This window comes from Saccharopolyspora elongata (assembly GCF_004348985.1).
Lineage (GTDB): Bacteria > Actinomycetota > Actinomycetes > Mycobacteriales > Pseudonocardiaceae > Saccharopolyspora > Saccharopolyspora elongata.
Window position 1 is genome coordinate 1 of sequence record NZ_SMKW01000067.1, and the last position, 52,724, is coordinate 52,724.

Below are 52,724 nucleotides of genomic sequence, written 5' to 3' on the forward strand. Positions count from 1 at the left end.
GTGGGGCGGTGGGCGGGCTCTTCGGAGACCACTCGGGCGCCCGGGACGGGGCCGTGGGCGACGCGGACGGTGCGGCACACGCCCGCGCCGGAGAGCTCGGCCGCCACCCGGACCGCCGAGTCCGCGTCGGTGCAGAGGAAGGCACAAGTCGGGCCCGAGCCCGAGACGATCCCGGCGAGCGCGCCCGCCTGCACGCCCGCGCGCAGCGTGCGCCGCAGCCCGGGGCGCAGCGACACGGCCGCCGCCTGCAGGTCGTTGCCCAGCAGCAGGGCGAGCTGCCGCGGGTCGCCGGAGGCCAGCGCCTCCAGCAGCGGCTCGACCTCCCCGACTCGGTTCGGCTTCGACTCCGCCCGCAGCCGGTCGAGTTCGGTGTAGACGCCGGGCGTGCCCAGCCCGCGGCGATCGAGCGCGATGACCCAGTGGAAGGTGTGCCGCGCCAGCACCGGCACGAGCCGCTCGCCGCGGCCGGTGCCCAGCGCCGTGCCGCCCTGCAGCGAGAACGGGACGTCGCTGCCCAGCTTCGCGGCGATCTCGCTGAGGTCGTCGCGGCCCAGCTCCAGCCGCCAGAGGTGGTTCAGCGCCAGCAGCGTCGCCGCCGCGTCGGCGCTGCCGCCGGCCATCCCGCCGGCGACCGGGATGCCCTTGTTGATCGACAGCCGCACCCCGGGCTCTTCCGGATCGCGCCCGCTGTGCTCGGCGAGCAGCTGCACGGCCTTCCAAGCCAGGTTGCTCGGGCCGGTGGGCACCGAATCCGCACCATCGCCGTGCACGTCGATGCCGGGTTCCTCGGCGACCAGCACGGTGACCTCGTCGGTCATCGACAGCGCCTGGAAGACGGTGACCAGCTCGTGGTAGCCGTCCGGGCGCGGGTCCCCGACCGACAGGTGCAGGTTCACCTTGGCGGGAACGCGAACGGTGATGGGGGTAGGAACCACGGAGAGCACTCTTAGAGCGTACGTGTACAGCAAACCCCGCCGCCGACTTCCCTGGGTACGGGACCGGAAAATACGGCGAAGGGCGCTTCCGAACGATCAACTCGTTCGGAAGCGCCCTCCCGCGCGGATGGTCCGGTCAGGCCGCCGGGATGACCGCGACGCCGCCGTACTTCTGGTTGATGAAGTCCTTGACCTGCTGGGACCGCAGCAGCTCGGCGAGCTTCTGGATCCGCGGGTCCTTCTCCAGCGCCGGGCTGGTCACCAGGCCGTTGGCGTACGGGTTGTTCTCCGGGCTCTCCACGACGACCGGGTTCTGCAGGTTCGCCTTGATCGCGTAGTTGCCGTTGACCACCGCGGCGGCGGCGTCATCCACCGAGCGCGGCAGCTGGTCCGGCGACAGGTCCTTGAACTTGATGTTCTTGGGGTTCTCGGCGATCGCCGACTCCAACCGGGTGCCCACCGCGGCGTCCGGCTTGAGCTTGATCAGGCCGCCCTGCTCCAGCAGCTTCAGGCCGCGGAACTGGTTCGCCGGGTCGTTGGACAGCGTGACCGTCGCGCCGTCCTGGACCTCCTGCAGCGACTTGACCTTGTTGGAGTACACCGCGAGCGGCTCCAGGTGCACGGCCTGGATCCAGACGAAGTCGCCGCCGCGCTGCTTGCGGTACTCCTCCAGGTAGGGCACGTGCTGGAAGTAGTTCGCCTCCAGCTCGCCGTTCGCGACGGCCTCGTTCGGCCGGTTGTAGTCGTCGAACTTGACGATCTCGATGTCGAGCCCGGCCTGCTTCGCCAGGTCGTCCTTGACGTACTGCAGGATCTCGCCGTGCGGCGTCGGGCTGACCGCGACCCGCAGCGGGGCGTTCGGGTCCGAGGAGGCCTGGCCGCCGCCACCTCCGCACGCGGCCAGCACCACGCCGGCCGCGGCCACCAGGGCGGCAAAACGCAAACGCATCAGAGTTCGTCCTTTCTGGACAGCGGTTGGGAGGTCGTCCCAAGCAGGAAGAGGTTCGGGTGGGCGTCGCCCACGAGGTCAGCTCGTCGCGGTCCGGCGCCGGTCGACGAGCTTCGCGGTCCGGTCGGTGATCAGCTGCATCGCGAAGGCCAGCACGCCGAGCACGACCACCGATCCCCACAGGATCCGGTCGTCGTAGCCCTGGTAGCCGTCCTGGATCGCGGTCGTGCCCAGCCCGCCGCCGCCGATCGCGCCGGCCATCGCGGCGTAGCCGACCAGCGCCACGGCGGTGACGCCGACCGCGCCGACCAGCGCGGCCCGTGCCTCGCCGAGCAGGACCGTCCACACGATCCGCAGCTTGCTCGATCCGGTCGTGATCGCAGCCTCGACCACGGTGAAGCTGACCTCGCGCAACGCGTTCTGCGTCAACCGCGCGAAGAACGGGATGGCACCGATGGTCAGCGGCACGATCACCGCGGTGCTGCCGATCGACGTGCCGATCAGCAGCCGGGTGAACGACGCCAGCACCACCAGCAGAACGACGAACGGCACCGAACGCACCACGTCGACGACCACGCCGAGCACCCGGTACAGCACGGGCTTCGGGTTCAGGCCGACCGGCGAGGTCAGGTGCAGCAGCACCCCGAGCGGCAGGCCTCCCAGCACCGCCAACAGGGTCGACACCAACACCATGTAGAGCGTGTCGATCGTCGCTTCACCAAGAATTCCAAGGACCTCCGACCAGGGGGTCACATCACTCACGCAGCAGCTCCGTCAACGCACACCGGGGCACGTCGCACATGCGCGTCCCGCTCGACCATCCACTTCAGGGCCGCCTCGGCTCGCTCGCCGGTCAGGCCGACCTTGAACTTAGCCACGGGCGTGTCGCCCAGCCTGGTCAACCCGCCGCCCAGGATCGCGAGCTCGACCCCGAACCGGCCGGCGGCCTCCGGCAGCAACGCGCCGACCGCGGCGAAACCGACCAGCACGACCTCGGCGACGACGTCGTGCCGGCCGCCGGGCCGCAGCGAATCGCCCTGGTCGGTGCCGGGCAGCAGCGTGTCGCCCACCCGGCTGCCGGGCTCGGCGACGAGGTCGATGACCTTGCCGTGCTCGACCACCCGGCCGTCCTCCAGCACCGCGACGTCGTCGGCGATCTTGCGCACCACGGCCATGTCGTGGGTGACCACCAGCACGGTGACGCCCAGTTCGGCGCGGGCGCGGTCCAGCACCGTGAGCACCGAGTCGGTGGTGCTCGGGTCGAGCGCCGAGGTCGGCTCGTCGGCCAGCAGCACCGAAGGCTTGGCGGCCAGCGCACGCGCCACCGCGATCCGCTGGCGCTGCCCGCCGGAGAGCTGGTCGGGGTAGACGGAGGCCTTGTCGGTCAGGCCCACGAGGTCCAGCAGCTCGCCGACGCGGGTGCGCCGCTGCGGGCCGCTGACACCGGCCGCTTCCAGCGGCAACGCGACGTTGCCCGCGGCGGTGCGCTGGCGCAGCAGCGAATCGCCTTGCGGCACAACGCCGATCTGGCGACGCGCCGCGCGAAGCGCCTTGCCGCCGAGGGAAACGAGGTCGGTGCCGTCGACGCGGATGGCGCCGCCGTCCGGCTTCTCCAGCAGCGCGATGCACCGGGCCAGGGTCGACTTGCCGGCCCCGCTCGGACCGACCACCCCGCACACCGCACCGGCCGAAACCTCCATCGACACGCCGTCGAGGGCGCGGACGGTTCCGTTGTTGTGCTGGAAGGACTTGGTCAGGTTCTCGACTGTGATCACGATCGGCTCCACATCAGCTCGCGACGGCCGCGCGCACGACAGGGCGGCAGGCCAAGGAACTTCGGAAAGGGAGGAAGGGCTGGGTCACATCTCGCGACGACAGGCGGTGGTGGTGCGACGCCCGTGGTCGATGACGCGACGCTGCGTCAGCAGCCTCCGGATGTGGTTCTGCCGGGATCGGGCCAGCTGAGCTCGGGTCTGACCCGCAGGCGGGCTGGCTAACAGCGCGTTGGAATCCACAACAACTCCATCGGTCCTGGCGTTAGCACCTGCCCATCGGGTGGTTGCTGCGGCGTCGCGGAGCCAGGTCTCTCGGCCGCTCGGGATGGATTTCCCGAATAGTAGACCCCACTGGCGGATTCCAGCGCAAGTTGATAGTCGTCACTTTCTGAAATCGTCCGCCAAATCACACACCCGGACGAGCGGGAATTTTCCTGGCGCCCCAGGTGTTCTCGGTGACTCCGAGTAGTGGATCGACCTCGGTTGGCAAGCGCCCGGACGGGTGGTTCAGCGGCCGCTCTCGGTAGCCGCGGCCTCCGCGATGCGCGCGAAGTCGGCGATCTCCAACTGCTCACCGCGAATCGACGGATCCACCCCGGCGGCCCGGAGAACTTCCTCCGCGCGCGCCGCGGACCCGGCCCAGCCGGACAGCGCGGCGCGCAACGTCTTGCGCCGCTGGGCGAACGCCGCGTCCACCACCCGGAAGACCTCCGCGCGCGGCGCCGTCGACGGCGGTTCGACGCGCTCGAACGACACCAGCCCGGAGTCCACATTGGGCACCGGCCAGAACACCTTGCGCGGCACCGGACCCGCGCGCCGCACGTCGGCGTACCACGCGGCCTTGGCGCTGGGCACGCCGTAGACCCGGCTGCCCGGCTTGGCGGCCATCCGGTCGGCGACCTCGGACTGCACCATGACCAGGCCGTGCCGCAGGCTCGGCAGTTCGGCCAGCAGGTGCAGCACCACCGGCACGGCGACGTTGTACGGCAGGTTCGCGACCAACGCGGTCGGCGGCGCCGGGAAGTCCGCAGCGGACACCCGCAGGGCGTCGGCCTCGATCACGGTGAGCCGGTCGGCCAGCCCCGGGGCGAACTCGGCGGCGGTGCGCGGCAGCCGCGCCGCGAGCACCGGATCGATCTCGACGGCCGTCACGGCACCGGCGGCCGGGAGCAGGGCGAGCGTCAGGGAGCCCAGGCCGGGGCCGACCTCCAGCACGACGTCGTCCGCCGTGACCGACGCCGAGGCCACGATGCGGCGCACCGTGTTCGGGTCGTGCACGAAGTTCTGGCCGAGCTTCTTCGTCGGGCGGATGTCGAGCTCCTCGGCCAACCGGCGCACGTCGGCCGGGCCGAGCAGAGTCGCCTGCTGGTCGTCCACACGGAAAAACTACCCGCGCCCCGAAGCCACCGTCCCCGCACCCCGAGCAGCAGAACCACGAAGGGCACCTACCACCGGATCATCCGACGAGAGGTGCCCTTCGGGACAACGGGAAATGCTCAGTTGAGGCCTAGCTTGGAGGAGCAGCCCGGCCAGGCTCCGTAGCCGCCGCCACGGGCCGCGCGGACCTTCTCGGCGACCGCGATCTGCTGCTCGCGGCTGGCCTGGTGCGGGTACGGCGCGTACTGGTCACCGCCGTAGGCGTCCCAGGTGGACTTGTTGAACTGCAGGCCGCCGTAGTAGCCGTTGCCGGTGTTGATCGCCCAGTTGCCGCCGGCCTCGCACTGCGCCAGCTTGTCCCAGACCCCGCTGTTCGGCGGCTGCTTCCCGCCGACGCGCACGACCTTGGGCTGCGCTTCCTTGGTGATCTTCTCGCCGACGGCTTCCCGGCCGGTCTCCTCGCCGTTGCGCGTGGTGACCCGGGTGAACACGATCTTCTCGCCGGGCACGCCGGGGAACTCGACCCGCTCCTCGCCCTTGAACATCGTGTTGTCGACGATCTCCTGCACCGGGGGCGCGACCGGCATCGTCACGTTGATGACCGTGCTGCCGGTGCGGTCGATGCGGATCTCGGCGCCGGTGACCAGCCGCTGGTCGCCGCCGGGCGTGATCGTGTCCTCGGGGCCGAGCTCGAGCTTCTGCTCCTTGACCAGCTCGTCGATGTTGACGGCGGTCGTGGTCAGCTGCCGCGGCTCGTTGCCACCGTCGATGACGGTGATGTTCTTGCTGGTCTTGACGACCAGGTCCAGGCCCTGCTCGGGCACGGCCATGGTGCGGTCGGCGGAAAGCCACGCCCCATCGGCCTGGACGCCGAGCTGGCGCAGCGCCTGGTCCACCGTGACCGAGCGGACCCATTCCTCGCGCGGCTCACCGTCGACGGTCAGCTTCAGCAGCCGCCCGCGGTCGAGGGTGATGGTGTCGCCGTGGCTGACCTTGGCCTGCGGCGAGGGGCTCAGCGCGTCGTGCTGGCCGACGGCGATGCCCTCGTCCTCGAGCACGTCGGCGACGGTGCCCTCGTAGGTGCTGACGGTGCGCTCGTGCCCGTCGACCTCGACGGTCACCGACTTGTCCATCGCGGCGGCCGCGCCGCCGGTGCCGGTGAGGGTGAGCAGCACGCCGGCCACCGCGCCCTTGAGGAAGCGCCGCTTCCAGGTGGCGATCGCGTCGACGACCTCCTGCGGCGGGGTGTCGTCCTCCTCCGCCTCCGGCAACGCGTCCGGGATGACCAGCGGCGGCAGCACCGTGGTCTCGGCGTTGATCAGCCGGATGACCTCGTCGACGTCGATCTCGGCGGTGGCGAGCATGTCCTCGGCGTCCGGGCCGAGAACGTCGTAGATGTCCGCCGGGGTGATCTCGAGCGAGCCCGGCGGGAAACTCGGGTGGTCCTCGGCCGGGTACCGCTGCGGCTCCGGGCGGTCCAGGAGTCCGACAGCGGTGTGCTGCTCGGCCTGGACCGGGGTGAACCAGTCCGTCGTAGGCTCGAAGGATTCGGCCCAGTAGCCGTCGTCCGACCGGTAGGCATGGCCGGGATAGCTGGGCTCGCCGCGTCCGTTCACAGGGTCGTTACCTCCCGAAGGCGGAAGTCGCGCTCGCGTGATGCGGAGCGGAGGCGGTGTCGGGCGAGACCCATGTCGTCGCTCAACTCCCTCGCTCCTCGCGTGCACACAACCTTCGTGCTTCGTGTCTGTATCCGACTCCCGCAGCCAAGCGCCGTCCTAGCCGACCGAGAGCTCCGTTGCCCACGGCCCGCTTCCCCGACGTACACCGGCGAGACTTACGGGCGTTCCCCATGACTGGTTGTCATCGGTTACGAGGCCGAGACTCTAGCGTGATCAATGCAGCCAGCCAAGAACCCCGATCCAGCTTGTGATCTGCGTTACGCTGACTTGCCGAGCAACCGAGCACGATCAGTAAGCGAGATCGCCTGCATTTGGTCCGTTCGGGGGTACCGTCGGCGCCTCGTTAACTGGGCGACCAGGCTCTTGGGTGACATATCACACGCCCCCGACACCTGCGGTTTCCATGACCGGCACGCGGTTTCCGGGCCGGGAACCAGGCCCGGCCCGAGCACTCAACGCGCTCGGGCCGGGCCCTCCCTCCCCTCACCCGAGGGATCTGTGCCCCGCAGCGAGTTGATCACCTCATCGCGGCAGGCCCAGCTTCCGCGCGCACGCGGGCCAGGCGCCGAAGCCGCCGCGCGCCAGGCGCAGCGCCTCCGCGATGACGATCTGCTGCTCCCGCGACGCCCGGTGCGGGTACTTGTGGAACCGGTTGCCACCGTGCGCGGCCCAGGTCCGGCGGTTGAACTGCAGGCCGCCGTAGTACCCGTTGCCGGTGTTGGCGGCCCAGTTGCCGCCCGACTCGCACCTCGCGAGCCGGTCCCAGACCGCCGCCCGCGCGGCCGGCGGCGCGCTCGGAGACGCCGCCGCCATCGGCGCCACACCGCAGACCACGATGCTCGCCACTACCGTCGCCTTCGCGAACAAACCGAACTTCATCGCAATCCTGACTGCCGTGCCTCCGGGTAGGAGGTTCTCCGCCCAGCGGGGCGGGATTTCGGGGTGCTGGCCCCCATCCCGGCTTCCGAAGTGGACGGTAGGGACGGCGTCGCGGACTGCAAGCGGGCGCGATCCGGCGCGCAATATCAAAGAACTGCGAGTGAAAGGAGTGCGGGAGGGGTTACGCCTGATCGAGCCGGAACACTCGCTCGGCCGTGGCCGTGGTCGCTACCACGAGTTCTTCAAGCGTCATGCCACGGAGTTCCGCAAGATCCTGAAGGGTGTAATTGACGCAGTACGGCTCGTTCGGGCGTCCGCGGAACGGGTGCGGGGTCAGGAATGGCGCGTCGGTCTCCACCACGAACTGGTCCAGCGGCACCAGCTGCGCAGCCTCCCGGAGCCCCTTGGCGTTGGCGTTGCGGAAGGTCGCCGTACCGGCGAAGGACAGCACGTAGCCGGCGTCCACGCAGGACCGGGCGAACTCGGCGTCCCCGGAGAAGCAGTGGAACACCACGGTTTCGGGGGCGCCCTCTTCGGACAGGATCCGCAGGATGTCCTGGTGCGCCTCGCGGTCGTGGATCATCAGCGGCTTGCCGACGCGCTTGGCCAGGTCGATGTGCCAGCGGAAGGCCTCCTGCTGCGGCTCCGGCGGCGAGTAATCCCAGTAGTAGTCGAGGCCGGTCTCGCCGACCGCGACCACCCCGGGGTGCGCGACGAGCCGCTCCAGCACCTGCCGGTCGGCGTCGTCGAAGTCCTTCGCCCGGGTGGGGTGCAGCGCCACCGCCGCGAACACCCGGTCGTCCCAAGTGGACGCCTCGACGGCCCACTCGGCGGAGGCGATGTCGTCGGCGACGGTCACCACCCGGCCGACCCCGGCGGCCTGCGCGCGGTCCACCATGGCGCGCACCTCGTCGGGCGTCTTCGCGCCGCAGGCGTCGAGGTGGGTGTGCGCGTCCACCGCCGAGGCGGGCAGCGCCTCCGGCACCGGCGGCAGCTCCCGCTTCCGCTTGCTCATCGCACCCCTCCAACGCAGGCAGCACTCGGGTGGTTCGACCGCAGTTTCAATTGAAACTGTGGTCCAACGAGGGTTGGGGCACCCGCGGGTTTCACGGGTGCCCCTCGCCTCGGGTGATCAGCTTTCGATCGGGGCCCATTCCGGGCCGGTCTCGCCGAGCTTCGGGTCCAGCTTGGCGAACAGCGGCGTCGGCTTCTGCAGCGGCCGACCGACCTCGATCTCGGTGGACCGCCACGCCGCCTGCTCGCCGGCGTAATCGCCCATCAGCACCGGGTACTCGATGCTCGGGTCGTCCAGGTCGGTGACCTCGCGGATCTCCGGCTGGGCCGACCAGACCCCGGTGCCGCCGAGCAGCTCGTGCACCTTCTGCGCCGAGTGCGGCAGGAACGGGGTGAGCAGCGTGTTGGCGTCGGAAACCACCTGCAGCGCCGTGTGCAGCACGGCGTCCCGCCGGTCCGGGTCCTCCTTGAGCTTCCACGGCTCCTGGTCGGACAGGTACTTGTTCGCCGCCGACACGACCCGCATGGCCTCCTGCGAGGCGGCCTTGAAGCGGGACCGCTGCAGGTGCCCTCCGACGGTGTCGAAGGCATTGCGGGACAACGCCTTCAGCTCCTCGTCGGCGGCCTGGGGCGCGGTCGGCGCGGGCACCGCGCCGTTGTTCTTCGCGGCCATCGAGATGGACCGGTTGACCAGGTTGCCCCACTCGTTGGCCAGCTCGAAGTTGGTGCGCCGGACGAACTCGTCCCAGGTGAAGTCGGTGTCCTGGTTCTCCGGCCCGGCGACCGAGATGAAGTACCGCAGGGTGTCCGGCCCGAACTCGCGCAGGAAGTCCCGCACGTAGATCACCGTGCCGCGGGAGGTGGAGAACTTCGACCCGCTCATGGTGAGGAACTCGCTGGAGACGATCTCGTCCGGCAGGTTCAGCTCGCCGTACGGGCCGACCTCGCCGCCGCGGTCGCCCTGGCCGTTGTGGCCCATCAGCAGCGTCGGCCAGATCTGGGCGTGGAAGGTGATGTTGTCCTTGCCCATGAAGTAGTAGCCCTGGGCGGCCGGGTCGGTCCACCACTGCTTCCAGGCGTCCGCGTCACCGGTCCGGCGGGCCCACTCGACGCTGGCCGACAGGTAGCCGATCACCGCGTCGAACCAGACGTAGAACCGCTTCATCGGCTGGTCGCGCCAGCCGTCCAGCGGGATCGGCACGCCCCAGTCCAGGTCCCGGCTGATCGCCCGGGGCCGCATGTCGTCGACCAGGTTCTGGGCGAACTTGAGGACGTTGGGCCGCCAGCCGGTGCGCGTGGACAGCCACTTGCCCAGCGACTCGGTGAACGCGGGCAGGTCCAGGAACAGGTGCTCGGTCTCGACGAACTCCGGCTTCTCGCCGTTGATCCGGGACACCGGATTGATCAGGTCGGCCGGGTCGAGCTGGTTGCCGCAGTTGTCGCACTGGTCGCCGCGCGCGCCGTCGTAGCCGCAGATGGGGCAGGTGCCCTCGATGTAGCGGTCGGGCAGCGTGCGGCCGGTGGACGGGCTGATCGCGCCGGTGGTCGTCTTCGGCAGCACGTAGCCGTTGCGGTACAGCGCGAGGAAGATCTGCTGGACGACCTCGTAGTGGTTGCCCGTGGTGGTGCGGGTGAACAGGTCGTAGGACAGGCCGAGGCCCTGCAGGTCCTCGGCGATCACCCGGTTGTACTTGTCGGCGAGCTGGCGGGTGGTCAGCCCCTCGTTCTCGGCCTGCACCGAGATCGGCGTGCCGTGCTCATCGGTGCCGGACACCATGAGCACCCGGTTGCCGGCCATTCGCTGGTAGCGAGAGAAGACGTCCGAGGGCACACCGAAACCGGAGACGTGGCCGATGTGCCGTGGACCGTTCGCATAGGGCCAGGCCACAGCGGTCAACACAGAGGCACTCATGGTGCTTAGCCTACGGTTCGAGGGGTCGTGACCTCGAACCGGTTCTCGTTAATGAAGGTGTTCCGGGCTCGTCCCGCGCAGCAGTGCCGGTAGCGGTGCGAGTGACGAGGGCGGCGAGAGAGGAAGCGGCCGCCGACGACCGGGATCAGCACCGCACGGGCTGTGCCCCGGCCGGATCGAGGGCGTTGAGCACCATGCGCCCGACGTGCGGGTTGAACGCCACCGCGACGTGCTCGGAGAAGTCCTGCGGGCAGACGTCCTGGAGCACGATGTTGGTCGCGTTCGCTGCGTCCAGGTGGCCACTGGTGTACGGGGTGACCAGCTGGTCGTACTTGGTCATGATCGTCGTGTACTCGATGCCGGGCACCGCGGCGCCGTCGGCGTTGAGCTTCGTCATGAACTCGGAGTCCTTGAAGAACTGGCGGCACGAACCGCACAGCTCGTCCGGGACCTGGCCGACGACCGGCAGCTCCTCGGCCAGCCGGTCCAGCAGCTCCGAGGTGTTCTGCAGCGTGGTGCCGTCGTAGAGCGGCGTGATCGCGACGTAGCGCTGCACCTTCTCGGCTCCGCCAAGGAACTTCAGGTAGTACTGCGGCATCACGGTGCCCTCGGAGTGGCCGACCAGGTCGACCTTCCCGGCGCCGGTGGCGGCCAGCACCCGGTCGACGAAGTCGGCGAGCTCGGGCGCGCTCTCCTCCATCGGCGCGAATCCGCCGGTGATCTGCGGTACCCCGGGTGGGAGGCCGTAGGTCAGGGCGAAGGCGCAGTAGCCCTGGTCGGCCAGCACCGGCCCCAGGTACGCCCAGTTCGTGGTGGCGGCACCGCCGAGGCCGTGGACCAGGACCACCGGAGTCGGGTGTTCGGCGCTGGGCTGGCAGCTCCAGTCGTTCACGCCGGACGGCGCGGCGGCCGCGTCGGACTGGGCCGTCGCGGGCGTCGCCGCCGCGGTGACCGCGAGCAGGGCCGCGAGGGCGGCCAGGGCACCTCTGATGCGCATCTTCAACCTCGCCTCGTCGTGCGACTTTCCGATGCACAACGGGCTCGGAACCAGGAAGTGACGCGGCCGACCGCAACATCATCCCGACGGCCCAGCCGGCCGCGGGCTTAAGCCCGTGCGCACTTTGTGCTGCTGTAGCGACAAGAAGTGCGCACGGGTTCGGCGGCTGGTCAGGCGAGGTCGGCGCGGAAGAAGTCGACGTTGTACGGGCCCCACTGGGTCAGGGTGAAGTAGATCGCCGGCCGGTCCGCGGCCCACGGGTGCAGGAAGCCGCCATAGAGCCCCGGGCAGTCGGCGCCGGACACCACGACCTCGCCGCCGGTCCACGGCCCGGTGAGCTCCGGCGCCGTGCGCAGCACGATCGCCGCGCGCTGCTCATCGAGGTGCACCGCGAACCACCGGTCGAAGTGCCGGTTGTACTGCACCGACAGCTCGGCGACCGGCGCGGGCAGGACGGGCGCGGCGGCGAGCGGGTCGTCGCCCCAGCCGGTGCCGGTCCAGTACTCGTAGGCCGCCGGGTCGAGCAGGTCGTCGGCGCCGACGCGGGCGAGGTGCCCGGCGCCGAACCGGCCGCTCGGGGTGCCGAGCAGGTGGGCGCGGCCGTCCAGGACGCCTGCGAAACCGATCATCTGGAACGGGTGACCGCCGGGGTCGCGGCGCCGGAACCGGCTCACCCAGGGCTGCCGCGAGTTCCGCCACACCGCCGTCTCCGACTTCGTCCAGGTGGCCCCGCCGTCGTCGGAGTACGCGAGCGCGCCGTAGTTCGTGTGCCACACGCCCGGCATCCCCCACCGCCGCACGGACATGTAGTGCAGGTAGTTGCGGCCGCCGATGGCGATCCCCGCGGTCGGGATCACGGTGTGCTCGCGCACCCCGGTCCGGTCGCCGGGCAGCGCCTGCCCGGCCATGCCGTCCTCGCGCGACAGGGCCGAGTCGAACTTCAGGCCCGCGTCCAGATCGGTGTTGGTGGACCGCGCGATCACGTTGTACCGCCAGTCGGCGCTCTTGGGGCCCGCGCCGTGCCCGCCCCAACCATCGCCGTAGGTGTCGCCGAACGCCGCGAGCACGCCGCCCCGGCCGTCGTCCCACATGATCCCGAGATCCGTCGCGCGGATGCCGAACCGGCTGGCGGTGCTGTTGCAGGAGTCCTCGCCGGTGATCCTCGTGAGCCTGGTCGCACCGATCACACGCACCATGCGGCCACCGTACGCACGGCGGCCACGTCCCACGGGGAAGGCGTTCGCGCAGGTAGCCGCCGTGAACTCGCAGCGCCGCCCGATGGCTCGGGATCCTGGCCGGGACATGACCTCGGCCACTCCCCGAGCCGCGCCCCACCTGATTGACCAGCGCAAACATCTGTAACCGGGGCTGTGGTCCGGGCTAGGTGCGCGGTCATACTGTCGGCGTGCCGGTCTTCACCCGTCCGATTGACGGCGAGGCGAGCGCAGCCCAGGTGCTGCGGCGCCTCGCGGCTCGCGCGCGCCGCCGCGGGCTGCCGCCGCCGGCCGCGCTGACCGGCGACTGGTTCGGCGGCTCCGCCGTCCTCGCCCCGTCGGTGCGGATCGACGCCACCGCGCCGGAACTGGCCTTCACCACCACCGACATGCCGACGTGCCAGGCCCGACCCGGCGCGGTCGGCGGCGGTTGGATCGGCTACCTCGGCTACGGCCTCACCGACCCGGGCCGGCACGCCGAACCCCGCCGGCTGCCCCTCGCCGCGTGGGGCTGGGCCGATCACGTGCTGCGGCTCGACCCGGACGGGCAGTGGTTGTTCGAGGCGCTCGGCGCCGCAGAACCGGGCCTGGTCGCGGAGCTCGCCGAGGTGGTCGCCGGAGGCGATCCGCCGCAGGCCTCCTGGGAGGCGGGGCCGGTCGGCAGACCGGACGCCGACCGGCACGGCAAAGCCGTGCGCGGATGCGTGGAGGAGATCGCCGGAGGCGAGATCTTCCAGGCGAACATCTGCAGCCGGTTCGCGGTGCCGTTCCGGGGCGATCCGCTGGAGGTGTTCGCCGCAGGCAGCGCGCGGTTCGAGCCCGCGCGGGCGGCTTACGTGGCCGGGCCGTGGGGCGCGGTCGCGTCGTTCTCGCCCGAGCTGTTCCTGGCCCGGCACGGCCGGGTGGTGCGCTCCAGCCCGATCAAAGGAACGCTGCCACGGCGGGGACCGCAGGACGACCGCAACGCCGAACTGCTCCGAGCGTCCACGAAGGACGTTGCGGAGAACGTGATGATCGTGGACATGGCGCGCAACGACCTCGGGCGGGTCGCCGAGGTCGGGCGCGTGACGGTGCCCCGGCTGCTGGACGTGCAGCCGCACCCCGGCGTGTGGCACCTGGTGTCGGACGTGCGGGCGGAAATCCCCTTGGAGCTGCCGAATTCGGCGCTGCTGTCGGCTGCGTTCCCGCCCGCGTCGGTGACCGGCGCGCCGAAGGCGCGGGCGCTGGAGCTGATCGCGGAGCTGGAGTCGCAGCCGCGCGACGTCTACTGCGGCGCGGTCGGCATGGTCTCCCCCGTCGCGGGCATGGAACTCAACGTCGCCATCCGCACCCTGGAATTCGCCGACGGCGTGCTGCACCTGGGCGTCGGCGGCGGGATCACGGCGGACTCCGACCCGGGCCGGGAATGGCAGGAAGTGCTCACCAAGGCCGCCCCGGTCCTGTCCCTGCTGGACCGCTAGCCGCAGGCCGGCTTGAGCGCTTCGGGTCGGGTACGTCGCCCGGAATGCGGTAGGGCTTCTGACATTCGGAAAGGCGAAGCCGCGCGGAGCGGGGCGCCGGTTTCGCGCGAAAACGTCACCCGCAGGCGGAGCGGGGCGCCGGTTTCGCGCGAAAACGGCACGCAGAACAACCCCAGAAGTAGCCGCGCTCGGGCGCGTCAGCCGAGGAGGGCGAGGGCCTCTTCGGCGGTCAGGCCGCCCGCCGTTGCCAGGTCGAGGTTCGCCAGGGACGCGGCGTGCACCGCTTCGTCGGCCGCCGCCACGCAGTCGCGCACCACGTGCACGGTGAAGCCGAGATCGGTGCCGTGCCGGGCCGTCTGCTCGACCGTCAGGTTCGTGGCCACGCCGGTGATCAGCAGGGTGTCGATGCCCTGCTCGTGCAGCCACGGCACGAGGTCGTTGCCCGCCAGGCCCGAAAGCCGCTGGTTGTCCACCACCCGGCCGCCCGAGTCCGCCATCGCAGCGATCAACCCGGAGCCCGGCGCGTCCGGCCGGAACGCCTCCTGCGCATCGCCGACGGCGCGCATGAACGCCGTGTTGCGCACCAGCCCGCCCTCCCCGACGGGCACCGTGAACCGGGTCAACACCAGCTCGGCCCCGGCCTCGCCGGCCGCCCGGTGGAACCGCGCGGCGCGCTCGACCACGCCGCTGCGCGCCACCGGTTCGGCGAGCATCCCGCCGAAGAATCCCTCGGGTTCGATCACGTTGACCTGCCAATGCAGGCCCAGCACTGCACATCGCATCATTCGATCTTGCCCGAGAACGCGGCCGGGTCTCTACCGCCGGGCGGCGAGGACCGCGTCGTACAGCTCCTTCTTCCGCACGCCCGCGAGCTCCGCGACCTCCGCTACCGCGTCCTTCAGCCGCACGCCTTCGGCGGCGCGCTCCTCCACCTGCGCCACCAGCTCCGCCGGGTCGGTGGACGCCGGCGGCTCGGCTCCGCCGAGCACCACCGTGATCTCGCCGCGCACGCCTTCGGCGGCCCAGGCGGCGAGCTCCGCGAGGCTGTCGCGGCGGATCTCCTCGTAGGTCTTGGTCAGCTCGCGGCAGACCGCGGCTCGCCGTGAGCCGCCGAGCACCTCGACGGCGTCGGCCAGGGTGTCGGCGAGCCGGTGCGGCGCCTCGAAGAACACGCAGGTGCGTTCCTCGGCGAGCAGCCGACCGAGCCAGCGGCGGCGTTCGCCCTGCTTGCGGGGCGGGAACCCCTCGAAGCAGAACCGGTCCGACGGCAGCCCGGACACCGCGAGCGCGGTGGTCACCGCGGATGGCCCCGGCAGGCAGGTCACCGGCAGCTGTTCGGCGACGCAGGCCGCCACCAGCCGGTACCCGGGGTCGGACACGCTGGGCATCCCGGCGTCGGTGACCAGCAGCACCGTGCGGCCCTCGCGCAGGGCGTCCAGCAGCATCGGCGCGCGCGCCGCTTCCACTCCCTCGTAGTAGCTGACCACCTTGCCGCCGGGCGTGACGCCCAGCGCGCTGGCGAGCGCGCGCACCCGCCTGGTGTCTTCCGCGGCGATGACGTCGGCCGAGCCGAGCGCGTCGATGAGGCGCGCCGAAGCGTCGCGGGCGTCGCCGAGCGGGGTGGCGGCTAGCAGGAGCGTGCCGGAGTCCATAACCGCACAGCGTATTTCCGCGGGCGCGCCCCCCGGGGCGGCGGGCCACCGACTTCGCGGCTGGTCTCCTACGATCGGGGGCTGTGAGCGTCCTCGTCCCCAATCCCGGTGGCCGCAGCGCCGACGAACTCGTCAACGTCGGCCGCAGGCCACCGGCCCGGCAGCCGGGCGAGACCGATCCGCGTCCCCTGCTCGACGTGACGATGCCCACCGACCGGCTGCGCGGCTGGCTGGTGACGATCGCGGTCACGGTCGTCGCGGGCCTCGTGCGGCTGTGGGACCTCGGGCGCGCCACCAACGAGGGCACCCCGGTCTTCGACGAGAAGCACTACGTGCCGCAGGCGTGGCAGATGCTGCGCAACGGCGGCTACGAGGACAACCCCGGCTACGAGCTGGTCGCGCATCCGCCGGTCGGCAAGCAGCTGATCGCGATCGGCGAGTGGCTGTTCGGCTACAACCCGTGGGGCTGGCGGATCATGGCCGCGCTCTGCGGCACGGTGATGGTGCTGCTCGTCGTGCGCATCGCGCGCCGCATGACCCGGTCCACGCTGCTCGGCGCGGTGGCCGGCGTGCTGCTGATCTGCGACGGGCTCAGCCACGTGCAGTCCCGGGTCGGGATGCTCGACGTGTTCCAGGCGATGTTCCTGCTCGCCGCGTTCGCCTGCCTACTGGCCGACCGCGACCAGGTGCGCAGCCGGATGTGGCAGGTCTGCGTCGAGGGCCGGCTGGACCCGAGCGGCTGGGGCCCGCGGCTGGGGTTCCGCTGGTGGCGGTTCGGCACCGGGCTGATGCTCGGGCTGGCCTGCGGCGTGAAGTGGAACGCCATCTACTACATCATGGCGTTCGGCCTGCTCAGCGTCGTCTGGGATGCGCTGGCGCGGCGCGCGGCGGGGGTCCGGCGGCCGTGGCGGGCGGCGCTGGTGCGCGACACCGCCCCGGCGCTGTGGTCGCTGGTGGCGATCCCGCTGCTGGTCTACTTCGCGACCTGGGCGGGCTGGTTCGCCAGCGAGACGGCGACGGACCGGCACGCCGTGATCACCGCCGACGACGTCGGCTTCGGGTCGCTGCCCGACGCGCTGCGGTCGCTGCTGTACTACCAGCTCAACGTGCTGGACTTCCACACCCACCTGGTCACGCCGAAGAACCCGCACCCGTGGGAGTCGAAGCCGTGGGCGTGGCCGATGGGCATGCGCCCGATGCTCTACTACTACGAGTCGGGGATCTCGGGCTGCGGCCGGTCCAACTGCGTCGGGGCGACGATGCTGATCGGCACGCCGGCGATGTGGTGGCTGGCGCTGCCCGTCGCGGGCTGGGCGGTCTGGCGGGCGACCAGCAGGATGGACTGGCGCTACGCCACGGTCCTGGTCGGCTACGGCGCGGGCTACCTGCCGTGGTTCACCAACCTGGACCGGCAGATGTACTTCTTCTACGCGACGCCGCTGGCGCCGTTCCTGGTGCTGGGCATCGTGCTGGTGCTGGGCGAGGTGCTGGGCACGGCGCGCGACCACCTGGAGCGGCGCCAGACGGGGCTGCTCGCGGTATCGCTGTACGTGGGGCTCGTGGTGGCGAACTTCGTGTGGCTGTGGCCGATCCTCAACGGCGAGCCGATCACCCAGGAGCACTGGCAGGCCGAGCTATGGCTCCCCTCCTGGCGCTGACCGCAACTACCAGGCCGTGAGTGTGTTGGGGTGCTGCGGCGCCCCAACACACTCACGGCCCGTGACCAGCGGAAACAGGATCAGGCGCGCGGTTCCCAGCGGAACCAGGCGCGGGCCAGCAGGCCCAGCACCGCGGTCCAGGCCACCAGCACGCCCAGCGCCGGAAGCCCGCCCAACAGGTCCACCCCGGACATCGCGCGGTGCACCAGGTCCCCGAAGGCCCCGCCGGGCAGCAGCACCACGGCCGGCGAGGTGCTCAGCGACGCCCACACCGCGCTGCCGAGCAGCACGATGAGCCACGGCATCGTGGTGATCTGCGCCTGCTCCGCGGTGGACGTCCGGCCGCTCGTCGCCGCCCCCGCCGCGACGGCGAGCGCGACTCCCGGGATCATCGCGAGCACCAGCGCGACCGGGCTCGCCGGCAGTGGCGCGCCCAGGCCCACCGAAATCCCGAACAGCACGATCATCTGGCCGAACCCGAGCAGGACCGCCGGGCTCAGCAGCCCGGTCAGGATCGTCGCGGCCGACTGCTCGCTGCTGCGCAGCCGCTTCAGGTACAGGTCCTCGCGGCGGCTGGTCAGCGCGGTGGTCACCGTGAAGTAGACGGTGAGGCCCTGCACCGCCAGCAGCTGCGTGGTCAGCGTCGCGGACCAGACCTGGAGGTCGGCGCTGCCGGGCACGCTGGTGCCCAGGAGCAGGCCGAGCAGCAGCGGCATCAGCGTCGCGCTGAGCGCCACGGTCTTGTTGCGCATCAGCAGCTTCCACTCGGCGCTGCTCAATGCGAGCACGGCTGTGCTCATGGGACGGCCACCTCCTGGCGGACGGATTGGAAGATGTCTTCGAGCGACGCCTGGTGCGCACGCAGGCCCGCGAGGTCCAGGCGTCCGTCGGCCCAGGACAGCAGCGCGTGCAGGTCGCGCTGCAGGGCCGGGGTCCGGACCTCCACGCGGGTGCCGGTCCACGTCGCCGTCCCGGCCAGCGGCGGGAGCTCGACGAGGTCGCCTGGGTCGAAGCTGATCCGCGCCTGTTGGGAGGCCAGCACGTCGACCAGCCTGCCGGACACCGCGATGCGGCCCTGGTGCATGATCGCCAGCCGGTGCGCCAGCCGTTCGGCCTCCTCCAGGTAGTGCGTGGTCAGCAGCACCGTGGTGCCCCGCGCGAGGCGGGCGCGCACCATTTCCCAGGTGGCGCGGCGGGATTCCGGGTCCATACCGGTGGTCGGCTCGTCCAGGAACAGCAGGTCCGGATCGCCGAGCAGGGCGAGCGCGAGGTCCAGCCGGCGGCGCTCGCCGCCGGAGAGCTGCTTCACCCGCGTCGCGCGCCGGGCCGCCAGCCCCACCGCCGCCAGCGATTCGTCCACATCGGACTTGCGGGAGGTCAGCGCGGCGCCGAGCCGGGCGGTTTCGAGGACCGTCAGATCGCCGGCGAAACCGCCTTCCTGCAACATGATCCCGGTCCGGCGGCGCACCGAGCGATCCCGCCGGGGGTCCTGGCCGAAGACCCGCACCGCGCCCGCAGTGGGCGCCCGGTGCCCCTCGATGGTCTCCAGCGTCGTCGTCTTGCCCGCCCCGTTGGTGCCGAGCAGCGCGAACAGCTCACCGGAGTGCACGTCGAAGTCGATCCCGCGGACCGCCTCGAAATCGCCGTAGCGGCAACGCAGTCCGTTGACGCTGATCACTGGTGTCGTCATGCCGTCAAGGCTCGCCGGATCGCGTTCGCACCGGTAGAGCGTTCCGTCAGCCGCGAGCGCGAGTCCTGTCAGGGAAATTGATGACTGATGTCATGCCGGAATCGGCGAGCGGGGCGGGACGGATGCAGGATGCTGGACCGGTGAGCGAACCCGACCCCGTCCAGTTCGACCCGCGCCGCATCGTGCGACTGCGCCGCTACACGTGGTGGTCGCTCGTGCCGCTGATGCCGATGTACGCGTTGTTCCCGGTGCTCAACCTCGTGGCCGGCGCGCGGTCGGGCTTCTACGGCACGCCCGAGATCGTCGTCCTGGCGCTGGCCCTGGTCGCGATCGCGGTGGACGGCACGGTCCTGTCGATCAGCCTGATGCGCGGTCTCGGCCAGGGCACGTCGCGCCCGCTCCTGCACGGCGCGATCTTCGCGCTCGCCCTCGCCGCCATGGCGTACGCGCTGAGCCATGACGGCAGCGGGCTGATCTGGTCGGTGCTGGTCAGCGGGCTCGCCGCGGCGCACATCGCGGCCGGCCCGCACCGGTTCCGCTGGCAACTGGCCGTCGCGGCCACGTTGCTGATCAGCACGGTCGCCGGGCTCGCGGCCCTGCCGCGAATGCCGCACCCGATGCTCGCCGTCGTCACCGCCGTCCCCGCCGTGGTCACCGTGGCCGCGGTGATCTCGCTGGTCTTCGCCGCCGTCTGGTTCTGGGACATCGTGCTGGAGCTGGACCGGGCCCGGGCCGTCAGCGCCGAGCTCGCCGTCGCCAAGGAACGCCTCCGGTTCGCCGCCGATCTGCACGACATCCAGGGCCACCACCTGCAGGCGATCGCCTTGAAGGCGGAGCTGGCCGAACGCCTGGTCGGCGCCGACGACGACCGGGCGCGCGCCCAGGCCGCCGAGGTGGCCGAGCTCGCGCGGACCGCGCTGAAGGACACCCGCGAGGTCGTGCAGGGCTACCGGCGCAGCAACCTGATCACGGAACTCGACAACGCGCGCGAAATCCTGGAGGCCGCCGGCGTCCGGACCGCGGTGCGCGGTGACGCGGCGATGGTTCCGCCGCCGCTGCAACCGCTCTTCGGCGCGCTGGTGCGCGAAGGAACCACCAACATCCTCCGGCATTCGCGCGCCGAGAACTGCGAACTCATCATCGCCGTCGACGGACCGCGCACGCAGGTCGTGCTGTGCAACGACCGCCCGAACCCGCCGAACGGCGACGCCGGGTCCGGCATCGACGGGCTGCGCCAGCGGTTCGGCACACTGGGCGGGCGGGTCGATGCGAACCGGGTGGCGGACCGGTTCGAGCTGCGCGGTTCCGCCGACGAACCCGGGAGGACTTCGTGATCCGAGTGGTGCTGGCCGACGACGAGGACCTGATCCGGGGCGCGCTCGCCGCGCTGCTCGACCTGGAGCCGGACCTGGAAGTGGTCGCCCAGTGCAGCAACGGGGCGGAAGCGCTCCGGGCGGTCCGCGAGCACGCGCCGGACATCGCGGTCTTCGACCTGGAGATGCCGGAGCTCGACGGCGTGCAGGCCGCGCAGCGCCTCGACGGGCAGCTCCCGATCGTGCTGGTCACCCGGCACGCCCGACCCGGGGTGCTGAAGCGGGCGCTCGCCGCGGGCATCCGCGGCTTCGTGCCCAAGACCACGCCCGCATCCCGGCTGGCCGTGATCTTGCGCGACGTGCGCGCCGGCGCCCGCTACATCGACCCGGAGATCGCGGCCAGCGCGCTGACCGGCGGCGCCTGCCCGCTCACCGACCGGGAACTCGAACTGCTCGGGCACACCCTGCAGGGTGGCACGATCGCCACCATCGCGGCGGCGGTGCACCTGGCGCCCGGCACGGTCCGCAACTACCTGTCGGCGGCGATGACCAAGCTCGGCGTCGCCACCCGGCACGAAGCGGCCCGCCGCGCCTGGGAAGAGGGCTGGATCTGACGCCGATTTCGCGCGAAATCGCCAATTCCTGAGCGGGCACGGCGGCGCGGAGCCGAAAAGCCGCGCGTGGTCGCTCCGGTCTGGAACGACCACGCGCGAACCCCGCCCCCTCAGGCCAGGTCGGCCAGGGTCTTTCGGAGCGCGGCCACCGCGTCGACGATCTCTTCCGGCCGGACCGAGAGCGGCGGACGGCAGCGCAGGGCGTCCGGACCCGACGGCAGGAACAGCGTGCGATAGCTGTCGCGGGCGATCGCCAGCGCGCGGTCGCGCTTGGCCGGGTCGCGGAAGGTGATCGCGCACATCAGGCCGCGGCCGCGCGGGTCGCGGATCACCGACGGGAATTCCGCCGCCAGGTCGCGGAGCTCGCCCAGCAGCAGCTCGCCCATCTGCCTGCTGTGCTCGAACAGACCATCGCGCTCGACGACCTCCAGGATCCTTGTCGCGCGGACCATGTCGACCAGCGAACCGCCCCAGGTGGAGCTGATCCGGCTGGCCTCGCGGAAGGCGTTGTCGGCGACCTCCAGCACGCGGCGCCCGCCCATCACCCCGCACACCTGCAGGCGCTTGCCGAAGGCGACCAGGTCCGGCTCCAGCCCGAGCGCCTCGTGCGCCCAGGCCCGCCCGGTCAGCGCGCCGGTCTGCACCTCGTCGGCAACGGTGAGGACGTCGTGCTCCCGGCAGATCTCCTGCACCGCGCGCAGGAACTGCGGCCGCAGGTGCCGGTCGCCGCCCTCGCCCTGGATCGGCTCGTACACGAAGCACGCGATCTCGTTGCCGTACCGGCGCAGCGCGGCGCGGGCGGCGTCGAGCGCGATCGTCTCCTCCGGCAGCAGCTCGTCGCTGTCCCACCGCTCGCCCGGCTCGATCGCGGGGCTGGGGATGCGCGGCCAGTCGAACATCGGGTAGTCGCGGATCTTCGACGGATCGGTGTTGGTCAGCGAGAGCGTGTAGCCGCTGCGGCCGTGGAAGGCCCGCTCCAGGTGCAGCACGCGGCTGCCGCGCACCGCGATCCCGTTGCGCGCGTTGACCTTGGTCTTCCAGTCGAAGGCGACCTTCAGCGCGTTCTCCACCGCGAGGGTGCCGCCGTCGATGAAGAACAGCAGCGGCAGCTCGGGGACCCCGACCACGCGGCGGAACGTCTCGGCGAAGCGGGCCTGCTCGGCGGTGGCGAAGTCCGGGTTGGACGGCTTGACGCGCCCGACGCGCACCAGCTCCGCCTCGAACTCGGACGTGCGCAGGCCGGGGTGGCCGTGCCCGAGCGGCGCGGAGCTGAAGAACATCGTCATGTCGAGGTACTCGGTGCCGTCACGGGCGTCGCGGAGCCGGCAGCCGTCGCCGGCGTCGAGGTCCACGACGATGTCCATCAGGTCGCCGGTGACGTGCGCTTTCAGCGCCGCGACGACGTCGGTCGCCGCGTCTCGCTGGCTCGGGACTTCGGTCGGTACGACGTCGCGAACGGTCTCGTGCTGAGCGGTCATGTTCGGCCTCCCGGCGCCGTGTGGTGCGGTGTCGAGCATCACTTGTCAAGAAGAATTACATCAGTATTCCGCAGATAAGCAACATCCTTCAGTAAAGACTGCGCTTCGGAGAAAGATTTTCTTTCGCTGCGGCATGCGTGGGACGTGTACCGCTGCCGGGTGAACTCGAACGGTCAGGCGAGGCGGGAGCCGGACCACCAGCCGCGAACGGGCGGCACCGGGTCGAGCAGCGGATCGGCCTCGGTCAGCGGCGCGGCGGTTCCGCACACGTCGGCCAGCCGTTCCGGCGTCAGGCAGTAGACCCGCTCCGATGCCGAGACCGCCCATTCGGCCAGTTCGGCCGCCGGGAGGCGGCGCGTCGAAGCGACGACGACGACATTGCCGGACTGACGCCGCGCCAACACGCGGGGGTGGGCGAAGACCAGCACGTGCGGGAACACCTCGCAGGCCGCGGCGATCGCGCGCAGGGCGAAACCGAGTTCGGCGGCATCCCACAGGTTCGCCGCGAACAACCCGCCGGGCCGCAGCACCCGCGAGACCTCGGTGAAGAACTCGACGGTGGCCAGCCCGGTGACGACGTCCCCGCCTTGGAAGGCGTCCAGCACGACGAGGTCGGCACTGTCGTCCAACGCACCTTCGACACCGGCCCGGCCGTCCTGCACCTGGACCTCCAAACCCGGCACTTCGTCGAGGCCGAGATGCTCGCGCACCAGCTCGACGAGCTTCCCGTCGAGCTCGAACACGAGTTGTTCCGAGCCGGGCCGCGTCGCGGCGAGGTAGCGGGGCAACGCGAAACCACCGCCGCCCACGAACAGCGCCGACACGGCGCCCGGCGGCCAGTGCCGGTCGATCGCCTGAGCGATCCAGTCCGTGTAGGGCATCTTCAGGTGGGTCGGATCGTCGAGATCCACATAGGACTGGGAGACGCCGTCGACGGAAACGGTCCACCCACCGGCCCGGAGGCGATCGGGAATCAGTTCGGCGACACCGAACCGGACGGCCGCCTCAACCCGTTCGCGAGTCCCCACGGAAGCCTCCCCTCGGCTGAACCCGCCGGCCGGAAGCAGCACCTCGATCCTAGCCCCGCCCCGACGACACCCGGCGTTAATTGCGCGAGACCGTGCGCGCCATGGCGGCCGAAACGGGCCCGGAGGTGTTCGTCCGGCAGCAGCGCGCCTCGATCGGTTGGCCGGACTCCCGGCCGCTGCTGCCTTCGATCGAGTGCCCCGCGCTCGTGCTCGCGGGGGCGGAGGACCGGCTGATCCCGCCGGAACATTCGGCCGAGATCGCCGAGGCGGTGCCCGGCGCACGGCGCATCGCGATCCCACAGAGCGGCCACCTGTCCACATTGGAGCGATCCGACGAGGTGAACCGCGCTCGTCCAGTGGCTGCACGACGGGCGAGGACTCAAGAGGCCGTCACCGCCGCGGGTTCTCAGAGGTCTGCTCGCGAGGACAGCCGCACCGCCACGCAGAACGAGTTCTTCAGCAAGAAGGCCTCAAGCGCCGTCGGCGCGGCGGCGGGCTCGGTAGGTCCGGGTCTTCATGCGGTTCCCGCAGCCCGCTGTGGCGCACCACCTGCTGTTGCGGGCCTTGGCACCGTCGTAGAACACGATGCGGCAGTCGGGCGCGGAGCACATCTTGACCCGGCACCAGGAACCTTCGGCCTCGGCGATCACGATCGCCGAGGCGATGTCCGCCAGCGCCCCGCGCACGCCGTCCTCGACGGCCCGCAGCCGGACCGCGCCGGTCTCGTCGAGGCGGGGCCGCAGCGGGAAGTCGAGCGCGGCCGACAGATCCGGCCCGTCACCCCGGACGGCAACGCCGGACTGGTGGGAGGCGGCGATCTCGCGGATCGCCGAGCGCAGGGCCAAAGCCCGCGCGAAGTCCTTCTCGGAGCACGCGTCCACGGCGAAGCCGCGGTCCCGCAGCCAGCCGACGAGGTCGCCGGCGGCGACGAGGAATTCCTGCGGGGTGAACCGGCCGAAGTCCCGCTGGTCGACGGTGTTCGCGAAGTCCACCGCGAGCGCGACCTCGGCCGGAGCGCCGCGGTGGACGGACCAGTCCTCGAACGCATGCGTGCTCACGACGCCCCTCCATTCCCGCTGGTCGGTCGATCCTAGCCGCCGCACCTCCCCGCAGGAGCGCCCGTCGCGGCGCGCACCTGTGCGATGGACAGCCTTCATTTGTGTGCACTAGTGTACAACTTCACTGGTGTATTCACCGTTCGGAAGGAATGGCATGGAGTTCAAGCTCGCGGGTAAGACGGCGCTGGTCACGGGCGCCAGCAGGGGAATCGGACTGGCCGTCGTCCAAGCCCTGACCGCGGAAGGGGTGCGGGTCGCGGCGGGCGCCCGCACCATCAGCGACGCACTGCTGGAGGCCACGCCCCTCGTCCGCCGGACCGACCTGACCTCGGCGGAGCAGAACGCCGAGTTCGCGGAGTGGGCGTTGGCCGAGCTGGGCGGCGTCGACCTGCTGGTGAACAACGTCGGCGGATCGCCGGCGCGGACCGACGGGTTCCTGGCGATCAGCGACGAGGAGTGGCAGCACACCTTCGAGCTGAACTTCTTCAGCGCGGTCCGCACCACCCGCGCGGCGCTGCCGAGCCTGATCGAGCGCCGCGGAGCGGTGGTCAACATCGGATCGGTCAACTCCCGGCTGGCACTGCCGCGCCTGATCGACTACGCCGCCTCCAAGGCCGCGCTCGCCAACTTCGGCAAGGCCCTGTCCGAGGAATTCGGTGGGCAGGGCGTGCGCGTGAACACGATCTCGCCGGGGCCGACCCGCACCGCGATCTGGACTGCCGACGACGAAATGGCCGCGGGCTGGGCCAAGAGCTTGGGCGTCAGCCACGAGGAGTTCCTGGCCCAGGTGCCGCAGGCGACCGGCCTGAACACCGGAAAGTTCGCCGAGCCCGAGGAGATCGCCACGCTCGTCGTCCTGCTCGCCTCCGGCCGGGTGCCCAACATGAACGGCTCGGACATCGTCCTGGACGGCGGAATGCTCAAGGAAGCCTGACCCGATCACGAAGGAGAACCTGGTGCAGCAGGACATCGCCGCACCCGCGACAGCGCACCTCCCGCTCTGGCAGCGGCGCCCCGGGGTGTCCTTCGCCGTGTTCGGCACCGTGCAGATCACCCTCATCGCCGCGATGACGCTGATCTCGGTGCTGCTGCCCGCGATCCAGCGCGACCTGGGCCTCGACCGGGCCGAACTGGCGCTGGTGAACAACGCCTATGCGGTGTCGTTCTGCGGGCTGCTGCTGCTCAGCGGCCGGCTGGGCGATCTGCTCGGGCTCCGCCGCACGCTCGTCGTCGGCATGGTCGCGTTCGGTCTGGCGTCGGTGGCCAACGCCGCGGCGACGAGCTTCGCGGTGATGCTGCTGGCCCGCTTCGGGCAGGGCATCGGCGCGGCGCTGACGGCTCCCGCGGCGATGGCCCTGGCCGGCATCGTGTTCCGGGATCCGCAGCGCCGTGCGAGGGCGATCGCGATCTGGGGCGGATTGCCCGTCGTCGGGGCCACGTCCGGCATCCTGCTGTCCGGCGTCGTGGCGAACTGGGTGTCCTGGCGATGGGCCTTCGTCGTGCCCGCGGCGGTGGTCGGACTCGTGCTCGTGCTGCTGCCGCGGGTCATGCCGCCCGCCCCGGAAACGCGCCGAATCCGGGTGGACGTGCTCGGCGCGATGCTGGTCACGGCCGGATTGTGCGGCGTGTGCTACGGCCTCGTCGAAGCAGCGGAGCAGGGGTGGGCGGCCGCGGGCGTGCTCGTCCCGCTGCTGGCCGGTCTGGTCACGCTCGGCTCGTTCGCGTTGTGGGCGGCGCGCGCCGAGCATCCCCTGGTCCCGCTGTCGTTCTTCCGCTCCCGCAAGCGGTTGATGGGACTGCTCGGGGTGATGCTGGCTTCGTCGGGCACGTTCACCACGACCTACTTCCTGCCGCTGTACTTCCAGCAGCAGCAGGCGTTCTCGCCGTTGATGACGAGCATCGCGTTCCTGCCCTACGGGATCGCGATGTTCGCCACGGGCCTGTTCGCCGGATGGCTGGCCGTGACCGCGGGCGCGCGCCGCATGACCGCCATCGGATTCGCGGTCGGCGCGGCGGGGCTGGCCCTGCTGGGGCAGCTCGACGTCGCCTCGCCGTACGTCGGCACCCTCCTGGCCGGGCTCGTCGTCTTCCCCGTGGGCGCCGCGCTGATCTTCTCGGCGGCGACCGCGGCCACGATGGACGGCGTGCCCGACGAGCAGGCCGGGCTGGCCGGCGGGGTGCTCAACACGGCCATGGAGGGCGGGCCGACGATCGGTTTCGCCCTCCCGGTCTCGATCGCAGGCGCCCACACCAGCCGACTGACCGGCGGGGGAACCGACGCCGCCGTCGCGACGGCCGACGGCTACGGGTTCGCCTTCACGATCGCCGCGGCCGCGTACGTCGCGGCGATCGCGCTCAGCCTGCTCACCCTGCGGCGGAGATGACGCCACCGGTCCGGGCGTCGTCCTCGGCCGGGCCCGACCAGAAGTCCTCGAACAGCAGCTTCAGCACCGAATCGCGCTAGGCGACGGCGGTCGCCCGCGGGTGCGCGCTGTTGATCCGCACGCCGTAGGAGGCCACCAGCAGCAACGCGTCCGGGTTGCGGTAGTCCGATGTGGTCAGATGGCGGTAGATCGTGGCGACCTGCTCCGGCAGCGGCACCGCGCGCAGGTAGGCCGACTTGTACTTGGCCCGCAGGCTCGGGTTCGTCAACGCCGGGTCCCCGGTGCCCAGCATCTGAGTAATCCCCACCACACCAAAAACAAGAGCAAGAACAAGAGCAAGAGCAATCAGCTGCAGCCCAGCAAGTTTCGGCACCGACACCGGACGGCTGGTAGGTGACCAGGCCGGGAACGCCCCCCACCGCAAGGAGCCGGCGAGAAGAATCCACCGCACCGTGGGGGGTTTGGGGGGCTCGGCCCCCCAGTGTTACGCGGAACGCAAAAGGCTCGTGCTCTCCGCGAGCACGAGCCTTCTATTGCGTGGAGCTGAGGGGAATCGAACCCCTGACCTTCTCGATGCGAACGAGACGCGCTACCAACTGCGCTACAGCCCCTTGTTGAGTGCTGACGAAAGCTTAGCAAGGCCCGAAATCAGCCTTCGCAGCACCCCCCTCCAAAGGATCGCGGCCTACTCGCCGGAGGCTCGCCGGTAGGGCTCCCAGGTGCGTTCGTCCAGCTCATCGAACATGGGGTCCTCGTCGTCGATCTCCACGCGCACGGCGCTCGAGTCCGGCCGGCGGTCCGCGGGACGGCCGTCTTCGCGGTCGTCGTCCTCGTCGTACTCGTCGACGAGCTGGTCGTCGATCTCGGCGTCGTCGTACTCGCCGTACTCGTCGTGCTCACCGCTCATCCGGGCCAGCCGCCGGCTGCGGACGTCCTCTTCGATGCGGACCTGGCGGCGCAGGTACGTGAGGTAGCCCACGGTCGACAGGTCGGTGATGCCGTGCACCCACCACATGACCGGCCACACCAGGGCGGCCAGCAGCGCGGTCGTCACGGCCAGCAGCAGCATGACGAGCACGATGCGCTGCCGACGGGCGTACTTCACGCGCGCGGCCAGCGCGGCGGCTTCCGGATCGAAGCCACCGCGGCCGGGGCGGTATCGGCGCCCGGCCCGGACGTCGTCGCTGTGCACGCGTCGCCACGAGCCGTCCGCCTCGTGCTCTTCGATCTCTCCGAGGGCCTCGTCCCGGTCGGTGTCAGGCATCCCGAAAGCCTCCTCCACCTGGTCGGTTGTCGCGGCTCCGGGCGTCGCCGGTCGCCGTCCGCTGCCTCGCCGCACAACTCGTGCGGCGAGTGCGGAGTCGGTGGTCTTGGACACTTCTTGGCGACGGCGGGCGAACATCGGAACCAGTACCACCAGCCACGCCGCCGCCAGTGCAGCGAAGATCAACGAGCTGGGCATGCCTCGCCACCTCCCCCTGGCCACCGGCAGCACACAAGTCTGCGATCGCCACGCTAATCACATCAGCCACTTCTGTCTCGGAGCCACGCCGAGTCACAGTGGTTCCCCAGGGACAAGAAAACCGCACGTTCAGAGCAGCCGGCGACAACATCGACACCGGCGTGTCGGCTTCCGCACCGCCAAATGCTTACGATCTTGCGTCCGTTCGGGCTAATTTCACCCGGTGATCGCGGGTTCTGCGGTGACGGTGCGTGATCAAGATCTCGGCGTTCAGGGCCGGCTCGCACCGCCGGACTCGATCAGCCGGTGCACCGCGCCGCCGGGGATCTCCTCGATGGTCAGGGCGTACACGTAGTGGTCCCGCCAGGCGCCCGCCACGTCCAGGTACCGGTGGAACAGCCCTTCGCGGCGGAAACCGGACTTCTCCAGGACCCGCACGCTCGGCTGGTTCTCGGGCCGCACCGTGGCCTCCAGCCGGTGCAGTCCGACCGCGCCGAAGCAGTGGTCCACCGCCAGCGCGACGGCAGCCGTGGCGATCCCGCCGCCGGCCAGCCGCGAGGCCACCCAGTAGCCGATCCACCCGGAGCGCAGCGCGCCGCGGACGATGTTGCCGACGGTCAGCTGACCGGCGAAGTCGCCGTCGACGGTGATGCTGAACGGCAGCGCCTGGCCGCGGCGGGCCATGCCACGCAGCGCGCTCCACTGCGCGGGCCAGGCCATCCGCGCGTTCCGCTCCTGCCAGCCGCCGACCACGGTGGGCTCCCATTCCTGCAGGTAGGCGCGATCCTGCAGCCTGATCCGGCTCCAGGCGGCGCCGTCGCGCAGCCGGGGCGGGCGCAGCGCGACGGCGCCCCGCGCGGTGATCAGCGGGCCGAGGCGCGCCGGCCAGCCGGGGTGGCGGCCGATCGGGAACCCATCGGCGTCGGCGGGCTGCATCGGTGGCTCACGCGCGCTGCGAGAGGAATCGGACCTGCACGTCTTCGCCGGCCGCGACTTCGGTGGTGTCCTCGTCGACCACCACCAGGCAGTTCGCCTCGGCCAGCGACGCCAGCAGGTGCGAACCCGAGGTGCCCAGCGGTTGCACCAGGTAGGAGCCGTTCTTCGGGTCGCGCAGCAGCTGGCCGCGGAGGAAGCCGCGACGCCCCTTCGCGGAGCTGATCGGGGTGAGCAGCTCGGCGGACACGGTGCGGCGGTGCGGGTTGATCTTGCCTAGCGCGGCGCGGATCAACGGCCGCACGAGCACCTCGAAGACGACCAGCGCGCTCACCGGATTGCTGGGCAGCACGAAGGTCGGGATCTCGTCCGGGCCGAGCCGGCCGAAGCCCTGCACCGAGCCGGGCTGCATGGCCACCCGGCTCGCGTCGAGCTCGCCCAGGTCTGCCAGGGCCGCCCGGACCTCATTGCCCGCCGCGCCGCCCGCACCGCCGGCGATCACCACGATCTCGGACAGCAGCAGTCGCCCTTCGACGACCTCGCGCAGCCGGCGCGGGTCGCTGTTGACGATGCCGACGCGGGTCACCTCGGCGCCGGCGTCGCGCGCGGCGGCGGCCAGCGCGTAGGAGTTGACGTCGTAGACCTGGCCCTGCCCGGGCGTGCGGTCGACGTCCACCAGCTCGTCGCCGACCGAGATCACCGACACCCGCGGCCGCGGGTGCACCAGCACCTTGTTGCGGCCCACCGCCGCCAGCAGCCCGACCTGCGCCGCGCCGATCGGTGCGCCGCGTCGCACTGCCACGTCGCCGGTCTGCACGTCCTCGCCGGTGCGACGGACGAACGCCGCCGACGGCACCGCCTGCCGCACCGTGACCTTCGCCGGGTGCTCGTCGGTGTACTCCAGCGGCACCACCGCGTCGGCCAGCGTCGGCAGCGGCGCACCGGTGACCACCCGCACCGCCTGCCCCGGCTGCAACCGGCGCGGCTGCCGCGACCCGACCGGGATCTCCCCGACGACCGGCAGCACGGTCGACCCATCGGCGGCCGTCTGCACGTCGACGCTGCGCACCGCGTAACCGTCGACCGCGGCCTGGTCGAATCCGGGCAGCGCCTGCTCGGCGACGACCTCTTCGGCGCACAGCAGGCCCTGCGCCTCGGAGATCGCGACCCGGACGGGCGCGGGCCGGACGGCCGCCGTGAGTACGCGTGCGAGCTGCTCGTCCACTGACCTCATGGCTGACCTCTTCCCGCGTGCCCGAGCCGTGGCCTGGCGCAGCGTGTTAGCTCCTGCTCATCCGTTGGACGAGCCAGTCTCGCAAGTCCGGCCCGTACTCGGGATCCTCCAGCGCGAAGTCCACCGCAGCTTTGAGGAAACCGCCAGGATTTCCCAAGTCGTGTCGCCCACCGCGATGAACCACCACGTGCACCGGGTGTCCTTCGGAGATCAACAACGCTACGGCATCGGTGAGCTGCAGCTCACCTCCGGCACCTGGCTCGATGCGCTTGAGCGCGTCGAAGACCGCGCGGTCCAGCAGGTAGCGACCGGCGGCGGCGAAGGTGGACGGGGCCTCGTCGGGCGCCGGCTTCTCGACCATGCCGCGGACCCGCTTGACATCGTCGTCATCGGTGTCGGTGACGTCGAAGATGCCGTAGGAGGAGATCTGCTCGCGCGGTACGTCGAACGCGCACAGCACGCTGCCGCCGAAGCGGGCGCGCACCTCGGCCATCCGCGTGAGCACGCCGCGCGGCAGCACGAGGTCGTCGGGCAGCAGCACCGCGACCGCGTCGTCGTCATCGGTCAGGTTCGGTTCCGCGCAGCCCACGGCGTGGCCGAGGCCGAGGGCCCGCTCCTGCACCGCGGTCTCCGCGGCGATCAGCGCCGGCCCGCGGCGGACCTTCGCCAGCAACTCGTCCTTGCCGCGGTCCTCGAGGGTCTGCTCCAGCTCGGGTTGCGGCCGGAAGTACTCGGCGACCGCCCGCTTCTCCGGCGAGGTCACGATGACCAGGCGTTGCGCGCCGGCTTCGGCGGCCTCGGCAGCCACCAGTTCGATCCCGGGGGTGTCGACGACCGGGAGCAACTCCTTCGGCACCGCCTTCGTCGTCGGCAGGAACCGGGTTCCCAGGCCGGCTGCGGGCACGATGGCGGTCCGGAACGCTTTGGGCGTGCTCGTCGGGCTGCTCATGGCCAGGGAGCCTATCGGGCAGCCCTAGAGTGGACTTGTGAGCTCACTGGACGAATCGCTTACTACCAAGTCCGAGTGGCGCCGCGCGTTGCTCCAAGCGCGCCGGAACGTCGCCGAGGGCGCTCGATCGTCCGAGGCCACGGCGCTGCAGGAGGCGCTGCTGCGCTGGCTGGACGGACAGCAGGTGCGGACCGTCACGGCGTACGTCCCGGTGGGCGGCGAGCCGGGGACGCCCGGCACGCTCGATGCGCTGCGCGACGCCGGGCTGCGGGTCCTGCTGCCGGTCGTGGTCCGCGACGGGCCGCTGGAGTGGGCGGAGTTCACCGGTCCGGATTCGCTGCGACCTGCGGGTTTCGGCCTGCTGGAACCGGCAGGCGAGCGGTTGGGCCCGGCCGCGATCGGCGAGGCCGACGCGCTGCTGGTGCCCGCGCTGGGCGTGGACCACCGGGGCGTTCGGCTGGGGCGTGGCGCCGGTCACTACGACCGGTCGCTGCCGTTGGCCGCGCCGGACGCGCCGCGGATCGGCGTCGTCCGGGACGAGGAGTTCGTCGCCGAGCTGCCCGGGGAACCGCACGACGTGCGGATGACGGGTGTGCTGACACCCGGTCGTGGGATCGTGGCGCTACCCATGTGACATAGGAGTGTTTGCGCTGGGCACCCAACGTGACGCATTATCGTATTAGCACTCCTGCGGTTCGAGTGCCAGGACGAGATGTCGGAGGTTCACGGCCGTGCCCACTTACCAGTACGCCTGCACCGAATGTGATCACCGGTTCGAGGCGGTGCAGTCGTTCAGCGAGGACTCCCTCAGCGAGTGCCCGAAGTGCACCGGCCGGCTCCGCAAGCTGTTCAACGCCGTGGGCATCGTGTTCAAGGGCTCGGGCTTCTACCGCACCGACAACCGGTCGTCGAACTCGTCGTCCTCGACCACGAGCAACGGCTCGTCGTCCTCCTCGTCGTCGAGCAGCAGCAAGTCCTCCGAGTCGAGCTCGTCGTCTTCGAGCAGCAGCTCCTCGACCACCACGGCCGCCGCTTCCTGATCCCCGCCTCCGGTTCGCCGACCGCAGTCACCGCGGTCGGCGACTTTCGTGTGCGCGCAGGGTGATCCCCTCGCCGCAGGAGCAATCCGTCCGGGTGAGCCGAGTTGTCCACAGAGGACCGGTTTGTCCACAGATTTCCGCTTCCCCCTCCCGCCCGGGCCGGCGAATCCCTAACTTCGGAGTTCGTCGACCGCCGCGAGCGAGGAGTGGATCATGGCACCGAAGGACCGTCTCAACTCGACAGTGCTGCACCGCATCGGCGCGCTTTTCCTTGGCCGGCCGGGCTTTCGCCTGCACGCCTTGCGCAGGGCGGCCGCCGTGGCCCTGCTGCTGCTCGCCGCCGGACTGACCGTGCAGCCGCGTCACGGACCGCCGGAGTCACGCGTCGCGGTTCTCGTCGCCGCCCGCGATCTGCCGCCCGGCCGGGTCCTGTCGAAAGCGGACGTGGCGCGCCGCGAGCTGCCCGCCGACCTGGTGCCGGACGGCGCGTTGCGCGACATCGCCACCGCCGAGGGCCGGGTGCTCGGCAGCGCCGCGCGCAGCGGCGAACCGCTGACCGACGCCCGGTTCAACGGTCCCGCGGTGGCCTCCGGCGGCGCCGGGACGGCGGCCGCGCCGATCCGCCTCGCCGACCCCGAGGTGGCGGACTTCCTGGTGCCCGGCAGACGAGTGGACCTCGTCACAACCCTCACTCGATCGGGTGCGGCTTCGGTGCTTGCGGAGGACGTCAAGGTCGTCGCGGTGCAGGCCCCGCAGGGCCATCGGGACCAGGGCAGACTCATCTTCGTGGGGCTGCCGGAGCAGGCCGCTGCGACGGTCGCCGCAGCCGCCCTGAGCCAATCGGTCACCGTTACCCTCCGCTGAGTACGCGTCACGCGCCCGATCCCTATCGATTCGGCGCGTCATCCATCCGGGCCGCGGACGTCGCATCTTTCGAACCGGCGTTCGCCCGGACACACCCATGATCTGGAGAGGAGCTCCCAGCGTGCTCAAGGGCTTCAAGGACTTCCTGATGCGCGGCAACGTGATCGAACTGGCCGTCGCCGTGGTCGTCGGTAGCGCGTTCACCGCGCTGGTCACGTCGTTCACCACCAGCATCATCAAGCCGGTCATCGCCGCCACCGGGGGCGGCAACGTCACCGGCCTGAGCATCCAGCTGCGCGCCGGCAACGAGGCGTCGATCATCGACTTCGCCGCAGTGATCAACGCGGTGATCACGTTCTTCATCACCGCGGCCGTCGTGTACTTCCTGTTCGTGCTGCCGATGAAGAAGCTCACGGAGCGCCGCAAGAAGGGCCAGGAGGAAGACCCGGCCGACCCGACCGACGTGGAGCTGCTGCAGGAGATCCGCGACCTGCTGCGCCACGAGCAGGGCCTGCCGAAGATCGAGGGCCTCGCCGTGAACGAGAAGACGAGCGTCTCGGGCAACGGCCAGCAGAAGTGAGCCTGCGGCCGGGCTCAGCGCGCGTCGTGGTGCGGCGGCCGGTTCTCCCGGTACCAGCGCTCGTCGTCGCCCGCGGGGGCCCGGTCCGGGCGGTCGTCGGAGGTGGCCTCGGGGAGGACGTCGCCGAAGATCTCGGCGAGCTTGCGCCGCCGTTCCCGCTCGGCGGGATCGGAGGTCTTGCCGGAATCGTTCGCGGTCACGCCTCCATCGTCCCCCATCGCCGCGAGTGCGCGTACGGACGGCCGGATGCAGGTGTGAAGTCGGTTACAGTTAAGACTGCTAGACGTCGAGGCTGCGGGAGCGGCGCCAGGCGTGGCTCACCGGGTGTCGAAGCCACGGGAGGCGAGAGATGAGTTTCCTGGACAAGGCCAAGGAACTGGCCAACCAGGCCAAGGGCAAGGCCGAGGAACTGGCCGAGAAGGCGGGTCCGAGCGCGGCGAAGGGGCTCGACGCGGCCAAGTCGAGCCTGGACAAGGCCACCGGCGGGAAGTACCACGACAAGATCGAGAACGTCAGCCACAAGGTCGAGGGCATGATCAAGCGGGACCACCACCCGGACGGCCAGCCCCCGAAGGGCCCCGACGAGAAGGGCCCGGAAGGCGGCGCGGAACCGCCGAAAACCCCCTGACCCGAACGAAAGCCCGTGAAACACGACGGTGGCGGCCCCCAACGGGAGCCGCCACCGCCGTTCTCGCCCGGATCAGGCCGTTTCCAGGCCCGAGAGTTGTTCGATCACGTGGGTCACCAGGGGCGTCAGGGTGGCCATGCCGTCCCGGACCGAGGCCCGGGAACCCGCCAGGTTCACCACCAGCGTGCTGCCCGAGACCCCGACCAGGCCGCGCGACACGCCCGCCTCGACCGCGCCCGCCGCCAGGCCGGAGGCCCGCAGGGCCTCCGCGATGCCCGGGATCGGGCGGTCCAGCACGCCCGCCGTCGCATCCGGCGTGACATCCCGCGGCGACACCCCGGTGCCGCCGACCGTGATCACCACGTCGACCCCGCCGATCACCGCGGTGTTCAGCGCGTTGCGGATGTCCACTGTTTCCCCGGCCACCGCGACGGTGCCGTCGACGATGAAACCGGCTTCCTCCAGCAACTCGGTCACCAGCGGACCGATGTTGTCTTCCTGCTCGCCCTGGGCGACCCGGTCGTCCACCACGACGACGAGGGCCCGGCCCAACCGCTGCGCGCTGCGTTCCATGCCGGTAACCGTAGTGCCAAGGTGTGCCCCGTTCAGATCCAACGAGCCGGTGAGATCGACCATTCGCACGGCCCGCCGCGGAACCACGGTGCCTGTTTCGTCGGACATGTTCCTCCCAGTTCTGCAATGCCCCCGAGCGGTTTTCGACCGTTTTGCGAAGCCTGCGCCGCCGACCGCGCCGAGCCGCCCGGAGGGGGCAGAGCGGACCCGGCACGGTCGACGCGGAACGCGGCCGGCGAACGGCCGCGCGTTCGGATCACCCCTTCTGGCCGGCCAGGGTGGCCTCCACGGTCCGGTCCCCGCCCGGGCCGGTGACGGTGATCGGCAGCCGATCACCGGGCGCGTGCGAGCGGACCGCGGCGATCAGCGAGTCGGTGTCCAGGACTGCCCGGTTTCCGATCCTCGTGATGACGTCGCCGGACCGGATCCCGGCCTGCTCGGCAGGCCCGCCCGGGGTGACGTCGCGGACCTGCGCGCCCGCCTGCTGCGGCGAGTTGGTGATCACCACGCCCAGCGTGGTCTGGGTGGCCGAGCCGGTGTCCTTCAGCTCGGTGGAGATCCGCTTGGCCTGGTCGATCGGGATCGCGAAGCCCAGCCCGACCGAGCCGGCCCGCTCCTGGCTCGAACCCGGGCTGTAGATCGCGGAGTTGATGCCCACCACGTTGCCGTCCATGTCCACCAGCGGGCCGCCGGAGTTGCCGGGGTTGATCGCGGCGTCGGTCTGCAGGGCGTTGAGCACGGTGTCCTGGCTGCCCGACTCGCCACCGGCTCGCACCGGGCGGTCCTTGGCGCTGACGATGCCGCTGGTCACGGTGCCGGAGAGGCCGAACGGCGAGCCGATGGCCACGACCGGCGCGCCGACCGGCAGGTCGTCGCTGCGGCCGAGATCGGCCGCCGTGAGGCCGGTGATATCGGCCTTCACCACCGCGAGGTCCGACTTCGGGTCGGTGCCGACGATCCGCACCGGCGCCGAGCGGTTGTCGTGGAACAGCGCCGTGAGCCGGCCGTTCTGGGCACCCTCGACGACGTGGTTGTTGGTGAGGATGTAACCGTCGCTGCTGATCACGATCCCGGAGCCCTCGCCGCCGCCCTGCGCGGTCACCAGCTGCAGCTGGACGACGCTGGGCAGCACCTTTTCCGCGACCTGCTGCACCGAGCCCGCCGGTGCGGTGCTGGCGCTGCGCGCCGGACGCGACTGGTCCAGCGACGTCACGGCGCCCTTGTCACCGCCGAGCTGGTACCCGACGTACCCGCCGATGCCACCGCCGACGAGGCCCGCCACCAGCGCGAGGACCGCTGCGCCCGCGACCAGCCCGACGTGCCGGTTCCGCTGCTGCGGCACCGGGGCGGCGGCGGTGTAGCCGCCGGAAGGCCAGGGCTGCGCGTGCGGGAACTGCTGCGTCGCATGCGGCGGCTGCGCAGCGTGCTGGGGCTGCTGCGCGGCCTGGGCGTGCACTTGCTGGGGCTGTGGGTAGGGCTGCTGCGGAACCCCGGCAGGTGGCGTGTCGCCGGTACCTGCGACAGGCCCGTCCGCCTGCGGCTTCGGTTCGTCCGGCTGATCGCCGGAGTAGCCCGGGGGGTGATCGGTCATGACTCCACTCTGCTCCAGACGGCTGAGAAGTGCCTGAGACTAGGCTGTGCGACAGCCTGAAAACCAGCCGGGGAACTGTGATCTGCGACTGGCCGCCCGGCCGCGCTCACCGCAGCCGGGCGGCGATCTGCTCCGGCGTGACGTCGTTGATCCACACGCCCATGCCGGATTCCGAGCCCGCGAGGTACTTCAGCTTGTCCGCCGAGCGCAGCACCGAGAAGACCTCCAGGTGCAGCCACGAGAGCTCCCGGCCGGTGCGCACCGGCGCCTGGTGCCAGGCCGCGATGTAGGGCAGCGGGCGGTCGTAGAGGCCGTCGAGGCGGCGCAGGACGTCCAGGTACGTCACGGCGAAGTCGTCGCGCTCGGCGTCGGAGAGCGCGGCGATGTCCGGCACCTGGCGGTGCGGCACGAGGTGCACCTCGACCGGCCACCGCGCGGCCGCGGGCACGAACGCGGTCCAGTGCTCGGAGTCGACGACCACCCGCTCGCCCGCGGCACGCTCGGCGGCGAGCACGTCGCCCTGCACGTGCCGCCCGTGCTGCGCCAGGTACTTCTCGGCGACCTGCAGCATCTTCTCCGTCTTGGGCGTCACGAACGGATAGCCGTAGATCTGGCCGTGCGGGTGGTGCAGCGTGACGCCGATCTCCTCGCCGCGGTTCTCGAAGCAGAACACCTGCTCCACGCCGGGCGTTTCGGCCAGCGCGGCGCTGCGGTCCGCCCAGACGTCCACCACGGTGCGCACCCGGTCCGGGCGGAGCGCGCCGAACGACGAGTCGTGGTCGGCGGTGAAGCACACCACCTCGCAGCGGCCCCGCGCGGGCGCGACCGGCACCATCGGCATGCCATCCACAGTGGACTCATCGCCAGGAATGCCTTGCGCGAACGACGGGAACTGGTTCTCGAAGACGACGACGTCGTAGTCCGCTTCCGGGATCTCGGTGGGCCGTCCGGGCACGCTCGGGCACAGCGGGCAGAGCTCGGCCGGCGGCTTGTAGGTCCGCGCCTGCCGGTGCGCCGCGATCGCCACCCACTCGCCGGTCAGCGGGTCGCGCCGCATCTCCGAAGCCGGGGCCTGCGGCGGCAGCGCCCTGGTGTCCTCGGCCAGCCGCTCCCGTGCAGGGTCGGCGTCGAAGTAGATGATCTCCCGCCCGTCGGCCAGGCGTCGCGCCGTCCGCTTCACCGCTCCTCCTCCACACCCAGCTGATCGGCCAGCAGGAGTTCGACGTGCTCGGCCAGCAGCTCGCGCGCGTCGGCCGGCAGCCCCTGGTCGCTGATCAGCAGATCGACCTCGTCGAAGTCGACGATCGTGGAGATCCCGACGGTCGACCACTTGGCGCTGTCGGCGACCACGATCAGCCGCCCGGCCGCCTCGGCCAGCGCCCGGTTGGTCTCGCTCTCGTTGAGGTTCGGGGTGGTGAAGCCGGCCCGCGGCGCCATCCCGTGCACCCCGAGGAACACCAGGTCCAGGTGCAGCGAGCGCAGCGCCTGCACGGCGACCGGCCCGACCAGCGCATCCGACGGGGTGCGGACGCCGCCGGTGAGCACCACGGTGCGGTCGGTGCGGCCGCGCTGCTGCAAGGCGTCGGCGACCCGCACGGAGTTGGTCACCACCGTCAGGTCGGCGACGTCGTCGAGGTGGCGCGCGAGCGTCCAGGTGGTCGTGCCTGCGGACAGGCCGATCGCGGTGCCCGGCCGGACCTGCTCGGCGGCCAGCCGCGCGATCGCCTCCTTCTCGGCGAGCTGGCGCACCGACTTGGCCTCGAAGCCCGGCTCATCGGTGCTGCGGCCGATCGTCGAGGTGGCGCCGCCGTAGACCTTCTCCACCAGACCGCGCCGGGCGAGCGCGTCGAGATCGCGGCGGATCGTCATGTCCGACACGCCGAGCCGCAGCACCAGCTCGCCGACCTGCACCGCACCGGTGCGCCGCACCTCGTCGAGGATCACTTCCTGGCGTTGCCGCGCGAGCACAGCACCGTCCCCTCAGACCGTCGAACGGCCGCGCGGGGCTCGTGAGTGTTCCGTTCTTACCGGAACGATCACTCACGAGCCCACCTGCGCGGCCCAAGCAAACAAGAACCAACACTACCCGACCGGGCTACCGGCGGATGGTGCTTGCTCCAAGGCAGCGCCCGGAGCATTGCTGTTCATTGCTGTTCGATGTACTGGGGACTGCCCGGCAGCGTCATGCGCAGCAGCGCGCCGCCCTCGGGGGCCTCGCCGGCCCAGACCGTACCGCCGTGCCGCTCGGCGACCTGCTTGACGATCGACAAGCCCAGCCCGGAGCCCGGCAGGGTCCGGGCGTCGGAGGACCGGTAGAAGCGCTCGAACACGTACGGCCGGTCCCCGGCCGCGATGCCGGGACCGCTGTCGGCGACCTCCAGCACTGTGGTGCCGCCGGCCGGTTCGGGATGCAGGTCCACCCGCACCCGGCCGCCGTCCGGGCTCCACTTGGCGGCGTTGTCCAGCAGGTTCAGCACCGCGCGCTCCAGCGCCGTCGCGTCGCCCATCATCACCCACGGCTCCAGGCGGACGTCGAACTCGATGCGCGGGGCGCGGCGCCGCGCGCGGTTCAACGCGCGCTCCACGACGTCGACCAGGTCCACCGGCTCGTGCACGGCCTGCGGGGTGTCCTCCCTGGCCAGCTCGACGAGGTCGCCGACCAGCGCGGACAGCTCCATCACCTGGGCCTGGACGTCGGCGAACATCTCCGCCCGGTCCTGCTCGGACAGCTCCGGCGCGTCCGGCCGGGCCGAGGCCATCAGCAGCAGCTCCAGGTTGGTGCGCAGCGAGGTCAACGGAGTTCGCAGCTCGTGCCCGGCGTCGGCCACCAGGCGCCGCTGCCGCTCCTGCGACTCGGCCAGGGCGCCGAGCATCCGGTTGAAGCTGGTGGTCAACCGGGCCAGCTCGTCGTCCCCGCCGACCGGGATCGGGCGCAGGTCGCCGGTGAGCGCGACGCGCTCGGTGGCCGCCGTGAGCCGCTGCACCGGCCGCAGCCCGGCGCGGGCCACCGCCGTCCCGGCGGCCGCCGCGAGCAGGATTCCGGCACCGCCCATCACCACCAGCACCACGCTCAGCTGCGCGAGCGTCCGCTGCGTCGGGTCCATCGACGTGGACATCACCAGCGCGGCGTTCTGCCCGGTCGGCACCGCCACCACCCGGCTGTTGGTGCGCTGATCGGTGCGCAGCGATTCCCGGGTCTCGCCCTTGGCGACCGCGAGCTCGTCGATGCTCATCGGCGGCCGGTCGGCCGGGCCGACCACGACGCCGTCCGCGGACAGCACGCTGATCTTGAAGTTCTGGGCGACGAAGAACGCCACCGGCACCTGCTGCAGGTCGGCGGTGCGCACCAGCGGGCCCTCCGCGGCCTCCACCGCGCGCTCGACGAGGTTGTCGTCCAGCTGCTGGTAGAGGCTGTCCCGCACGGTGACGAAGGCCGCGACGGACACCAGCGCCACCGCGCCGGCGACGCAGACCGCCGCCAGCCAGGTGACGCGGTTGCGCAGCGAAACGCGCTGGAACCGGCCTTTCGGGCGCTCGTGCGGCTCCAGGTCCGGCGGGGGTGGTGCGGGAACCGTCACGGCGGCGTCTCGCGGAGCACGTAGCCGACGCCGCGGACGGTGTGGATCAGCCGCGGCTCACCCTCGGCCTCGGTCTTGCGGCGCAGGTACCCGATGTAGACCTCCAGGGCGTTGCCCGAGGTCGGGAAGTCGTAGCCCCACACGTCCTCCAGCAGGCGGCTGCGGGTCAGCACCTGCTTCGGGTGCGCCATCAGCAGTTCCAGCAGGGCGAACTCGGTGCGGGTCAGGCTGATCGGGCGCTCGCCGCGCCGGACCTCGCGGGTGCCCGGGTCCAGCTCCAGGTCGGCGAAGCGCAGCGCGGGCGGCAGCTCGTCCAGTCCCGCATCCGGCGGGCTGGCGCGGCGCAGCAGGGCGCGGAGCCGGGCCAGCAGCTCTTCGAGCGCGAACGGCTTGGGCAGGTAGTCGTCGGCGCCCGCGTCGAGCCCGGCGACCCGGTCGGACACGGCGTCGCGCGCGGTGAGCACCAGGATCGGCAGATCGTCGCCGGTGCTGCGGAGGCGCCGCGCGACCTCCAGACCGTCCAGGCGGGGCATCATCACATCGAGCACCATGGCGTCCGGGCGGTTGCCCGCCAGGAAGTCCAATGCCTGTTGACCGTCCGCAGCGAGCTCGACCTGGTACCCGTTGAACTGCAACGACCTTCGCAGGGATTCCCGCACGGCACGATCGTCGTCGACGACGAGGATGCGCATGGGCACAGTGTTACTCCTGGCCCTGAGAAGCAGCTGAGAACCCGCCGTGCGTCGCGGCACCGCGTGACATCCATCTCCACCCGAGTGCCACTCCGGCGCGCACCATCACCCTGGGTGATCGCGCGCGCCGGTTCGGTCACCGCTGTTGGAAGTGCCGGATGAGCGCGCGCGGCACCAGCTTGCGCTCTCCGTCGACGACGATCGGCACCAGGTCGGGCGCGGTCGCCTTCCACTGCGATCGGCGGTGGCGGGTGTTGCTGCGGGACATCTTCCGCTTGGGAACGGCCATGTCGGTCCTCTCGTGGTTCCGGTGTTTCCGCTGCTCATGGGCCGTGCGTGTTTTGTGTTGCCATAGCGACGCAAAAGACGCACGGCTGCTGGTCAGCGGATCCGGTCGCCGTAGCGGCGGCGGAACTTCTCGACCCGGCCCTGGGTGTCGAGCACCCGCTGGTTGCCGGTCCAGAACGGGTGCGAGTAGGCGGTCACGTCGATCACGATCAGCGGGTACGTGTTGCCGTCCGCCCATTCCGTCCGCACATCGGACGTGGCGGTGGAGCGGGTCAGGAAGCGGTCGCCGGTGGTGCGGTCCTGAAACACGACCGGCCGGTATTCGGGATGGATCCCGGGTTTCACTAGTTCTCCTCCAAGGTCGTTCGAAATCGGTCCCGTGCGGGGTGGGGCGGTTTCGCGCGAAAACGCCGCCCGGCCCGCGTGCGAACGCCGGTTTCGCGCGAAAACGGCACCCGGCAGACGTGGGAGCGCCGGTTTCGCGCGAAAACGGCGCCCGGTGATGCGCCCGGCCGGCCGCTACGCCTTGCCGGTCTCGCCGGTGGCGTCCGCGGTGGTCTCCGCCGGGTCGTCCCCGCACGGATCGGTGTGCCATTCGCCGAACGGGTCGTAGTAGCTCGCCCACGCCCGCTGCCCCGCCGCGAGCTCGTCGTCGGTGAGCAGGGCGCGGCGCAGGGCGTGGTCGATGTCCCGCGGGTCGGCCTCGTGGACGATCACGACGAGCTCCTGCATCCGGTCGCCGTAGTAGTCGTCCCAGGTCAGCGAGGCCCTGACCTGCCGCTCGGCCGAGACGTCCGCCCAGTCGCCGGGCTCCAGCGCAGCCAGCCACGGCCCGGCGTGGCCGACGCCGAGGCCACCGCCGGCGGACTCCAGCCACAGCGCGACGTCCGGCTGGCTGGCCACCCAGACCCGGCCGCGGGTCCGCACCACGCCGTCCAGCAGCACGTCGATCGCCTCGTGCAGCCGCTCCGGGTGGAACGGCCGCCGCTCCTCGAACAGCACCACCGACACTCCCGCGTCGGTGTCCAGCGACGGCTGCCCGCGCAGCAACCTCCCCTGCGGCCCGTCGACCACACCGCGCCGCGCGTCGGCGGGCACCTTCGCCAGCAGCACGGAAACGTCCAGGTCGTCCAAGTGCGCGGCGGGGGCATTGGGCGTGAGCCGGGCGATCACCGCCTCGGTGCGCACCCGGTTCCACCGGTCGCCGGAGCGGCCGGCGAGCACGATGGCGTCGGCGAACTCGACCTGCCCCACCGCGACCTGGGCGACGGTGCGCTCGTCGTCCGCGCTGCCGCCGAGGCCGCGCTCGACGAGCTCCTCCTCGCCGGTCGCGTCGGCCAGCCAGGTGGCCAGGTCGACGGTGGTGACGACGGCTCGGACCTCGACGTCGTCGACCAGCGGGCGGTCGTCCACCAGGACGTTCTGCAGCGCCCAGCAGATCGTTTCGGGTTCCAGCGCCGGATCGAGCTGCACGACGATCCGGGTCACGTCAGGCGCGGCGGACAGCCTGCGCAGCAGCGGCAGCATGTCGAGGCGCAGGGTGCAGGACACGCAGCCGTGCGCCAGCTCCAGCACCTCGGTGGTCTCGGCGTCTCCGTGCCGGACCAGGCGCCGGACCACGCCCTGGGTGACTTCGCGCAGGTCGTGGTGCACGAGCGCGGTGCCGGCCGGGTCTTCCCGCCACGCCGCTCCGGCCACCGCCGCGACCTGCTCCGCGCGGATCCCGGCCACCATGATCAGCGGAGTCCGCCGGTTCGCGGACGACTCGGTTCCCATCCCCACCTCAATCGACAACGGTTTTCATCTGACGCGGACACACGCTACCCTCGTCGGCGGTGAAATGAAAATGGATGTCATTATCGAGAGGAAGGTCATGTCCGTCCGCTGCCAGGTGACCGGGAAGAAACCCGGCTACGGCAACCAGGTCTCCCACTCCCACCACCGAACCCGCCGCCGCTGGCTGCCCAACGTGCAGCGGAAGCGCTACTGGCTGCCGTCCGAAGGTCGCTGGATCCGGCTGCGGGTGTCGACGAAGGGGATGAAGACGATCGAGAAGCTGGGCATCGAGGCCGTGGTGGCCGCGATGCGAGCGCGAGGGGAACGCGTCTGATGGCCAAGAGCACCGACGTCCGCCCGGTGGTCAAGCTGCGATCCACCGCAGGCACCGGCTTCACGTACGTGACCACCAAGAACCGCCGGAACAACCCGGACCGCCTGGTCCTGCGCAAGTACGACCCGGTGGCCCGCAAGCACGTCGAGTTCCGCGAAGAGCGCTGAAGGATTTAAGCGTCGCGGTGGCGATTTCGATCGCGGAAAGCAAAGGCGGCTGCGCAGCTTGCTTGACGGGAGTCATGGTCGAGCGCGCTCGCTGCCGATCCTCCTATCCCTGCTCGTGAGTGGTCGTTCCGGTTCTTACCGGAACTGCCGCTCACGAGCTTCGAGCAGTGAAAGGAACGGCCGAGTGGCCAAGAAGTCCAAGATCGCGCGCAACGAGCAGCGTCGCGAGATCGTCGCCCGGTACGCGCAGCGGCGGGCCGAGCTGAAGCAGATCATCGTCGCGCCCGGCAGCAGCCCCGAGGAACGCGTTGCCGCCCAGCGCGAGCTGCAGCGCCAGCCGCGCGATGCGAGCCCGGTTCGCCTGCGCAACCGGGATGCCGTCGACGGGCGTCCGCGCGGCTACTTTCGCAAGTTCGGCGTCTCCCGGGTGCGACTGCGCGAGCTGGCGCACGCGGGCGAGCTGCCCGGCGTGACGAAGTCGAGTTGGTGAGCCGTGGTGCACAACGACCGGCGCAGCGTGCGCCGCAAGCCGAACCTGCTCCAGCGCGAAGGCGTCGTCCAGGTGGACTGGAAGGACACCGCGCTGCTGCGGAAGTTCATCTCCGACCGGGGCAAGATCCGCTCCCGTCGCGTCACCGGCCTGACCACGCAGGAGCAGCGCGAGGTGGCGCGGGCGATCAAGAACGCCCGCGAGATGGCCCTGCTGCCCTACCCCGCGAACGGCCGGAAATGAACCATTTGCCCAGGTAGCTGCTCGTGAGCGTGTTGGATCGCCAGAGCGCTCCAACACGCTCACGACACCTGAGCAGGCAAAACCTCCTGTTGGCGCCCCTCACCTCGCGCCCCTCAGCGCCAGCGGCAGGATGGTCGACGATGACGATCGCCGGACGAGCTTCCAAGTTGACCGACACCGCCCCCGCCGCCGACCTCTACGACGTGATCAACCGCCGCCGCGACGTGCGCCGGGAGTTCACCGGCGGCGAGCTCCCCGAACCGGTGCTGCGCCGCGTCCTGACCGCCGCGCACAGCGCGCCCAGCGTCGGACTGTCCCAGCCGTGGGACTTCGTCCTGGTCCGCGACGACGCCACCCGCCGCGCCTTCCGCGAGCACGTGCTGGCCGAGCGCAGCGTCTTCGCCTCCCAGCTCGACGGGGAGCGCGCCGAGACCTTCGCCAAGATCAAGGTCGAGGGCATCGTGGAATCGTCGCTGGGCATCGCCGTCACCTACGACCCGAACCGCGGCGCACCGCAGGTGCTCGGCCGCCACGCGATCGCCGACGCCGGCCTGTACTCCGTGTGCCTGGCCATCCAGAACCTGTGGCTGGCCGCCACCGCCGAGGGCCTGGGCGTCGGCTGGGTCAGCTTCTACCGCGAGGAGTTCCTCCGCCGACTGCTGGGCATTCCGCAGGGAGTGCGTCCGGTGGCATGGTTGTGCGTAGGGCCGGTGCGATCCCTTGCCGACACGCCGGACCTGGAGCGGCACGGCTGGCGACAGCGGTTGCCGCTTGAACAGGTCGTGCACTACGACAAGTACGGACAAGGTCGCAGCCGGTAGCCTGGACGGCACGAAACCGCTCCGGCACGCGGTTCCACTACAAGTTGCGCTCCTGCGAGGACGCGGTGCTGCAGGATGATCCGCTGATGGTCGGCCACCTGCCGGCCCACGACCGCCATGTGCGGCTGTTGCTGGACTCCGGCCGCTTCGCCGAGGCGAACGCGGCGTTCGACGAGCTGATCAAGGCCGGGACCAGCGACGTCGGCGAGCACTGGAACCGCCCGACCGTGCTGGTGCACCGGGCGTCGGTGGCGTGGCGGCTGGGGCGCATCCCGCTCGCCCTGGAACTGATCGCCGAGGGCTGGACCGATCTCGACGTCGACCGCCCGGAAGGCCCGGCGGCCGCGCACACCATCAGCATGCTCGGCTACCTGCTGGAGACCATCGGCCACCGCGGCCCAGCGCTGGAGCTGATGGCGCTGTCGGTGCAGATCGCGCGCGACTCCGACGACCAGGCGGCGCTGGCGCACTGCCTGAGCCGGGAGGGCAACGCGCGGGTGTTCCGCGCCGTGACCCGGCCCGACGAGACCAGCAGGGCGCAGTTCGAGCTGGCCCGCGACCTGTTCGACGAGTCGCAGGGGCTGGCCAAGCCCGGGCAGGTGAAGCGCTCCGCGCTGGCCGGGTTCGCTCGGGCGCTGGCCGGCGTCGGCGAGACGGCCGCAGCCGAGCGGACCGCCCTGGAGGCGCTGGCGCTGGGTCGCGGCGCCGACGACTGGTTCACCACGGCCGAGGCGAACTGGGTGCTGGCGGTGGTGCGCCGCGAGCAGAACCGGCTGGAGGAAGCCCGCACGTTCGCCAGCCGTGCCCTGGAAGGCGCCGAAACGATCCGCGACACCATGCTGATGATGCAGTTCTCCCTCGACCTCGCGGCGATCTGCGAGGAGCTGTCCGACCCGGTCGGCGAGTCCGCCGCGCTGCGGCGAACGGTCGCCGCGAGCAGCACCGCGGTGGAGGTGCTGCAGGAGGGGCTGGGGCAGGCGTTGGAGCAGCGCCGGGTGGCGGTGCAGGCGCAGCGCATGGCGGTGGCCGCCCGCGAAGCCGCGCTGCGCGACCCGCTGACCGGCCTCACCAACCGCCTCGGCCTGGAGCGGCGCGCACCCGTGCTGTTGGAGAGCACCGCGGCGGCCGGCCGGGTGCCGTGGCTGTTGCTGCTGGACGTGGACTGGTTCAAGGACGTCAACGACCTCGCCGGGCACACCGCGGGCGACGTGGTGCTCCAAGAGGTCGCGAACCTGCTGCGCCGCGAATGCCGCGCCGACGACCTCATCTGCCGCTGGGCGGGCGACGAGTTCGTGGTGCTGCTCGTCGACGCGTCGGAGGAGTCCCGCGACGCCGGGCCGATCGTCGCCGAGCGGATCCGCGCCGCGGTGCAACGGCACGACTGGCGGCTGGTGCTCGGGCGGCTCACCAAGGCGCCGACGGTGAGCATCGGCGTCGCCGCGGGTCCGGCGAACCTGGAGCACCTGTTCGCCGCCGCCGACATCGCGCTGTACCGGGCGAAGCGGGCCGGGCGCAACCGGTGGGAGATCGATGGGGACCGGCCGACCGCGGACAGCTCGACCACGAGTTGAGGCGCACCCGGCTCGATTAGGATCGATCGTCATGTCCACCGCGCTGCTATCTCCGATCGACGGGTTTCCCCTGCGCAGCAAGGTAGAATCGACACCGGAAGCCCGGAAGCCCGGAAGCCCGGAAGCCCGGAAGCCCGGAAGCCCGGAAGCCCGGAAGCCCGGAAGCCCGGAAGCCCGGAAGCCCGGAAGCCCGGCGGTGGGCCATGTCGCCGCTGAGCCGCAGCGGGCGAAACGCTGGGACACCGCGCCGGTGGAGCGCCGGGTGCTCGGCGTCGTGCGAACCCTGACGACGCTGGATCGCCTGCTGGACGTGCTCCCCGTGCTCGCCGACGACATGCGGGTGGAGACGCGCTTCGCGGTGGCGGCAGGCTCGGAGTTCGCCGCGAACCTCACCGACGAGCTGCACCGCTCGCAGGCCCGGGTCGCGGACTGGGAGCAGGCCGTCGGCAAGGACTTCGACCTCGCGATCTCGCCGAGCGGCAACGGCCGGCTGCACGAGCTGGAGATGCCGGTGCTGACGCTGCCGCACGGCGCCGGGCACCACAAGCTCCGCGCCACGGAATCCGGTGTGGCGGAGGAAGTTTCGGGCCTGTCCGCCGCGCAGCTGATGCACGAGGGCCGGGTGGTTCCGGCGGTCGTCGGCCTCTCCCACCCGAGCCAGCTGGCCGCGCTGAGGCGCGACTGCCCGGAGGCGGTCGCGCGCGCCGAGGTGATCGGCGATCCCTGCTTCGCGCGCCTGCAGGTCAGCCTGCCGATGCGCGAGCACTACCGCGCGGCCCTCGGCACCGGCAGGCGAAAACTCGTGGTCCTCGCCTCGACCTGGGGCCCGCATTCGCTGTTCGGCAGGCAGGGCGGGCTGGCCCGGGATCTGGTCGCCGCGTTGCCCGCCGACTACCAGGTCGCCCTGGTGCTGCACCCGAACATCTGGAGCAGGCACGAGGGCCTGCAGATCCGGACCTGGTTGCAGACCGCCCTGCGCGACGGGCTCGTCCTGGTGCCCAGGCTGCGCAAGTGGCAGGCCGCGCTGATCGCCGCGGACGTCGTGATCTCGGATCACGGCTCGCTGTCGTGCTACGCCGCAGCGCTGGGAAAACCGCTGCTGCTAGCGGCTTTCGGCACCGACGAGGTGGTGCCCGGCTCCCCGATGGCGCTGCTGGGCGAGCGGGCGAAGCGCCTCGACACGACCGGAGACGTACGGGCGCAGATCGACGCGGCGCGACCGGTACCCGACCACCAGCAGCTCGCGGGGCTGGCCTTCCAAGACCGCGCCTGCGAACGGCTGCGCAGCCTGATCTACCGGCAGCTGGACCTCCCGGAGCCGCCGTGGCCCGCCCGGCCGGCGCCGGTCGACCTGTTCCACTCGTGAGCGGTTGTTCCGGTAAGACCCGGAACGATCACTCACGACCGAGCTTGCGGGCTACCTGCTCCGCCTTCGGGCTCTCGGCCTGATCGTAGATCTCCAGCGCTTCCGCCAGGCATTCCCGCGAACCCGGCTGCCCGGTCGCGGTGAGCGAGTCGGCGAGCAGCTCCAGCGGCTCGGCGAGGTCGAAGGATGCCTGCCGTTCCCGCGTCGCTGCGATGACCTCGCGCAGCACCGAAACGGCCTGCTCGTGCTGCCCGAGCGCCTGGTGCGCCCGAGCCGTCGCGACCCCGATCCGGCCGGGAGTCCGCTTGTCCTCGGGGAATTCCGCGAGCCGGTCCAGGGCGGTCCGCAGCACGGCCAGGGCCTCGTCGTGCCGGCCGAGCCCGGACAGCGACTTGCCCATCAGGTATTCCTGCAGCGCCATGCCGCGACGCCGCCCGAGCTCCTCGTTGAGCCGCCGCGCCCGCTCGAAGTTCCCGATGGCCTCGGCGAATTCGTCGCGCGCGTGCAGCACCTTGCCCTGGAACTCCAGCGCGGAGGCCAGGATTCGCCGGTGCCCGGCCTGCTCAGCCGCAGCGACCGCCTTCGCACACTCCTCGTGCGCCTCGTCGAGTTCGCCGCACTCCATCAGCAGCTGACCGCGCAGGCTCCGCATCCGCGCTTCCGCAACGGGGTCCTCGATCGCAGCCGCGGACTCGATGGCAGATGCCAGCGCCGGCAACGTGTCGGAGTAGTGCTTGTGCTGGTTGTGCAACGCCCACAGTGGACCGTCGCAGAGCGCGATCACGTCGACGTGCAAATCACTTTCGCCCGCCAGTCGCACCATTCCGAGGATGTTGACGCGCTCGCGCTCCAACCATTCCAGCGCTTCTTCCCGCGTGCCGAACGGGTTCTCGCCGCCGACCTCGTCGTCCACGACGCGGAGCCGGCTGGGTTCCATCACCATCCGATCTGCGAACGCGCCCTGCCGCCGGTACCACCCGACAAGGCGTCGCAACGCGTCGTCGCGCTTCGCGGCGCCAAGCGCCCGAGCGGCTTCGGAGGCGTGTTCTCCCACGAGATCGTGAAGGAGGAACTGCTCTTGGTCGTTCTCTTCCACCAGACAAGTCCTGTGCAGCTCGGCGAGACGGGATTCGGCATCGAACTCGGCGAGATCGGCTAACGCCGCCACCGCCCCCGCCGAGAACACCGCCCCGGGGAACACCCCCAGCCACGCATAAAGCTCCGCTTCGGCGCTCGAGAGCTGCTCGACCGCCAGGTCGAGCGCCGCGAACGCCTCGTGGAGGTGATCGCGCCGCCTCCTCTTGTCGGACAGTTCCCGAACCGCACGCGCGATGCTCCAGGACGTCCGGCGCCGGAGCATCCCGGCCACCAGGCGAAGGACGTGCGGCAGCCTGCCGCACCGGTCCACGAGCTCCGCGGCAGCGACCGGATCGGCGTCGATCCGCTCCCCCAGACCGCTGCGCCGCAGGTAGTCGAGGGCATGCGCCGGTTCGAGCGCGGTCAGCCGAATGGGCCGAACGCCGTCCAGCACCAGGTCTGCGGCGTCGTGATGGCTCGTGCAGAGCACCACGCTCTCAGCCGAGGCGGGCAGCAGCTTCGCAACGTGCGCGAGGTCGCCCACGTTGTCGAAGAAGAACAGCAGCTTCCGCCCCTTGGTCTTGGTGCGCAGCAGGGCGATCTTGTCGTCGTCCGACAACGGAATCCGGTCCCCGGCCACGCCGAGGGAACGCAAGCAGTGCTCGGCGGCCTCACCGAGCGACCGCTGGCCGAGCCCGAAGTCGAACCGAACCTGGCCGTGCTCGAACGAGTCGATCACCCGGTGCGACCAGTAAGTACCCAGGGCGCTCTTGCCGACCCCGCGAATCCCGCTGATCACGGCGCACCCGGCCCGAGCCCCACGCGCCTCGGCGAGCAGCGCGTCGAGAGCCTCGCGCTCCGGCTCCCGGTCGACGAAGTTGACCGGCTCCGGCAACAGCTGCCCGGGCGTCTCCGGCGCCTGCTCGTGGAAGTGCACGTCGCCGTGGATGGCCCCGGCCTGCACGAAGTTGTGCACCGGACCGCTGTTCTCGTTGCCCATACCCACCCCAGTGGCGCCGAACGGTAACGATCACCTGACGATACGCGACGGAAGCCTGCGACAGGCGGGACGCAGGGGACGCCAACCGGGTGTCAGCCGACCCCGGCGAGCCAGGTACGCTCCGAGTGAGGTCGAAGACCAAGCCCTCGTAGCTCAGGGGATAGAGCACCGCTCTCCTAAAGCGGGTGTCGCAGGTTCGAATCCTGCCGGGGGCGCAAAACCGCTGGTAAACGAAGCGGGGGTTGATCTAGTTCAAGATCAACCCCCACTTTACCCCCATCTTCGGAGTGCTGCTCTAGGCTCCGAACCACTGCACCAACAGCAGGTGGACTTCCCGCTGTTCTTCGAGGATGAGGTAGAGCACGTGACCAGCGTGGCCGTACCCAAAATCCCAACGCCGTACGGGACCATCAGGATTGGCGCCGTTCACCGGGAAGCCGTTCCACGGCGCGAGCCGCAGGACGTCTAACGCCTCAGCGTAGGCAGTCAGGGCATGACCAGGCAGCGCGGCGACTTGGTCGTTGACCGAGTCGTCGGGAACGATGTCGTACACCTACCGGCCCAACCGCCGACGGATGGTCTCCTGCATGACATCGAGCGGTACAGCATCAGGGTTTTTGCCGGTTCGAAGGATCTGCTCAGCCTTGGCCAATACCCGCGCGTATGTCCCCGGCGCGACTTGCTCGGTGTGCGCGTAATGCTGCCACTTCTGCAGCAGACCAAAGACCTCGGTGAGGTCGTGAGAGCGCTTCGCGCGGTCAAGGACCAGTTCCCATTCCGCGTCGAACTCGGCGGCTGCTTGCGGGGTCAGGCACGCTCGGATACTCGCAGCGTCCGCAGGCGGTGGACCTGGAGTGCTGCTCGGAACAGGGTTCGGGGCGGCCACGTGACCAACCATAGCCGTCGACGTCAACCAGCAGCCTCCGTGTCGACGCCGCTAGGCCGCAGTCTGTCGGGCTTCAGATGATCCTTGACGTTTTGGCTTCACTTGATCCTTGACGTCGGACCTTGGCAGGTTAGTGGTTTTGTGCGCGTCTGTGGGTGATCTCGAGGGTGGTGGTGCGGGGGACGGTGATCAGTAGGTTCGGGCCGTCGTGGACGTGGATGTGCTGGTCGTCGATGGTGGCGGTGATGAGTTTGCGGGCGTGAGTGCGGCCGATCTGGATGCGTTGGCGGGCGATCATGACACCGCCGCTGCTGGACACGATCCGTTCGACCGTGACCGGTCCGGTCGGCGGGGGTGTGGGTGGGGGTCCGCCGGGCTGGGCGCCGCGCAGGTAGGCCACCGCCCTGGTGGTCAACGGGGTGGGCATCGAGCGCAGCAGGGTCCGTTCGGCGGCGTCGAGCACCGTCATGGTGGTGGTCTCGAACCGCAGCACGACCCGTCGGCCGGCCAGCGGGAAGCCGACGCTGACCGCCTTGTTGGCCAGGCCGACGCAGCCGGCCGCGTTCACGGTCCGTTCGACCTCGATGACGGTGCTGGCCGGTTGTTGGGCGGTGGGAGCCTCGTCGTCGACCTGGCGGGCTTTGCCGCTGTGCACCAGGGCGTGCAGGTCGGAGGCGGCCAGTTTCGAGCCCACGGTCTTGATCAGGACACCGGCCAGCAGCACCCGCAGGTGGGTGGTGGAGATCCGCAGGGTGATCGGTGTCCCGGCCCGGTCGGGACCGAGCCAGAGCTGTTGGCCCCGCACCGACATGTTGCCTGAGGCAGGCACGACAGTGTCCATCTCGATGGTGATCGGCGCGGCGGCCGGGGAAGGCCCCATTTCCTTCAAGCGCAACAGATTCGCCGGCATGGTGGCGATCGTCGGGGCTGGCTCCGGCTCGACGACTGGGTCAGGCGTCTGGCCGTTGATGACGTCTAGTTCGGCGGGCAGCACCAGCGGCAGGACCGCGGCTTGTTGTTCTGGTTCGCTGTCGGTGCTGGTGAACCGGTCGATCGGGGAGGCCATGTTCAGGGCTTGATGCGGGCGGTCGATGTTGTAGTCGGTGACCCAGGTGTCGATCATTGCTTGGGCGTGGATGATCGAGTCGAACGGGTCGTGGTGGTCGAGTAGTTCCCGCCGCAGGCTGCCGTGGAATCGTTCGATCTTGCCGGTGGTGGTGGGTGAGCGGACCTGGGTCAGCCGGTGGGTGATGCCGTTTTCCCGGCAGATCCGGTCGAACAGCACTTCTCCTGCGCGTGGCCCGCCGAACTTGCCGGTGAACTGTTTTCCGTTGTCGGTCAACACTTCCTCGGGAACGCCGTAGCGTTTCAGGGCGTGAGCGAACGCGGGGGGTGTCAGGTGGGTTGTGTACAAGATCCGATAGTTGATGGAGTACGCAGATGACCACGACTGATCCGCAGCAGCAGGAAGGGAATCCGTTCGGGGCGGCCGGGCAGCCGCGGTCGGCTCGGGAC

The 52,724-nt window shown here is 70.9% G+C and carries 53 protein-coding genes, 2 tRNA genes, 3 pseudogenes and 1 riboswitch; of the genes and pseudogenes, 20 read left to right on the top strand and 38 right to left on the bottom strand.

Annotated elements, in window-relative coordinates; translation table 11 throughout:
- From E1288_RS34640 to E1288_RS34690, 11 genes and pseudogenes are all read right to left on the bottom strand, one after another.
- The coding region (locus tag E1288_RS34640) for a 4-(cytidine 5'-diphospho)-2-C-methyl-D-erythritol kinase (protein ID WP_207954722.1) at positions 1-935 on the bottom strand (935 nt) is incomplete at its 3' end.
- Between the two features lie 136 nt (positions 936-1,071).
- A complete protein-coding gene (locus E1288_RS34645) occupies positions 1,072-1,884 on the bottom strand; it encodes a MetQ/NlpA family ABC transporter substrate-binding protein (protein ID WP_132492850.1) in 813 nt (270 codons plus the stop codon).
- A gap of 78 nt (positions 1,885-1,962) precedes the next feature.
- Entirely contained in the window at positions 1,963-2,646 is a 684-nt protein-coding gene (locus E1288_RS34650) for an ABC transporter permease subunit (protein ID WP_165968414.1), read from the bottom strand.
- Positions 2,643-3,659 (bottom strand): methionine ABC transporter ATP-binding protein, encoded by a 1,017-nt coding sequence (locus tag E1288_RS34655; RefSeq protein WP_132492852.1) that lies wholly within the window; start codon positions 3,657-3,659, stop codon positions 2,643-2,645. Before E1288_RS34655 ends, E1288_RS34650 begins: the two co-directional genes overlap by 4 nt.
- A gap of 244 nt (positions 3,660-3,903) precedes the next feature.
- A riboswitch (SAM riboswitch) is annotated at positions 3,904-3,991 on the bottom strand.
- Positions 3,992-4,166: 175 nt separating this feature from the next.
- The gene (rsmA, locus tag E1288_RS34660) at positions 4,167-5,036 is read right to left on the bottom strand and encodes a 16S rRNA (adenine(1518)-N(6)/adenine(1519)-N(6))-dimethyltransferase RsmA (RefSeq protein ID WP_235884022.1); all 870 of its coding nucleotides are present in this window, start codon (positions 5,034-5,036) and stop codon (positions 4,167-4,169) included.
- Positions 5,037-5,155: 119 nt separating this feature from the next.
- A complete protein-coding gene (locus E1288_RS34665; protein WP_132492854.1) occupies positions 5,156-6,652 on the bottom strand; it encodes a resuscitation-promoting factor in 1,497 nt (498 codons plus the stop codon).
- A 585-nt stretch (positions 6,653-7,237) separates the two neighbouring features.
- Positions 7,238-7,489, bottom strand: a pseudogene (locus tag E1288_RS49245) (transglycosylase family protein); the annotation flags it as partial.
- A 286-nt stretch (positions 7,490-7,775) separates the two neighbouring features.
- Positions 7,776-8,609: a TatD family hydrolase gene (locus E1288_RS34675; RefSeq protein WP_132492858.1), complete on the bottom strand. Its 834-nt coding sequence runs from the start codon at positions 8,607-8,609 to the stop codon at positions 7,776-7,778.
- 117 nt (positions 8,610-8,726) lie between these two features.
- Positions 8,727-10,520, bottom strand: coding sequence for a methionine--tRNA ligase (gene metG / locus E1288_RS34680; RefSeq protein ID WP_132492860.1), 1,794 nt, complete (start codon positions 10,518-10,520; stop codon positions 8,727-8,729).
- Between the two features lie 145 nt (positions 10,521-10,665).
- Positions 10,666-11,517, bottom strand: a complete 852-nt coding sequence (locus E1288_RS34685) for an esterase/lipase family protein (RefSeq protein ID WP_132492862.1) — start codon at positions 11,515-11,517, stop codon at positions 10,666-10,668.
- A gap of 170 nt (positions 11,518-11,687) precedes the next feature.
- Entirely contained in the window at positions 11,688-12,713 is a 1,026-nt protein-coding gene (locus E1288_RS34690) for a DUF4185 domain-containing protein (protein WP_132492864.1), read from the bottom strand.
- Between the two features lie 209 nt (positions 12,714-12,922).
- Here E1288_RS34690 and E1288_RS34695 point away from each other — a divergent pair, with 209 nt between their 5' ends.
- The gene (locus E1288_RS34695) at positions 12,923-14,191 is read left to right on the top strand and encodes an aminodeoxychorismate synthase component I (protein ID WP_132492866.1); all 1,269 of its coding nucleotides are present in this window, start codon (positions 12,923-12,925) and stop codon (positions 14,189-14,191) included.
- A 197-nt stretch (positions 14,192-14,388) separates the two neighbouring features.
- Here the strand turns inward: E1288_RS34695 and E1288_RS34700 are convergent, their stop codons facing one another.
- Together E1288_RS34700 and rsmI are read right to left on the bottom strand one after the other, a co-directional pair.
- Complete coding sequence (locus E1288_RS34700; RefSeq protein WP_132492868.1) at positions 14,389-14,973, bottom strand: cysteine hydrolase; 585 nt, start codon at positions 14,971-14,973, stop codon at positions 14,389-14,391.
- Positions 14,974-15,006: 33 nt separating this feature from the next.
- A complete protein-coding gene (gene rsmI, locus E1288_RS34705) occupies positions 15,007-15,843 on the bottom strand; it encodes a 16S rRNA (cytidine(1402)-2'-O)-methyltransferase (RefSeq protein ID WP_132492870.1) in 837 nt (278 codons plus the stop codon).
- Positions 15,844-15,926: 83 nt separating this feature from the next.
- Here rsmI and E1288_RS34710 point away from each other — a divergent pair, with 83 nt between their 5' ends.
- Positions 15,927-17,501 (top strand): dolichyl-phosphate-mannose--protein mannosyltransferase, encoded by a 1,575-nt coding sequence (locus tag E1288_RS34710; RefSeq protein ID WP_132492872.1) that lies wholly within the window; start codon positions 15,927-15,929, stop codon positions 17,499-17,501.
- A gap of 80 nt (positions 17,502-17,581) precedes the next feature.
- Here E1288_RS34710 and E1288_RS34715 read toward each other — a convergent pair whose 3' ends face one another.
- Positions 17,582-18,301, bottom strand: coding sequence for an ABC transporter permease (locus tag E1288_RS34715; RefSeq protein ID WP_132492874.1), 720 nt, complete (start codon positions 18,299-18,301; stop codon positions 17,582-17,584).
- Complete coding sequence (locus E1288_RS34720; RefSeq protein WP_132492876.1) at positions 18,298-19,191, bottom strand: ABC transporter ATP-binding protein; 894 nt, start codon at positions 19,189-19,191, stop codon at positions 18,298-18,300. Before E1288_RS34720 ends, E1288_RS34715 begins: the two co-directional genes overlap by 4 nt.
- Positions 19,192-19,331: 140 nt before the next feature.
- On the opposite strand from E1288_RS34720, the gene E1288_RS34725 reads away from it, so the two are divergent.
- The gene (locus tag E1288_RS34725) at positions 19,332-20,525 is read left to right on the top strand and encodes a sensor histidine kinase (protein ID WP_235884023.1); all 1,194 of its coding nucleotides are present in this window, start codon (positions 19,332-19,334) and stop codon (positions 20,523-20,525) included.
- Positions 20,522-21,118 (top strand): response regulator transcription factor, encoded by a 597-nt coding sequence (locus E1288_RS34730; protein ID WP_132492878.1) that lies wholly within the window; start codon positions 20,522-20,524, stop codon positions 21,116-21,118. The genes E1288_RS34725 and E1288_RS34730 overlap by 4 nt, the downstream gene beginning before the upstream one ends.
- Before the next feature lie 110 nt (positions 21,119-21,228).
- Here E1288_RS34730 and lat read toward each other — a convergent pair whose 3' ends face one another.
- Together lat and E1288_RS34740 are read right to left on the bottom strand one after the other, a co-directional pair.
- On the bottom strand, positions 21,229-22,596 hold the full coding sequence (gene lat / locus E1288_RS34735; protein WP_132492880.1) for an L-lysine 6-transaminase: 1,368 nt from the start codon (positions 22,594-22,596) through the stop codon (positions 21,229-21,231).
- 173 nt (positions 22,597-22,769) lie between these two features.
- Complete coding sequence (locus E1288_RS34740; RefSeq protein ID WP_132492882.1) at positions 22,770-23,624, bottom strand: spermidine synthase; 855 nt, start codon at positions 23,622-23,624, stop codon at positions 22,770-22,772.
- 101 nt (positions 23,625-23,725) lie between these two features.
- Here E1288_RS34740 and E1288_RS47400 point away from each other — a divergent pair.
- A pseudogene (locus E1288_RS47400) lies at positions 23,726-23,938 on the top strand (alpha/beta fold hydrolase); the annotation flags it as partial.
- 156 nt (positions 23,939-24,094) lie between these two features.
- On the opposite strand, the gene E1288_RS34745 reads toward E1288_RS47400, so the two are convergent.
- A complete protein-coding gene (locus E1288_RS34745; protein WP_165968415.1) occupies positions 24,095-24,682 on the bottom strand; it encodes a CGNR zinc finger domain-containing protein in 588 nt (195 codons plus the stop codon).
- Between the two features lie 154 nt (positions 24,683-24,836).
- On the opposite strand from E1288_RS34745, the gene E1288_RS34750 reads away from it, so the two are divergent.
- Together E1288_RS34750 and E1288_RS34755 are read left to right on the top strand one after the other, a co-directional pair.
- Positions 24,837-25,616 (top strand): SDR family NAD(P)-dependent oxidoreductase, encoded by a 780-nt coding sequence (locus E1288_RS34750; protein ID WP_132492886.1) that lies wholly within the window; start codon positions 24,837-24,839, stop codon positions 25,614-25,616.
- A gap of 22 nt (positions 25,617-25,638) precedes the next feature.
- A complete protein-coding gene (locus tag E1288_RS34755) occupies positions 25,639-27,066 on the top strand; it encodes an MFS transporter (RefSeq protein WP_207954724.1) in 1,428 nt (475 codons plus the stop codon).
- A 76-nt stretch (positions 27,067-27,142) separates the two neighbouring features.
- Here the strand turns inward: E1288_RS34755 and E1288_RS34760 are convergent, their stop codons facing one another.
- From E1288_RS34760 to E1288_RS34785, 6 genes are all read right to left on the bottom strand, one after another.
- The gene (locus E1288_RS34760) at positions 27,143-27,358 is read right to left on the bottom strand and encodes a hypothetical protein (RefSeq protein ID WP_132492888.1); all 216 of its coding nucleotides are present in this window, start codon (positions 27,356-27,358) and stop codon (positions 27,143-27,145) included.
- 246 nt (positions 27,359-27,604) lie between these two features.
- Positions 27,605-27,677: transfer RNA gene (locus E1288_RS34765), tRNA-Ala, on the bottom strand.
- Positions 27,678-27,751: 74 nt separating this feature from the next.
- Positions 27,752-28,528 carry a divisome protein SepX/GlpR gene (gene sepX, locus E1288_RS34770; RefSeq protein WP_132492890.1) on the bottom strand — a complete coding sequence of 259 codons (777 nt, stop codon included), beginning with the start codon at positions 28,526-28,528 and terminating at the stop codon, positions 27,752-27,754.
- Between the two features lie 270 nt (positions 28,529-28,798).
- Complete coding sequence (locus tag E1288_RS34775) at positions 28,799-29,464, bottom strand: GNAT family N-acetyltransferase (protein WP_132492892.1); 666 nt, start codon at positions 29,462-29,464, stop codon at positions 28,799-28,801.
- A gap of 7 nt (positions 29,465-29,471) precedes the next feature.
- Entirely contained in the window at positions 29,472-30,695 is a 1,224-nt protein-coding gene (gene glp, locus E1288_RS34780) for a molybdotransferase-like divisome protein Glp (protein ID WP_132492894.1), read from the bottom strand.
- A gap of 46 nt (positions 30,696-30,741) precedes the next feature.
- Positions 30,742-31,644 (bottom strand): UTP--glucose-1-phosphate uridylyltransferase, encoded by a 903-nt coding sequence (locus E1288_RS34785; RefSeq protein WP_132492896.1) that lies wholly within the window; start codon positions 31,642-31,644, stop codon positions 30,742-30,744.
- Between the two features lie 37 nt (positions 31,645-31,681).
- Here E1288_RS34785 and E1288_RS34790 point away from each other — a divergent pair, with 37 nt between their 5' ends.
- From E1288_RS34790 to mscL, 4 genes are all read left to right on the top strand, one after another.
- Positions 31,682-32,278: a 5-formyltetrahydrofolate cyclo-ligase gene (locus E1288_RS34790; RefSeq protein WP_132492898.1), complete on the top strand. Its 597-nt coding sequence runs from the start codon at positions 31,682-31,684 to the stop codon at positions 32,276-32,278.
- Positions 32,279-32,375: 97 nt separating this feature from the next.
- The gene (locus tag E1288_RS34795) at positions 32,376-32,684 is read left to right on the top strand and encodes an FmdB family zinc ribbon protein (RefSeq protein WP_132492900.1); all 309 of its coding nucleotides are present in this window, start codon (positions 32,376-32,378) and stop codon (positions 32,682-32,684) included.
- 213 nt (positions 32,685-32,897) lie between these two features.
- Positions 32,898-33,548, top strand: coding sequence for an SAF domain-containing protein (locus E1288_RS34800; protein WP_132492902.1), 651 nt, complete (start codon positions 32,898-32,900; stop codon positions 33,546-33,548).
- A gap of 121 nt (positions 33,549-33,669) precedes the next feature.
- Complete coding sequence (gene mscL / locus E1288_RS34805; RefSeq protein ID WP_132492904.1) at positions 33,670-34,128, top strand: large conductance mechanosensitive channel protein MscL; 459 nt, start codon at positions 33,670-33,672, stop codon at positions 34,126-34,128.
- A 14-nt stretch (positions 34,129-34,142) separates the two neighbouring features.
- On the opposite strand, the gene E1288_RS34810 is transcribed toward mscL, so the two are convergent.
- On the bottom strand, positions 34,143-34,328 hold the full coding sequence (locus E1288_RS34810; protein WP_165968416.1) for a hypothetical protein: 186 nt from the start codon (positions 34,326-34,328) through the stop codon (positions 34,143-34,145).
- A 149-nt stretch (positions 34,329-34,477) separates the two neighbouring features.
- Between E1288_RS34810 and E1288_RS34815 the strand changes: the two genes are divergently transcribed.
- Positions 34,478-34,756: an antitoxin gene (locus tag E1288_RS34815; protein ID WP_132492908.1), complete on the top strand. Its 279-nt coding sequence runs from the start codon at positions 34,478-34,480 to the stop codon at positions 34,754-34,756.
- Between the two features lie 72 nt (positions 34,757-34,828).
- On the opposite strand, the gene E1288_RS34820 is transcribed toward E1288_RS34815, so the two are convergent.
- The 9 genes from E1288_RS34820 to mrf all read right to left on the bottom strand — a co-directional run bounded on the left by E1288_RS34820 (position 34,829) and on the right by mrf (position 43,254).
- Positions 34,829-35,329, bottom strand: coding sequence for a MogA/MoaB family molybdenum cofactor biosynthesis protein (locus tag E1288_RS34820; protein ID WP_132492910.1), 501 nt, complete (start codon positions 35,327-35,329; stop codon positions 34,829-34,831).
- 256 nt (positions 35,330-35,585) lie between these two features.
- Positions 35,586-36,920 (bottom strand): S1C family serine protease, encoded by a 1,335-nt coding sequence (locus E1288_RS34825; protein ID WP_207954725.1) that lies wholly within the window; start codon positions 36,918-36,920, stop codon positions 35,586-35,588.
- A 106-nt stretch (positions 36,921-37,026) separates the two neighbouring features.
- Complete coding sequence (galT, locus tag E1288_RS34830; protein ID WP_132492912.1) at positions 37,027-38,100, bottom strand: galactose-1-phosphate uridylyltransferase; 1,074 nt, start codon at positions 38,098-38,100, stop codon at positions 37,027-37,029.
- Positions 38,097-38,888 (bottom strand): DeoR/GlpR family DNA-binding transcription regulator, encoded by a 792-nt coding sequence (locus E1288_RS34835; protein WP_132492914.1) that lies wholly within the window; start codon positions 38,886-38,888, stop codon positions 38,097-38,099. The genes galT and E1288_RS34835 overlap by 4 nt, the downstream gene beginning before the upstream one ends.
- Positions 38,889-39,064: 176 nt before the next feature.
- Complete coding sequence (locus E1288_RS34840; protein WP_132492916.1) at positions 39,065-40,498, bottom strand: HAMP domain-containing sensor histidine kinase; 1,434 nt, start codon at positions 40,496-40,498, stop codon at positions 39,065-39,067.
- Positions 40,495-41,190 (bottom strand): response regulator transcription factor, encoded by a 696-nt coding sequence (locus E1288_RS34845; RefSeq protein WP_132492948.1) that lies wholly within the window; start codon positions 41,188-41,190, stop codon positions 40,495-40,497. Before E1288_RS34845 ends, E1288_RS34840 begins: the two co-directional genes overlap by 4 nt.
- 136 nt (positions 41,191-41,326) lie before the next feature.
- Positions 41,327-41,479, bottom strand: coding sequence for a 50S ribosomal protein L32 (gene rpmF, locus E1288_RS34850; RefSeq protein WP_132492918.1), 153 nt, complete (start codon positions 41,477-41,479; stop codon positions 41,327-41,329).
- Positions 41,480-41,571: 92 nt separating this feature from the next.
- Complete coding sequence (locus E1288_RS34855) at positions 41,572-41,823, bottom strand: type B 50S ribosomal protein L31 (protein WP_132492920.1); 252 nt, start codon at positions 41,821-41,823, stop codon at positions 41,572-41,574.
- 174 nt (positions 41,824-41,997) lie between these two features.
- Positions 41,998-43,254: a ribosome hibernation factor-recruiting GTPase MRF gene (mrf, locus tag E1288_RS34860; RefSeq protein WP_132492922.1), complete on the bottom strand. Its 1,257-nt coding sequence runs from the start codon at positions 43,252-43,254 to the stop codon at positions 41,998-42,000.
- Between the two features lie 97 nt (positions 43,255-43,351).
- On the opposite strand from mrf, the gene rpmB reads away from it, so the two are divergent.
- The 7 genes from rpmB to E1288_RS34895 all read left to right on the top strand — a co-directional run bounded on the left by rpmB (position 43,352) and on the right by E1288_RS34895 (position 48,246).
- Positions 43,352-43,588 (top strand): 50S ribosomal protein L28, encoded by a 237-nt coding sequence (gene rpmB / locus E1288_RS34865; RefSeq protein WP_132492924.1) that lies wholly within the window; start codon positions 43,352-43,354, stop codon positions 43,586-43,588.
- A complete protein-coding gene (gene rpmG, locus E1288_RS34870) occupies positions 43,588-43,755 on the top strand; it encodes a 50S ribosomal protein L33 (protein WP_132492926.1) in 168 nt (55 codons plus the stop codon). Before rpmB ends, rpmG begins: the two co-directional genes overlap by 1 nt.
- A gap of 184 nt (positions 43,756-43,939) precedes the next feature.
- Complete coding sequence (gene rpsN / locus E1288_RS34875; RefSeq protein ID WP_132492928.1) at positions 43,940-44,245, top strand: 30S ribosomal protein S14; 306 nt, start codon at positions 43,940-43,942, stop codon at positions 44,243-44,245.
- Between the two features lie 3 nt (positions 44,246-44,248).
- Entirely contained in the window at positions 44,249-44,488 is a 240-nt protein-coding gene (gene rpsR / locus E1288_RS34880) for a 30S ribosomal protein S18 (RefSeq protein WP_132492930.1), read from the top strand.
- A 140-nt stretch (positions 44,489-44,628) separates the two neighbouring features.
- Positions 44,629-45,309, top strand: a complete 681-nt coding sequence (bluB, locus tag E1288_RS34885) for a 5,6-dimethylbenzimidazole synthase (RefSeq protein ID WP_132492932.1) — start codon at positions 44,629-44,631, stop codon at positions 45,307-45,309.
- An 86-nt stretch (positions 45,310-45,395) separates the two neighbouring features.
- A complete protein-coding gene (locus tag E1288_RS34890) occupies positions 45,396-46,880 on the top strand; it encodes a GGDEF domain-containing protein (protein ID WP_132492950.1) in 1,485 nt (494 codons plus the stop codon).
- Positions 46,881-46,911: 31 nt separating this feature from the next.
- On the top strand, positions 46,912-48,246 hold the full coding sequence (locus E1288_RS34895; protein WP_235884024.1) for a hypothetical protein: 1,335 nt from the start codon (positions 46,912-46,914) through the stop codon (positions 48,244-48,246).
- Between the two features lie 28 nt (positions 48,247-48,274).
- Here the strand turns inward: E1288_RS34895 and E1288_RS34900 are convergent, their stop codons facing one another.
- On the bottom strand, positions 48,275-50,323 hold the full coding sequence (locus tag E1288_RS34900; RefSeq protein WP_132492934.1) for an NB-ARC domain-containing protein: 2,049 nt from the start codon (positions 50,321-50,323) through the stop codon (positions 48,275-48,277).
- A gap of 142 nt (positions 50,324-50,465) precedes the next feature.
- Here E1288_RS34900 and E1288_RS34905 point away from each other — a divergent pair.
- Positions 50,466-50,538, top strand: a tRNA-Arg gene (locus E1288_RS34905).
- A gap of 80 nt (positions 50,539-50,618) precedes the next feature.
- Here E1288_RS34905 and E1288_RS34910 read toward each other — a convergent pair.
- The 3 genes and pseudogenes from E1288_RS34910 to E1288_RS49250 form a co-directional block, all read right to left on the bottom strand.
- A complete protein-coding gene (locus E1288_RS34910; RefSeq protein WP_235884025.1) occupies positions 50,619-50,876 on the bottom strand; it encodes a hypothetical protein in 258 nt (85 codons plus the stop codon).
- On the bottom strand, positions 50,877-51,209 hold the full coding sequence (locus E1288_RS34915; RefSeq protein ID WP_235884026.1) for a DUF6247 family protein: 333 nt from the start codon (positions 51,207-51,209) through the stop codon (positions 50,877-50,879).
- 1,042 nt (positions 51,210-52,251) lie between these two features.
- Positions 52,252-52,584: pseudogene (locus E1288_RS49250) on the bottom strand (integrase core domain-containing protein); the annotation flags it as partial.
- Between the last annotated feature and the right edge of the window lie 140 nt (positions 52,585-52,724).

Excerpts from the sequence above, each read along its gene's own strand:
- E1288_RS34685 (WP_132492862.1), bottom strand. The coding sequence starts at position 11,517 with ATGCGCATCAGAGGTGCCCTGGCCGCCCTCGCGGCCCTGCTCGCGGTC.
- E1288_RS34845 (WP_132492948.1), bottom strand. The coding sequence starts at position 41,190 with ATGCGCATCCTCGTCGTCGACGACGATCGTGCCGTGCGGGAATCCCTG.
- E1288_RS34690 (WP_132492864.1), bottom strand. The coding sequence starts at position 12,713 with ATGGTGCGTGTGATCGGTGCGACCAGGCTCACGAGGATCACCGGCGAG.
- E1288_RS34760 (WP_132492888.1), bottom strand. The coding sequence starts at position 27,358 with ATGCTGGGCACCGGGGACCCGGCGTTGACGAACCCGAGCCTGCGGGCC.
- mrf (WP_132492922.1), bottom strand. The coding sequence starts at position 43,254 with ATGGGAACCGAGTCGTCCGCGAACCGGCGGACTCCGCTGATCATGGTG.
- rpmG (WP_132492926.1), top strand. The coding sequence starts at position 43,588 with ATGGCCAAGAGCACCGACGTCCGCCCGGTGGTCAAGCTGCGATCCACC.
- rpmF (WP_132492918.1), bottom strand. The coding sequence starts at position 41,479 with ATGGCCGTTCCCAAGCGGAAGATGTCCCGCAGCAACACCCGCCACCGC.
- E1288_RS34720 (WP_132492876.1), bottom strand. The coding sequence starts at position 19,191 with ATGACGACACCAGTGATCAGCGTCAACGGACTGCGTTGCCGCTACGGC.
- E1288_RS34675 (WP_132492858.1), bottom strand. The coding sequence starts at position 8,609 with ATGAGCAAGCGGAAGCGGGAGCTGCCGCCGGTGCCGGAGGCGCTGCCC.
- glp (WP_132492894.1), bottom strand. The coding sequence starts at position 30,695 with ATGAGGTCAGTGGACGAGCAGCTCGCACGCGTACTCACGGCGGCCGTC.
- E1288_RS34825 (WP_207954725.1), bottom strand. The coding sequence starts at position 36,920 with ATGACCGATCACCCCCCGGGCTACTCCGGCGATCAGCCGGACGAACCG.
- E1288_RS34785 (WP_132492896.1), bottom strand. The coding sequence starts at position 31,644 with ATGAGCAGCCCGACGAGCACGCCCAAAGCGTTCCGGACCGCCATCGTG.
- bluB (WP_132492932.1), top strand. The coding sequence starts at position 44,629 with ATGACGATCGCCGGACGAGCTTCCAAGTTGACCGACACCGCCCCCGCC.
- E1288_RS34815 (WP_132492908.1), top strand. The coding sequence starts at position 34,478 with ATGAGTTTCCTGGACAAGGCCAAGGAACTGGCCAACCAGGCCAAGGGC.
- metG (WP_132492860.1), bottom strand. The coding sequence starts at position 10,520 with ATGAGTGCCTCTGTGTTGACCGCTGTGGCCTGGCCCTATGCGAACGGT.
- rsmI (WP_132492870.1), bottom strand. The coding sequence starts at position 15,843 with ATGGACTCCGGCACGCTCCTGCTAGCCGCCACCCCGCTCGGCGACGCC.
- E1288_RS34715 (WP_132492874.1), bottom strand. The coding sequence starts at position 18,301 with ATGAGCACAGCCGTGCTCGCATTGAGCAGCGCCGAGTGGAAGCTGCTG.
- sepX (WP_132492890.1), bottom strand. The coding sequence starts at position 28,528 with ATGCCCAGCTCGTTGATCTTCGCTGCACTGGCGGCGGCGTGGCTGGTG.
- E1288_RS34820 (WP_132492910.1), bottom strand. The coding sequence starts at position 35,329 with ATGGAACGCAGCGCGCAGCGGTTGGGCCGGGCCCTCGTCGTCGTGGTG.
- E1288_RS34800 (WP_132492902.1), top strand. The coding sequence starts at position 32,898 with ATGGCACCGAAGGACCGTCTCAACTCGACAGTGCTGCACCGCATCGGC.
- E1288_RS34700 (WP_132492868.1), bottom strand. The coding sequence starts at position 14,973 with ATGCGATGTGCAGTGCTGGGCCTGCATTGGCAGGTCAACGTGATCGAA.
- rpmB (WP_132492924.1), top strand. The coding sequence starts at position 43,352 with ATGTCCGTCCGCTGCCAGGTGACCGGGAAGAAACCCGGCTACGGCAAC.
- E1288_RS34895 (WP_235884024.1), top strand. The coding sequence starts at position 46,912 with ATGTCCACCGCGCTGCTATCTCCGATCGACGGGTTTCCCCTGCGCAGC.
- E1288_RS34890 (WP_132492950.1), top strand. The coding sequence starts at position 45,396 with ATGGTCGGCCACCTGCCGGCCCACGACCGCCATGTGCGGCTGTTGCTG.
- E1288_RS34775 (WP_132492892.1), bottom strand. The coding sequence starts at position 29,464 with ATGCAGCCCGCCGACGCCGATGGGTTCCCGATCGGCCGCCACCCCGGC.
- E1288_RS34750 (WP_132492886.1), top strand. The coding sequence starts at position 24,837 with ATGGAGTTCAAGCTCGCGGGTAAGACGGCGCTGGTCACGGGCGCCAGC.
- E1288_RS34900 (WP_132492934.1), bottom strand. The coding sequence starts at position 50,323 with ATGGGCAACGAGAACAGCGGTCCGGTGCACAACTTCGTGCAGGCCGGG.
- lat (WP_132492880.1), bottom strand. The coding sequence starts at position 22,596 with ATGACCGCTCAGCACGAGACCGTTCGCGACGTCGTACCGACCGAAGTC.
- E1288_RS34645 (WP_132492850.1), bottom strand. The coding sequence starts at position 1,884 with ATGCGTTTGCGTTTTGCCGCCCTGGTGGCCGCGGCCGGCGTGGTGCTG.